The sequence below is a fragment of the Rhodobacteraceae bacterium M385 genome (assembly GCA_025141835.1).
GTDB lineage: Bacteria > Pseudomonadota > Alphaproteobacteria > Rhodobacterales > Rhodobacteraceae > Gymnodinialimonas.
The window spans coordinates 3236802-3294236 of the sequence record CP081102.1 but is presented as its reverse complement, the minus strand read 5'-3'; the positions used below and the strand labels follow the sequence as shown (position 1 = coordinate 3294236).

Here is a 57435-nt window from a genome sequence, read left to right as displayed (position 1 = left end):
ATGACATTTTGAACAGCTTTATGACGGGCCCTGACGAGAAGGGCCGGTTTGGGGATTTCGGCGGGCGGTTTGTGTCCGAGACGCTGATGCCGCTGATCCTTGAGCTGGAGAAGCAGTACGAATTCGCCAAGACCGACGACAGTTTTTGGGCTGAGATGCACGATCTGTGGACCCATTACGTGGGTCGCCCCTCGCCCCTGTATTACGCGGAGCGGCTGACGGAACGGTTGGGCGGCGCGAAGATTTACCTCAAGCGCGATGAGTTGAACCACACGGGCGCTCATAAGATCAACAACGTGCTGGGTCAGATCATTCTGGCGCGGCGCATGGGCAAGACGCGGATCATCGCAGAGACCGGCGCGGGCCAGCACGGGGTGGCGACGGCGACAGTTTGCGCCAAGTTTGGGCTGAAGTGCGTGGTCTATATGGGGGCCACCGACGTGGAACGTCAGGCCCCGAACGTGTTCCGTATGAAGTTGTTGGGCGCGGAAGTTGTGCCAGTAACCAGCGGGCGCGGCACGTTGAAGGACGCCATGAACGATGCGTTGCGCGATTGGGTCACCAATGTGCGCGATACATTCTACTGCATCGGCACGGTCGCGGGCCCGCATCCCTACCCCGCGATGGTCCGCGATTTCCAAGCCATTATCGGCAAGGAAGCCAAGGAACAGATGATGGCCGCCGAGGGGCGTTTGCCCGATACGCTGATTGCGGCGATTGGCGGAGGCTCCAACGCGATGGGGCTGTTCTTCCCGTTCCTTGACGACAAGGACGTGAATATTATCGGGGTCGAGGCCGGGGGCCACGGCGTCGATCAGAAGATGGAGCATTGCGCGTCTCTGACCGGAGGGCGCCCCGGTGTGTTGCACGGGAACCGGACCTATCTGCTGCAAGATGACGATGGGCAGATCCTTGAGGGGCATTCCATCAGCGCTGGGCTCGATTACCCCGGTATCGGGCCGGAACACGCATGGCTGCACGAGATCGGTCGGGCGCAATATGTCTCGATCACGGACAAGGAGGCGCTGGAGGCGTTCCAGCTGTCGTGTGAGACCGAGGGTATCATTCCGGCGCTTGAGCCATCCCACGCGCTTGCCCATGTGGCCAAGATCGCGGGTGATTTGCCCAAGGATCACTTGATCTGCATGAACATGTGCGGGCGCGGCGACAAGGATATCTTCACCGTGGCACGCGCCCTTGGCTGGAACATGAGCGAGATCGCGTGACCAACCCCAAGGCGATTGTCTGGGTGCTGCTCGCGGGCTTGGCGGTGATGGTGTGTTTTGTCGTCAGCCTTGTGGCGGCCGCTTTTCTGCTGCCCCCTGACGCCTTGATGCAGGCAGTATTCGCTGTGCCGGTGTTTCTGATTTCGGGCAGCGCCTGCGGCGCGGCGATGTTACGGCAGGCGGGCGCGGTGGTTTCGAAATGGATCGTGGCGCTGATGCTGGCCGTTGTTCTGGCGATAGTTGTTGCAAGCATTGTGCTTGGCCTGACAACGCCGGGAGAGACGGCGCTGGTGGCGCTGATGTTGTTTACGGCAGCACTTTGGTGGCTGTGGCGGCGGTCCTTTAGGGTGCGGCATTCGCCTCCAACAGTTCCAGAGGAATAATTTCGAGTGCGCGCCTGTGGGTGGCCGAGAGGTTGACCAAGGGCGCGGCATGTTCTTCGGCCGCCTGCATCCAGCGACTGGCGCAGAGGCACCAGCCATCGCCGGGCTTGAGGCCCGCAAACCCGAACTCGGGGCGCGGGGTGGAGAGATCGTTTCCGACATATTTGGAGTAGGCCAAGAATTCAGCGGTCATGACGGCGCAGACCGTATGAGAGCCAGTATCTTCGGCGCAGGTATCGCAGGCGCCGTTGCGAAAGTATCCGGTCAACGGCTCGGTCGAGCAGGAGGCGAGGGTTTCGCCGTAGACGTTCAGGGAAGGGTCTTTGGGCAAGGCCATGGCGGCGTCCTTTAGGGTTAGCGGAACTTGTCGGCCAGCTTTTGCAGGGCGCTGCGCGGGTCTTCAGACGGCTCCTCAGCCGCGGGGGCGGCTTCCTCGCGGCGGTTTGGGGCTTTGGGTTTTGAGGTGGAGGAGCGGGGCGGGGCGGTGCGCAAGGCGATCGCGTTGAGGAATTTGCCGCCATCGCCTTTGGCCAGCTGCGGCGCACCGTCGGAAAGGCCACGGAGCACGTCGTCCAGCCACTCTGAATCAGCCTTGGCGAAATCGCTGAGCACATAGCCCGCCACCCGGTCCTTGTGGCCGGGGTGCCCTACGCCAAGCCGGACCCGGTCGTAATGCGGTCCGATATGTTGGTGGATGGAGCGCAACCCGTTGTGGCCCGCGTGGCCGCCGCCCGCCTTGACGCGGACTTTGGCGGGGGCGAGGTCCAGCTCGTCATGCCAGACAGTAACATCGGTGCTGTCGAGTTTGTAGAAACGCATCGCCTCGCCCACCGATTGGCCAGAGAGGTTCATGAAGGTTTCGGGCTTGAGCAGCAGCACCTTCTCGCCGCCAATGACGCCTTCGGTCACTTTGCCCTGAAACTTGCCGCGCCAAGGGGCAAAGCCGTGATCCTCGGCGATCCGGTCCACGGCCATCCAGCCGATATTGTGGCGGTTGCCCGCGTATTTCGCGCCCGGATTTCCCAGACCGACCCAAAGTTGCATGACTGGCCTCATATGATGCTTTTCATTTGATATGGCTTGGGGGTGCGATTGCCAAGGCAAGGGGCACGACGGGCAAATTGGAGGCGCGGCTTGCGCTGGCGCTAAGTGTGGCGGCAATGCACTCGGGGGGATCGCGGGCCTATCCACGGGGCCTATCGCGCCCTATTACTGCCTAAATCCCCGGTTAGCGCGCAGAGTATGACAGAGATGACCCTACCCCATAACGCCCAAGCGGATGCAATTTATCGCCTGAATGGCGTGGACCTTGGCCTGCCGGAAGGTTTGGCCACTGAGGCGATTATCGAAAAACTGGCTGACGGCAGCTATGAGGGCGACGAGGCACGCTCGGTGGATCGCTGCGTGCGCCCCGGGTTTCGGGTGCTCGAATTGGGGGCGGGGCTTGGCTATATCGGTACATTGGCAGCCAAGAAGACCGAGCCGGAAAACGTGTTGTCAGTGGAGGCGAACCCGGATTTGTTGCCGGTGATCCGCGCCAACCATGCCCGCAATGGTGTGGAAGAGGTGAGCCTGATGCATGGGGCGGTTGTGGGCCATGCCGCGGAGGGGGCGACGGCGAGTTTCCACATCGCGGGCGGCTTTACCGGGTCACGGCTTGGGGCCAAGGGCGGGAGGCAAGTGGAGGTGCCGCTGATCGGGTTCCACGAGCTGATCCGGGCCCATCGCCCCCATGTAGTTTTGATGGACGTGGAAGGGGCTGAGGCCGGCTATTTTGACAGGCCTTGGAAGTGCCCGCTGAGGTTCTGCGTGATGGAGATTCATCCCAAGCAATACGAGGCGGCGGTCATCAAGAAGATCATCGACCGGATGAGCGCCATGGACATGACGTATGATCCGGTCACGTCGCGGGGTAAAATCCTTGGGTTCCGAAAGGTTTGGGGCGAGGGGAGCTGAAGCGCTGCCGTATTGAGGGTTTGTGCGTGAGGCTTGCCGTCGGATTGAGTTGTATTTGCCAAGATGAAGGAGCGGGCGCGTTGATTTTACGCGTCGCGCGTGATCAGCCCTGAGTAACATCCGTGGCCGGCGTTGTGGGCATGGATGTAACGGATCTTCTCGTTGGAGAGCATGTCGCGGATTGCGGCGTCTGCCTCGGCGCCGGGAACGACGCGCCCGTCCTCGATTTTGTCGGCGGAATTGAAACCGCGCAATGACAGGAGCCGATGGGCCATAACTTCGGGGATTTCATTGGTGGCTGTGTAGGTCTCGGTCGCGCCTTCGAGAACGAAGATGGCGTGGCTGGATCGGTAGGGCGAGTTGGCGGGTTGGTGTTGGTGGTTGAGCAGCAGAAGGCTGTCGCCCACTTTAGCGTCACGCATGGTGATACGGTCAGGGTAGCTGTTGGGCGCATCGGCGATGACGCGCTCGGCGCCGTGGGCTTTGAGGTCCTTGTCCGATAGGCCAAAGAGGGGGGCGAAGGGGGCGGCGGGCAATCCGGTGATACGGTAGGTCATGGGGAAGCTCCTGTGATAAGACACGAGAGTTGTGCCGCAGGCGGGTGTGCCGCGCGACCCGGATGATGCGGAACTAGACCGAGGGTAGTTGTTGGGTGGCGCAATGGATACCGCCGCCGACCTCTCCGATAGGGTCCACGTTGAGCATCACGATCTCTCGATCCGGGTAGAGCTGCTGTAGCGTCCGGCGCGCAGAGCGGTCGGTCCGTCTGTCCCCGAACTGGGCGGCAATGATGGCACCGTTGCAGATGTAGTAATTCACATAGGACGCGACGAAGTCGTCAGAAGTCACGCGAGTAGCCCAGGCGTCTTCGATCACAGTGAGACGCAAGCCTGCGCCCTCCAGAATATCGCGGGTCTGGAAGGCAGCAAGCGCGAAGGGGTCGTCCGGGTCAGGCGCATCGGGGAGTTGGATCAATCCGTGGCCGGGAGCGACAAAGCGGGCGAGAGCGTCGATGTGATAGTCGGTTATGTCGAGCCCCGCGACGCCCGGTGCCCAGATCATTCGATCCGCGCCGACGGTGGTCAAAATCGCCGCCGCCACGGCATCACGGGACAGGCCGGGGTTGCGGTTATCATTCACCCAGGAGCTTTCGTGCGCGATGACCAAGCCTGCGCCATCGTGCTCCAGGCCGCCGGCCTCTCCGACGATGGAGGAAGGCAAGAAGGGCAGGCCCATCCTTTCAGCCACGCGCTGCGCTATCAGACTGTCATGGGCGTGGGTTTGCTTGCCGCCCCAGCCGTTGAAGTTGAACCCGGTGACGGCGCGATTGCCTGCGCCGTCGGTCAGAAACACGGGGCCGGAGTCGCGCGCCCAGAGGTCATCGGTGGGGATGTCCCAGACCTCCACATTGCGTGACAGTTTATGGGCGGCGGCGGTCATGGCATCGGCGGGCATCAACATGATCACCGGTTCAAACTCAGCAATCGTGTTGGCCAACTCGGCGATAGCGTCTTGCAGCATGTCGAGGAAGATGCCGTCGGGATGGACTTCGCGGCTGACAGGCCATTGCATGAAAGTAGCGTCGTGGCGGGCTTCCTCGGCGGGCAGGTGCCAGCGCGGCGTTTGCGCGCCCAGACGTTTAGCCATCATCCCGGCCCCCAATAGGCTCAAGGCAGTTTCCAGGGTTTTCCGACGCGTTATCTGCATTGCCTGCTCCGAATCTGCACTCGTTCAAAAAAAAACGCCGCCCGGCATCCCGGACGGCGTCAAATCTTCGGCGAGGCTGGCGCTCAGTCTTCGTTGACTTCGGTCGCAGGCACTTCGTCGGCTGCCGGCGTGTCACCATCGTCGGCTTCGTTCTCGGCGCTCACAAGGCCGGAAGGCGCTGTCAGGTTGGCGATCACGAAGTCACGGTCGATCGTGGCTTTCGCGCCGGAGGGCAGCTCAACCGAGCTGATCGTGACGGTGTCGCCGATGTCGAGGCCGTTGAGGTCGATGGTGATCGCCTCTGGGATATCGCCAGCAGTCACACGCAGTTCAACCTCGGGGCGAACCATGGTCAACACGCCACCCTTTTTGAGGCCGGGGCATTCTGCTTCGCCAACAACTTCAACAGGGATAAACAGCGTTACCTTCGAGGTGCGCTTGAGGCGCATGAAGTCAACGTGCGTGGGCAGGTCTTTGACAACATCACGCTGGACGTTGCGGCAGATCACGCGGACGTCTTCCTGGCCCTCAACCTTCAGGTTGAACAGGGTCGAAAGGAAGCGACCATCTTTCAAGCGCTTGAACAGCACGTTGAAGGGGATGTTGATCGCCAGCGGGTCTGCGCCGCCACCGTAAACGATACCGGGCACGTTACCATCACGGCGTGCTTGACGAGCGGCCCCCTTGCCTGTCCCCGTCCGTGCCTCAGCGATAAGATCAGGAATCTCACCAGCCATTGGAATTCTCCTAGAGTTATGAGCCGCCTCCAAGGGTGTCGGCTCTGGGTTCGTAAGTCCGCGCGTATAGGGGAGGGGGGCGGTTTTGAAAAGCCCCTATTGCGTATGGCGCTGGGCCGTGACAGCGGTTGCGACCATGTCAGTTCTTTCCGCGCTATCGCTTTCCCGTCGCCCTTTGGTTGCCTTCATGATTGTCGGCTTGTTCTGGGGCAGTTTTGCCGCACAGGTTCCGGTGCTGAAAGAGGGGATTGGGGCCGATGACACTTTGTTCGGTTTGATCCTGTTGGGCACGTCCTTTGGCTTGGTGGCTACGATGTGGCTGGCGCCGTTGTTTGACCGTTTGATGGGCCCTTGGGCGATGCCCGTGGCGGGGTGCATCTTTGCCGCGGTGGCCCTTGGTCCGGCATGGGCAAGCGCGCCCTTCGTGTTCTTTGTGGCGATGGTATTGGCGGGGTTCTGTTCGGGCCTGTTGGACGTGGTGATGAACGCCCGCGTGTCCGAGTTGGAGGCGCGTCACGGGCGCAGTCTGATGAACGCCAACCACGCCATGTTCTCGGTCGCCTATGCGATTTCGGCCATCTTGACGGGGCTTGCCCGAGAGGCGGGGTTTACCCCGGAACAGATCTTCGCCGTGGTGGCGGTTGCCATTGTTATCATGGCTTTGCCGTTGCGGATGGATGCCGAGCAAGTGGACGACGCCGCACGCCGCGCCAACCGCTTTCCTTGGGGCACCGTCGTTCTATGCGGCGCGATCGTGCTGATCGCCTTCTTCGTGGAAGCTACGGTAGAGGCCTGGTCGGCCCTGCATATTGAGCGCACCTTGGGCGGGCGCGCGGCAGAGGGCGCGTTTGGCCCGGCCGTTCTGGGCCTGACAATGGCGGTAGGCAGGTTCTCCGGCCAAGCCCTGACCGAGCGGTTCAGCGAGCACGCGATTATCGTGATCGGCACGGGCATGGCGATGGTCGGCGCGTTGGTTGCGGCGGCTGCGCTGTCGCCCCTTATGGCTTACGTGGGCTTTGGCGCGATGGGCTTGGGGATTGCAGCCGTGGGGCCCGTCGGTCTTGCCATTGTGGGTCGGATGGTGCGGCCCGAACATCGGACCGCAGCTGTGGCCCGCGCCGCCGTGATCGGCTTCATGGGCTTCGTTCTTGCGCCCTCGCTGATGGGCTTTATTTCGGGCGCTGTGGGTTTGCGGTGGGCGTTCGCCGCAGTCGCGGCGGTGGCGCTCCTCGCGCCGCTCCTCGCCGTATATTTACGCGGGCGTCATTCCCATTCGCCTTGAAATCCCTTTGGGACCAGCACGTTTTGGCGACCCAGGTCGTGGACGTCACGCTCTCCACAAAGGCCCATCGAAGTATCGAGTTCTTTGCGGATAACCTCGAGCGCTTCCATCACGCCCTGTTCGCCGCGCGCGCCCAACCCATAGACAAATGCGCGCCCGATCATGGTGCCCTTGGCCCCCAGCGCCAGCGCTTTCAGCACGTCCTGGCCCGAACGGATGCCGCTATCCAGGTGTACTTCGATCTTGTCTCCGACCGCGTCCATAATTTCAGGCAACATACGGATCGACGACAAGGCGCCATCCAGCTGCCGCCCGCCGTGGTTGGATACGGTGATAGCGTCGGCCCCAACCTCGACCGCTTTGCGGGCGTCATCGGCGTCCAGAATGCCCTTCAGGATCACCGGACCATCCCACCAAGACCGCAGCTCTTTGATGCGATCCCAATCGAGGGATTGGTCAAACGCCTGCGCTGTCCACGTGGTCAGCGAGCTCGGATCATCCACCCCTTTGGCATGGCCCACGATATTTCCGAAGAACCGCCGTTGGGTGCCGAGCATTTCCAGACCCCAAGGGATTTTGGTCATCATGTTGGCCACGGACGCGGGGGTCAGTTTGGGCGGGGCAGAGAGGCCATTTTTGATATCTTTATGGCGTTGCCCCAGCATTTGCAGATCGACGGTAATCACAAGAGCCGAGCATTTCGCGGCCTTCGCGCGATCAAACAAGCGGCGCATGAAGTCATCGTCTTTGAGGGTATAGACCTGAAACCAGAATGGCTTGTTGGTGTGTTCGGCCACGTCCTCGATCGAGCAGATCGACATGGTGGACAGGCAAAACGGGACCCCGAAACGTTCCGCCGCGCGGGCGGCTTTGATCTCTCCGTCGGCTGATTGCATCCCCGTCAGGCCCACAGGCGCAAGCGCTACGGGCATGGAGACGTGCTGGCCCAACATCTCGGACGCGGTGGAGCGCCCGGTCATGTCCCGCGCGATGCGTTGGCGCAGGCGGATCAGGTCAAAGTCCGAGGAATTCTCGCGGAAGGTCTGTTCCGTCCAGCTGCCACTTTCGGCGTAATCGTAGAACATCTTGGGCACGCGCCGCTTGTAGATGCGCTTGAGGTCTTCGATTTCGGTGATGACGGCCATGGGGGCTCTCCGCAAGGTGGTAAGAAATGTTTACCAATGCGAGGGGGCGGAGTCCATGGGGTTGAGGCTCTCGGCGCTCACTAGTAGCATTAAACCATGGAAGAGGCGTCGCATCATCCTGATTTGCAGGCATTTATTGAAAGCCTCAGGCGTCTGGAAGGCATCTTGCAGCGCCACGAAAAGGGCCTGTGGTCGGCGAAGATTACGCGCGTGCGGCAGGTGGCGGAGGCCTCTGACGGCAACTGCGTAGAGCTTTTTTTGGCAATGTACGGTGGCATGGGAAGCTTTGCTGACTTGGTTCTGAAAGCCCCGGCACAGGCCAATGATGCGCTGCACGCCGAAAGACGGCGCGCCTATCACCTGGCTGTTGCATTGAAGTAGTGGCCTACCCCCGATGCGCGCCATCCGCCAGAGAGGCCACAAAAGCCAGCACGTCCTCGACGCTTTCGCCCGAAGCGATTTGCGACACGATGGCAGAGCCTACGACACAGCCGTCAGCGATCGAGGCGATGCTTTCGGAGGCCTCGGGCGTGTTGATGCCGAAGCCCACGATGACGGGGAGGTCTGTTTTGGATTTGATCCGGGCCACTTCTGGCGCCACGTCGCTGGCTTGAGCAGCGGCGGCCCCTGTCGTGCCAGTGACAGAAACGTAATACACGAAGCCTGACGTGTTGGTCAGCACTTTGGGCAGGCGGGCGTCGTCGGTGGTAGGGGTGGCGAGGCGGATGAAGTTCAGGCCTGCGGCTTGGGCGGGAATGCAGAGCTCGTCATCCTCTTCCGGGGGCAGGTCCACAACGATCAGCCCGTCGATCCCTGCGGCTTTCGCATCCGTCAAAAACTGGTCCACACCACGGGAGTAGATCGGGTTGTAGTAGCCCATCAGGACGATGGGCGTCGTGTCGTCGCCCGCCCTGAAATCTCGCGCCATTTGCAGAGTTCTTTCCAGCGTCATACCGCCATCCAGCGCCCTTTGTCCGGCCAATTGGATCGTTGCGCCATCGGCCATAGGGTCGGTGAAAGGCAAGCCGAGCTCGATGATATCGACGCCCGCCGCGGGCAGGCCCCGCATCACCTTTAGCGAGGTATCATAATCGGGGTCTCCGGCCATGATGTACGAGACAAAAGCCTTTTTGCCAGAGGCGGAAAGGCGCGAGAAGGTGTCGTCGATACGGGTCATGGTGGGGCTCTCAATTAGCTGTCGTCTGGGTGGTTTGACCCAAGGGAGGCCAGAAATCAATGGGAGGGCGCGATCTATAATCGGGGTCGTCCGACCCGTCACGGAGGCTGATGGGGAAAGGTTACGAGTTTTTCCCTCATCCTATGGAACCAAGGCGGGGGCATCCCCATTTACTCACCATGAATTACTTACTCGCCATCCTGCTTCCGCCCCTGTCCATCTTTCTAGCCGGACGGGTAATTTTGGGCATTATCATTGCGCCGATCTGGATCTTGGCGTTGATCTTTTCGGGCGGTTTGACCCACCCGATGTTTATTCTGTTGGCGTGGTTTGTGATCTTTGAGCGGCGCGAGAAGCGCAGTTGAGAGGGAGATCCGGGCTTAAGCCCGGTCTACCTGTGCGCAGCTTGCGGACGTGAGGCGCCAGAAACGCCAAGGCAAGGCAACGGCGGCTACCGCAAGGCCAAGGGTGTAGCCAAGCCAGATGCCCATCGCCCCATACCCAAGACCGATCCCAAGGATATAGCTGCATGGCAATGCAAGGGGCCAATAGACGATCAGCGTGATGACCGTTGGGCGGTTCATGTCCGACATCCCCCGCAACGCCCCAAGGGAGGTGCCTTGAATGCCATCGGCGATTTGCATCATGGCCATGATGATGAACAAACTTGTGGCTAGCTGAATAACGGCAGGGTCGCTGGACATCGCCTCAGCCAGCAGACGCCCTCCGAAAATGAACACGCTCGCTGCCATCGCCTGCCACATGACGACCATCAGGAACGAGGCTTTCAGGATCGGGCGCAACCGATCATAGCGGCCCGCGCCCACCGCGTTGCCGACGCGGATCGACACGGCCCCCGCCATGCCGAGCGGGATCACATAGGCCACCCCGCCCAAGGCGTTTACGATCTGGTGGGCGGCCAAGGCCTCGGCCCCCAGCCAGCCGATCATAAGGCCGATCATCGCATAGGCCCCGCCTTCGCCCGCATAGCCAAGGCAGAGCGGCACGCTGTCTCGCAATTGCGCCCGGACGTCTGACCACGCCACCGCGACCGATTGGCGGTAAATACGCAACCCCTCGGCCCGTGTGACCACCAGCCAAGCCGCAATCAGCGACAGGCTTTGGGACAGGATCGACGCCAACCCGGCCCCCAGAATGCCCATGTCCAGAATGTGGATGAAGGTGTAATTGGCCGGAATGTTAGCCACCACGCCGATATAGCTGAGCCCTACTGCCGCCCAAGGCCAATCCACCGCGTCAAACAGCGCCTTCAGGCCGAAAAACAGAGTGAAGGGGATGATCCAGACTGACATGCTTAGCCAATAGGGCAGCAGGATATCCAACACCTCTTGCGGCTGACCTAAGGGCCCGAGAAGGGGGTAGACCGAGATCATTAGAAGCGCGGCGAGGATGCCTCCTATGAGGCAGAGGAGCAGGCCGGAGCGGAGCGCCATCGCCACACGGGCAGGGTCGACCGCGCCTTCGGCCTGACTGATCTGCACGGAGATGACTGTCAGAAGGCCCCATAGGGCCGAGATCAGGATGATGAGCACCGCCGTCGTCACCCCAGCTGCGGCGAGGGGCACCGTCCCGAGCGGAGAGATCATGACCGTGTCCACAACGCCGATCAACAGCGCCGCCGTCAGGCCAACCATCAGCGGCACAGCAAGGCGGATCAGGGGCGCGAGCTCGGCCTTGGTGGTGGGGGCATGCGTCATTGATCCCGTCTACGCCCCTTGGGGGGTATGTCAATCGGCACGCAGGCGCTAAACGGCTCCTCCGCCAAAGCGTCCTTGCCGCGCCGCCCTGTCTGGCAGAGCCTTGACCTTTCACCCCCGCACGACCTACATGCGCCCTTGATTTTTAGCTTTAGCCGGAGTGCGTCACATGGGTTTCAAAATGGGCATCGTGGGCCTGCCGAACGTCGGCAAATCGACCCTGTTCAACGCGCTGACCCGCACGGCAGCGGCGCAGGCGGCGAACTTTCCGTTCTGCACGATTGAACCCAACGTAGGCGACGTGGCCGTGCCCGACGCTCGCCTTGATAAGCTGGCCGAGATTGCGGCCTCCAAATCCATCATCCCGACGCGCATGACCTTCGTCGATATCGCGGGCCTTGTGAAAGGCGCGAGCCAAGGGGAGGGCCTCGGCAACCAATTCCTTGCCAACATCCGCGAAACAGATTCCATCGCCCACGTGTTGCGCTGCTTTGAGGATGGCGATGTCGTCCACGTTGATGGCCGGGTCGATCCGATCGCCGACGCGGAAACGATTGAAACCGAGCTGATGCTCGCCGATCTGGAAAGCATCGAGAAGCGCATGGCAAACCTCGTGCGGAAAGTACGCGGCGGCGACAAGGAAGCCGTGCAGCAAGAGCGCCTGTTGAACGCCGCCAAAGCGGCGCTGGAGGACGGCAAACCCGCCCGGACCGTCGAAGTTGACGAAGAAGACGCCAAGGCCTGGAAGATGCTGCAACTGCTCTCCACCAAGCCGATCCTCTACGTTTGCAATGTCGAAGAGGCGAACGCTGGCACCGGCAACGCGCAATCTGCCCGTGTGGCTGAAATGGCAGCGGCCCAAGGCAACGCCCATGTGGTGATTTCTGCCAAGATCGAGGAGGACATCAGCCAGCTCGACCCTGAAGACGCCGAGATGTTCCTGGAAGAATTGGGGTTGGAAGAGCCCGGCCTCGACCGTCTGATCCGTGCGGGGTACGAGCTGCTGAACCTGCAAACTTACTTCACCGTCGGCCCCAAAGAGGCCCGTGCCTGGACCATCAAAGAGGGCACCCAAGCCCCCGCCGCCGCCGGGGTGATCCACGGGGATTTTGAGGCCAAGTTCATCCGCGCTGAAACCATCGCCTACAACGACTACGTCACCTTGGGTGGCGAAAACCCGGCAAAGGAAGCGGGCAAGATGCGCGCGGAAGGCAAGGGCTACGTCGTGAAAGACGGCGACGTCTTGCACTTCCTTCACGGGGGCTGACGCCGCGCGGGCAAGAGGCTGCCCGCTTCGCCGGGCAGCGACCGTAGCCGTGGGAAGAGGTCTGCGGCGACGTGGTTATTCGTGATCGCCTATCGCACAATTCTTGATTTGCGCCTCGGCCCGTCTTCGGGCTTTCTCGCCGCGATCCTTTTTCCCGAAAGCCCCCCTGCCATGGCCGCCCAATCTGAAGATACCCCCAAAGGCTATGCCTACGCCGTCAGCGCCTATGTCCTGTGGGGAGGTTTGCCGATCTACTTGAAGGCGCTGTCGCACCTGCCCGCGATGGAGGTCGTAGCCCACCGGGTGATCTGGTCGCTTCCGATCATTGGCCTGCTGATCCTGATCACGGGCCGCACGGCGGATCTGAAAGTGGCGCTGCGCTCTCCGAAAATGCTGGCTATGGGGGCGCTGACGGCGCTGTTTATCTCGATCAACTGGGGCATTTACATTTGGGCGATCGCTAACGAACGCACCCTTGATGGCGCCTTGGGCTACTACATCAACCCGCTGGCCACCGTGTTCCTCGGCGCCGTGCTGTTGGGGGACCGGCTGGGCCGCTTGCAATGGACCGCCGTGGGCCTGGCCGCACTGGCCGTGATCATTCTGACGATCGAGGAAGGCGGCCTGCCGTGGGTGGCACTGGGCCTGATGCTGAGTTGGGTGGCCTATGCTTTCTGCAAACGCCAGCTACCCATCGGCCCGAACCAGGGTTTCTTTCTGGAGGTCGCGATTCTCTGCGTGCCGGCGTTTGCTTATGTGGCGTGGATGGGCGCGACGGGGCAGGGCAGCTTCATGGCCGGTGTGGCATCGGACACCTGGCTATTGATAGGCTGTGGCCTGGTCACGGCCGTCCCGCTGATTTTCTACGTGAACGGCGCGAAGCTTTTGCGTTTGAGCACGATCGGCATCCTGCAATACATTGCCCCCACACTGATTTTCCTTGTGGCGGTGTTCCTATTCGAAGAGCCCTTCGGCACCGCCCGCATGATCGCCTTCCCGATGATCTGGGCCGCATTGGCGCTCTATTCCGTGGCCTTGTTCCGGCAATCCCGAAAGGTCGCCTAAAGGTAACAATTCTGGCTTGTTTTCCCCGGTTCCCGACATTAGACGGGTCAGCGGAGACGTGGCCGAGTGGTCGAAGGCGCTCCCCTGCTAAGGGAGTAGGCGGGAAACTGTCTCGAGGGTTCGAATCCCTTCGTCTCCGCCACTTCGGCTTGCAACCGGCGGACCAAGCAGTATCGCATTTCGGAGTAGTTGTGATCTTGCCATTGGGGCCGATCAACGGGTCGGTCGAAGTGTGTCGGTGTCAATCATGTTGGCGTTTTAAGTGCCGGGCATCCGTTAATCAACTGCCCAAAAATTACGCAACCTTGGTCAAACCATTTCATTTCAGGCCGGTTTTGCCCAATCGACCGTCCTTCCACACGAAACCCGCAGCGTCGCCTTGATCCGGGCGTGGTCTTGGCGTTGCTTCAAAGGATGGAACCGTCTCGCAATACCTCTTTCAGCAGGCGTTTGGCTGCGCTGGTCCAACGTATTTACCCGGATGTGGACCCGGATATCCTTTCCAGTTTGATCGTCGGTGCCTTCTGGCCCGAGGGGACGAGGCCCCGCAAACGCGGGCGATTGCCGAGCAATAACCTGTGGACTGAAAAAGATGCGCTGGTGATCACCTATGGCAATTCCATCGTCGATGGGGCCCATAAACCACTGGATCTGCTGCACGACTTTTTGCTGCGGCGAATGAAGGGTGTGGTGAACGGCGTCCATATCCTGCCGTTTTTTCCCTTCACCTCTGACGATGGCTTCGCCGTGTCCGATTATCGCTCGGTCAATCCTCAGTTGGGGGATTGGCCTGACATCAACCGGATCAGCGTCGACTTCCATTTGATGTCCGATCTGGTCTTAAATCACGTGTCCAGCCAAGGGACGTGGTTCAACAGCTACCTTCAGGGCCAAGATCCCTACGACAAGTTCTTCTTCGAGGCGGACCCGGATGATGACCTGCGCGATGTGGTAAGGCCCCGCACAACGCCCCTTTTGCAGAAGGTTGAAACGGCAAACGGACCGCGTCACGTGTGGTGTACGTTTAGCCATGACCAAATTGATCTGGATTTTCGCAACCCGGAAGTTTTGTTGGAGTTCCTGCGGATCATCCGGTTGCATGTGGACAATGGCGTGCAGATTATCCGGCTGGATGCGGTCGCATTTCTTTGGAAACAGGCGGGCACCTCTTCTATCCATCTGCCGCAGACCCACGCGATCGTTCAGTTGATGCGGATGCTGTGTGACTACGCCTCTGAGACGATCATTTTGCTGACGGAAACCAACGTCCCCAAGGCGGAAAACCTCAGCTATTTCGGCAACCGGAATGAAGCTCACGCGATCTATAACTTCCCTCTGCCGCCGCTGATCCTACACGCGGTCATGTCGGGCTCTTGCAAGTATCTGCGGCTTTGGTCCAGCGGGATGCCGCCCGCGCAATTGGGCTGCGCTTACCTGAACTTCACCGCCAGCCATGACGGCATCGGAATGCGTCCCGCCGAGGGGATTTTGCCAGCGCAAGAACAGTCCAAGATGATCGACACGATCCGCAACATCGGGGGGCTCGTGTCGATGCGTGCTCTGCCAGACGGCGGTGAAGCACCCTATGAGATCAACACGACGTTCTTTGAGGCGACGGGGCAGACCTTTGACGGAAACAGCGATTTTCATGTCGAGCGGTTCGTGTGTTCGCAAACCATCGTGATGTCCTTAGAGGGTATTCCCGCCTTTTATATCCACGCTATGCTGGCAACGCCGAACGACCATGAACAGGTCGTCCGCCGCGGCATGAACCGCGCGATCAATCGGCATAACTGGGACTATCCCACCTTGAACGCCTTGCTCGATGATCCCAGTTCCGTGAATGCTCGGGTTCTGGGGGCCTTGTCGGATCGGTTGCGCATCCGGGCCAAGCAAGCGGCGTTTCACCCCAATGCGACGCAGTTCACGATGTCGCTTGATGACCGGGTCCTTGGGGTCTGGCGGCAAAGCCTTGATCGGCATCAGTCCATCTTTGCGCTGCATAACGTCAGCGGTGAGACCGTCGAAATCTCGCCCACGGCGATGAACTTGATCGATGACGAAGATTGGATCGACCTGCTGACCGGGGAGGTGATCGACCCGACGCAAGAGGCGATCTCACTCGCCCCCTACCAATGTCGGTGGATCACCAACCGGGCCAGCTAATCAAACATATTCCTCCTGATCGGCCTTCGCGGCGGCGGCCATATCGGGAATGAACGCCGGGTCGGCGGAATGGATGCGGTTCCATGTGGGGATGAAGGGGGTTTCGTGCGGGTTCTCTAGAAACAGGTTACCCGCCCGCACGATGTTTTCCGCAAACAGTTCGATCGCGCGTTCTTCGGTGTGGCGATCAATGCTCAGCCCGTTCATGACCGCGTCGTTGTAGTGGGATTCCAACACATCCAACGCACAGCGATAATAGGTGGCCTTCAACGTCCGAAAGACGTTTGGGGTGAAGACCGTGCCGTCTGCGGCCAGCTTGCGGAAGATTGCCTTGCAGATGTCGGTGGACATCCGGTTGAGGCCTGCGTTCGCCTCTTCCGGGCTCAAGGTTTGGTGCTTGTGGTCGTAGGCGTCAGAGATGTCGACCTGACAGACAGCCTTTGGCGCAAGGTTGCGCCACGCCTCGGACAGCACGCCGATTTCCAGCCCCCAGTCAGAGGGGATGCGCAGGTCTGGCAAAATCGACGTGCGCATGGCGAATTCACCCGAAAGCGGGTAGCGAAAGCTGCGCAGGTAATCGATGTAATCGCGGTCCCCGATCACTCGTTTCAAGGCGATAAGAAGCGGGCTGACCAACAGGCGCGTCACACGCCCGTTCAGATTGCCGCCGCCGATCCGAGGATAATAGCCCTTGGCCACCTGATAAGGGAAATTCGGGTTCGTCACCGGATAGACCAAACGGGCGAGCATTTCCTTGTCATAGGTCAGGATATCGCAATCATGGATCGCCATCACGGAGCTATCGGCACAACCAATGAGGTAGCCCAACGACGACCAAACGTTCTTACCTTTGCCCTTCTCGGAAGGGGCCAATCCCATGGCTTGCAGGCGCGCCTCAAGGGCCAACATGCGGGGGCTGTCGTTCCAGATGACGATGTGGTTTTGGTTCAACCCCTCAAAGAACTTCTTGGCGTGCCGAAACTGCGCTTCGTTAGCGGCATCGAGTCCAATGATGATCCGGTGCAGATACCGAACCTTTGAAAGCTCGGACAGGATGTGCGGCATCGCATCGCCTTCCAGCTCGGAAAACAGGCAAGGCAGGATCAGGGTGATCTTCCGGGACTGCGCGAAAACGGAAAGCTCATGCTCCATTTCCTCGGCCGTTCGCGACCGCAGGTTGTGCAGCGTGGTGATGTTTCCGTTCTGTTGAAAGTCGGCCATGGGCGGGTTTTCCTAATGTAAATCTAGTCGATGAAGCAGGCTGAGGATCGCTGCGTTCCAGCCCAAGGGGCCGGGGCTGTCGGTACGAACGATGCGTCCCGTGTCCTCGCCTTTCAGCTTGGGTAACGGCGGGCGGTGGGGGTTGCGGACGATGACCCCAAAGTCGGCATGTTCCAGCATCTGCACGTCATTGGGCGCATCCCCCAAAGCGATAGTATGCGTGGGGCGACAATCCGCGATGACGCGGCGCATTTGATCGACCTTGTTGCCGCCAAACGATAGGGTCAGAAACCTGCCCCCTTGTTGCGCCTGCACCCCCAAATCGAGCAGGGCGTCCACGAATTCGGTCTTCTGCACTTCAGACCCAAGCCATTGTCCCGGTTCGGAAAAATGCCTTTGCTTCGCCAGTTCTGCGGCGGGTACGGTCAGGCCCGTCATTTGCGCGACTTCTGCGGCACTCACGTCGCCAAACCCGCGAAACAGGCGGCGAATTTGGGCGGGCAGGGTGCTTAGGGTCTGTCGTACCTTGGCATGTTGCGAGGTGCCTTGGATGTGGCGCACATGGGCCGGCAGCATCCCCGCACCGTTTTCTACGATGGCGGGCCAGTCCTCTAGCCCCAGCGCGGCCCGAAGCGGGGCGATCTCGGCAGAAGTTTTGCTACTGGCCAGAACGATCCCCGCCGAAATCGACCCGAGGGCCTGTAGGGCAGGGGTGGCGGCGTCCCATTGATAGGTGTCGTGATCTATTAAAGTGCCGTCCAGATCTGTGAACACGAGTAGGGGAATTTCAGCTGCCATTGGGATTTATAGGCCCACCGGACAAACGGCCTCAACGTGGATCGCTTGGAGCGAGCAGCCTTGTGCCGGGGTGGAGCGAGTCGATTTTCGTATGTGTGAAAAATTAGGCGACCTGCCCGATTTAGAGGCGCTTTGGTGTCGCGCAGCGTGGGCCGAAGCGGCGCAAGGGCGATGTTCTCACTGGCCACCGAGCGTGCACAATGGCAATCAGTGGTGGCACGCTTTTGCGCCGCAAATGGCGCTATTCGGGTCGGCTTGTCTCGGCCCGCTATCCAGAAGGGTATTCTCTATGACATCGTCTCAGACCGTCGCCGGTGATCTTGTCCGTGCCATCGAGACTTTCTCAGACGCGCCTGCCATGTCCGACCGGGATCAAACGATCACCTACGGACGGCTCGGTCAATTTGTAGATGCCCTTGGCCGCCATCTGGATGCGCCGCAGGTGGTGGGGATCTTCGGCTCTCCGGGGATCGCCATGGCAGCAAGCGCGGTGGCTTGTGTCATCACTGGGCGGCCTTTCGTGCATCTGGATCCAGCGATGCCACAGATGGTGCTGCACAACATTATTTCCGAGCTGGATGTCAGCTTGGTTGTTACCTGCCAGGCGCCTGCTCCGGGGCATTTGCCGGGCGATTGTGCGACGATGGATGCTGTCGCCTTGTTGCAAGAAGCGCCTGCGCCGTATCAGGCGCTGCAACCGGGCCATGTGCTGCCGACCGATCCGATCTACATGGTCGCCACGTCGGGCACGACGGGCCGACCCAAATGCATCCCCGTATCGCAGGACGCCGCCTATCTGTCCTATGTGTGGCGCGACGAATTTACCCCCTACGGTCCCGGCATTCGGGTCGGCATCTACGTCTTCGCGATATGGGAGATGTTTCGCCCCCTGCGCAAAGGCGGGGCGCTTTGGTTCCCCGACGCCAACACTTTGTTTTCGCCTAGCGAGCTGGCCGATTTCCTGATTGCCCATGATGTGGACGAGATGCTGTTCACGCCCTCGTTCTACGACACTTTCCTCACCGCGCTGGACGCGGGCCGCGCCAATGCTTTGCCCCTGACCCGTGTGGTGCTGAACGGGGAAGTTGTTGGTGATGACTTGATCACCACGTCACTCCGGAAACTGCCCGATACCGCGCTTTGGAACCTCTACAGCATTTGCGAAACCCATGATGTGTGCATGTCGCATCTGACAAAACCGGCGGGGATGGGGCCTGCCTCGGTTGGGGTGCCGATGCAGCACCTACGCGCCATAATTCTGGATGAGGCGGATCAACCCTGCCCACCGGGCACGTCGGGCCAATTGCATTTTGAAGGGCCAAGAATGCTGGGGCAGGGCTACATCAACCGCCCCGAGGAAACCCGCCTGCGGTTTCGAGAGCTCTCCATCAACGGACGCGATACGCGGCTTTACGATACCGGGGACCAAGCGTGGGTTGATGACCAAGGCGCGCTACATATCGAGGGGCGCATCGCCCATATGCTGAAGCTGCGCGGCTTCTCGATCCAGACACGAGAGTTGACGGAAACCCTGCGCGACAAGCTGGCCTTTACCAGCGCCGCCCCTTGGGTGGCAGAGGTCGGCGCGCGGGGGCAAAGCCTGATCTTCTATTTCGCCGCCGACGCCACGCAGGCCAAGGCCAATGAAGATGCTTGGGGGCTGAGCGCCGGGACCAACCGGATGCCGCCCGCCCTTGCCACGGCATTGCGCGAAGTGCTGCCGGCCTACTGCGTGCCGTCCTTCCTTGTGCAAATGGACGCGCTGCCGCTTCACCCGGTATCGGGCAAAGCCGACATGCGGGCGTTGCCTCCGGTGACCGATGACGCCGGCACCAGCACCGCGGCTGAGGATGCCGTGATCGCCGCCGCCGCCTTGGCCATGTCGTGCGACCCGTCGCAGATCGACCCGTCGCGGAACTTCCACGATCAGGGAGGCGACTCTTTGATGTGCGTCACCCTGATGCTGGAGCTGGAAAAGGCTTATGGCCGTCCGATCGACTTTGAACTGGCGATGAATGTGCCATTGCACCGGTTGGATCAGTTGATGACCCAAGAGGCCGACACGCCCGCCCCCACCGACATCTTTGATCGCCCCGGCATTCTGCTGACTGGCGCCACAGGGTTCCTTGGCGGTCACGTCTTGGCCCAAGCCGCCCGTGATTTGCCGCGCGGAGAGGTCGTCTATTGCCTTGTGCGCGACAAGAACCGGGGGGCAAGGGACCGTCTGGACGACGTGGCCCGCGCCCATGGCATCCAAAGCGATCGTTACGTCATGGTGCCCGGCACGTTGGACGCCCCGGGATTTGGGCTAGCGCAGGGGCCTTTTGACACGCTGGCAGGCTCTGTCACCAAGGTCGTGCATTGCGCGGCGATGGTGAACCTCGCCATTGGCCGAGAGGAAATGCTGGATTGGTCCGCACGCGGGATGAAAACCGTGCTGGATTTCTGCCTGGCGGCCAAGGCGGACCTGCGGTTCACCTCTTCCAGCGCGGTGTTCCCTGACCGTGGTGGCCCTTGGCCCGAAACGCTGCCAACCCAGTGGGACGGTTGCACCGGCTACGGGGCAGCGAAGATTGCGGCGGAAGAGGTCATTCGCGCATCGGGCGTTTCTGCGGCGATTGTGCGCTTGCCCTCTCTCTATGATTTAGGCGCGCCTAACCCGCGCGACATTTACGAGATTATCCTAGAGGCCTCGTTCCGCGCCGGTCACATGCCCCAAGGCCTGACCTTCCCGATGACCGACGTGACCGCCGCCGCCGCGTTCCTTCTGGGCCCGGTCACGGGACCAGAGGCCCCGATCTACAACCTGATGGCCGATCATCGCGTCACCCCGACCAGCGCCAGCTCATTGGCGGCTCCTGATTGGTTGGCGATGGTCGAGATTGCCCCGGGCATCGCCAATGTGATCGAGACCTTCCCAGATACGCTACGCGCCGATTCAACCTTCCAAAACGCGGCCGCCCGCGCGGCGTGGGCGCGGGTGAGTGACCAGCCTTATGAGGGGATTTGCGACGCGAACGCTCTGCTATCGCGGCGCGAGAGCGACTACCAAAGTGATCCGGCGTTAACCTGAAAATCTTCCATCGTCAGGGCACGGGCGGCGTCGCTGACCAGGAAGGCAGCAAGCTCGGCGACCTCGGTCGGCTGCACCAGTTGGTTCTGCGGGTTCGACTTGGCGTATTCCGCTCGGACTTCCTCTAGGGTTTGACCCGTGCTGGCGATGTCGGCGTCGATGAACCGTTTCAGCATCTCGGTCTCGACCCATGTGGGACTGATCGACACGCAGGTCACGCCATGGGCCGCCCCTTCAAGGCTGACGCAGCGCCCAAGCCCCAAAAGCCCCGCCTTTGACGTGCAATAAGCGGCATTGTTGGCCATGCCATTATGAGCAGCAACTGAGGCGATGTTCACAATGCGCCCCCACCCATTGCGCTTCATATGGGGCATCACAGCGCGGATCGTGCGAAATGACCCGCTGAGGTTTGTGTCAATGTGATCGTCCCAAACCCTATCGGGATGGTCGATCACGGCGGCTTCCTCATAGACACCTGCGGCGTTCACCAGAATATCGACGCTGCCGTGGGATGCGACCACTTGGGCAACGAAATCATCGACGCTTTGGGACGATCTTACATCCAGCGCGGCCGCTTCGATGCGCCCGCTGTCCTCGCCCAGAACTTGCCGCGCATAATCCGCGTCGCCAGCGCTTCGGGCACCGACCACAACACGGGTGCCACCGCTTGCCAACTTGCGTGCAATCGCAAGCCCCATTCCCGACAATCCGCCTGTTACGATCGCTGTTTTGTTGCCGTTTGCCATACTGCTTTTCGTCCTTGCCGATGTTGACTGCCCTTGGGTTAAGCCAATTCCAGCGCGAGTGCATCGCAAATCCGCGGGCTGTGACCCTTCACCTCTGGGGCCGAGTAAGCGACCGCTTCCGACAGCCCTAGTAGACGCCGTCTTCCTTCGCCATGAGCGCTGCTTGGGTGCGGTTTTTCACGCTCAGCTTGGCGAGGATGTTCTTGACGTGCAGCTTCACTGTGACTTCAGCGAGGCCTAGAGCACGGGCGATGTCCTTGTTAGAAGCGCCATCGCAAAGATACTGCAATGTCTCCATCTCACGCGGGGACAAGCCCTTGTAGCTGTTGGGTTTTTCTGGGGTAGGGGGGGCGAAGCCGAACGGGAAATACTTCTCGCCCGACAGCACGAACCGGATCGCATTGACCATGGATGTTGCGGTGGCCGACTTCGGCAGAAAACCCTTCGCCCCGATTTCCATCGCCGATTGCGCAACATCCGGGGTAGCGATGCCCGACATCAGCAAAACCTTGATATGGGGATAGGCGTTCACCACGCTTTCAAGCCCTGACAACCCGTTCATCCCCGGCATGTTGTAATCCAGAATGACAAGGTCAAAGGGCGTTTGCCCGGCCAATAGTGCTTGGGCTTGCGGAAGGCCGGGAGCGGTGGAGACGGTGAAATCACCTTGTTGGCCCAAGTAGGCGGCGATGGTGTCGCGCACCAGGTCGTGATCATCGGCAACAAGAATGTTTGGCATAAAAGCGTCTCAGCCCTTCAATTAGCCTATAGAATAGCGAGGTATTAAGGCCGAGGCATAGCAAACCTATACCTTAGTATAGGGACCTATCCCTTTCCACTCCACCGCCAATTTGATTGGCGATGTATCGACAGCGCTATCCTTCATTCTGAAAGGCGTCCGTAACTTGTTTACACATTTGCACCGCTTCATTCTGACCGCTGTGGCCATCACGGCGATGTCTCTGCCTTCGGCGGCTCAAAACCCCGGAGCCGTGCAAGTCACGAGTGCGGATGGGACAATTGTGTCCTTCACGATCAGCGATCTCGACGGGTTGCCACAAGTCACGATCACCACCACGACGCTGTGGACTGAGGGGGAAAACACCTTCACCGGGCCCTCCCTTCGCAACGTGTTGGACGCGGCAGGGTTGGGCGACAATGACCTGACGCTGATAGCGCTAAATGACTACGCCATCGAGATGCCCGCACCCGCGACCGACGCCAGCTATCCCATCGTTGCCACGCGGATGAATGGCGCACCGATGTCGGTGCGCGACAAGGGGCCCTTCTGGATCATTTTTCCTTACGACAGCGAGCCTGACTTCCAGACTGAAACGATCTATGCGCGGAGCATCTGGCAATTGGATCGTATCGAGTTGGCGGAGTAGACAGCTTGAAACTCGATCAACGCAACCGTCCCTTCAGCAGAAACAGGCATAGGCAAATTGCCGCGCTAATATTCGTGCCCTTGCTTGTCGGCTTGCTGGTGTTTCTAGGCACAAACCTTTCGCGCGAATTGCGCAGCATTTCCACGGCGGGCGCGGACAACCTGCTTTGGACGACCCAGCAAATAGAGACCGAGATCGCGAATTTCGCCCTCGCCCTGAGTGACGCTGCGGCAAGCGATACGCCCGATACAGACAACGTGCGCCTACGCGCGGACATTGCCTTGAGCCGCCTGTTGACCGTTGAACAGGGCGCTGCGCAAGATTTGTTTCCGCAAGACACTGCGCCTGTCTGGCGTCAGGTTATCGCCTACCAAAATGCTATCATCGATATTCTGGACGCTGATCCAGAGCTGACGCGCGACGACATATTGGCGATGCGCGAGTTGACCCAAGATGTGCGGCCGCAGATGCGGAACCTTGTTCTATCGGGGCTGGAGGCGGGGACCCAACAAAACGAATCCCGTCGTTTGGCCTTCGCCGGGCAACTGGCATTCACTGGCGCCATCGCCATTGCGGTGATCATCGGCCTGTCCGCGGTCTTAGTGGCGTTATACCGGCTTTTGGCCCTCGCCGCCCGCCGTGACGCAGAGCTTTGGGTGTCAACCGCGCGCTTGCATTCCACGGTAGAAGCCTCCCTCGATGCGATTGTCACAGCAAACGAAGCGGGGATTGTTGTTGAATTCAACTCCGCGGCTGAACGTATTTTTGGCTGGAGCAGGGATGAAATCTTGGGCCGAAAGATGGAGCACACGATTATCCCTCAGAGACACCGGGCCGCCCATGCCGAGGGGATGGAAAGGTATCTAAAAACCGAGGTGCCCCGTGTTGTCGGGGCGGGACGGGTAGAGCTTTCGGCAGTTCGGAAGTCGGGCGAAGAATTCCCGGTGGAGTTGAACATCACCACGGCCGAAAGCGTCGACGGACAATTGTTCATCGCCTACCTGCGCGACATTTCCCAACGCAAGATCAACGATCAGAAGTTGATCGACGCCCGGGACCGGGCCGAAGCGATGGATCGGGCCAAATCGCAATTTCTCGCCGTGATGAGCCACGAAATGCGCACCCCGTTGAACGGTATCCTTGGGGTGCTGGATCTGTTGCGTCAGACAGACCTGACACAGCAACAGGACCGCTACGCGCGTCTTGCCTCGGCCTCGGGGGAAATCTTGCTTGAGCAGGTGAACGAAGCGCTGGATATCACTCGGATCGAGATGGGGTCGATGAAGCTATCACCACATCCCTTCGAGATGCGCGATGCCGTGAAGGGCCTTCTTGATGTCTTGACCCCGTTGGCACAGGAAAAGAACCTATCCCTTCAGTTGCAATTTGAACCCGGTATGGATCGGACCTTCGATGGTGACGGCGGACGGATTAGCCAGATCCTGACCAATCTTATCGGCAATGCGATCAAGTTCACCGACAAAGGCGGCATCAAAGTGTCCGTCGATGGCATTCACTCGGCCGATCACACCATTGCGACGATCACCGTGACTGACACGGGCCATGGCATCCCCGCCGAGCATCTGGAAGATATCTTTGAGGACTTCGTCGCCCTCGCCCATTCTGAAGGGCGGCAAGTGCGCGGCGACGGGCTTGGTCTCTCGATTTCGCGCAAAGTGGCGCGGCTTATGGGCGGCGATTTGACGGTGCAATCGGAAGTGGGCACGGGCAGTACGTTCAGGCTTCGTGTTCCCTTAAATCGGGCGCCATCGGGCTCTGTTGCCCCCCACAAGCAGCCCGTGGCATCGGCGGCTCCGTCGGAACCGCAGACCTCGATGTCGGTGCTGATTGTTGAGGACAACGCCGTGAACCGCGCGGTCCTGCGCGACATGCTGGAACGCCTCGGTCATAATGTGTCAGAGGCCGCCAATGGTCTGCAAGGTGTGCAGGCGGCGCAAAAGTCGATCTTCGATCTGATTTTTATGGATGTTTCAATGCCGGTCATGGACGGGATCGAGGCCGTGGGGCGCATTCGGGCGGAAGGGGGCCTGAACCAGCGCACCCGGATCTACGGACTGACCGCCCACGGAAGTGAGGAATACCGCGACAACGCATTGGCTGTGGGAATGGACGCGTTCTTTACCAAGCCCATTCGCTTCTCCACCCTACAAGAGGTGTTGGCAGAACCTACTATTGTCGCACCGCGCTCAGAGGATACGCCGCTTGATACAGAGGTCATCGACGACCTAGTCGCCGCCCTCGGGGCCAAGAAAGTGCATACCACCGCAACCACCTTCTTTGCCGAAGCTGAGGCGGCGATTTCCGTGTTGATTGACCCGACCGCAGACGCAGCCGCCCTTTTGCACAGACTGCGCGGTGGCGCGGCGCTACTGGGGCTTGGCGGGCTTGTGGCGGCCGTTGATGCCGCCTCGGCGGACGACATTGATGCGGACGCCGTTACAGATCTGCGAGAGGCGATGGCGGCCAGCCAAGATCGTCTTTGGCGACACCTTCCTATGCCCTCCCCAAAGGGGTGAGGTGATCAATCCCGAAGGATAGGTGCGCTGCCCGATCGAACCTCAAATCTATCCCTCGAGGCGCACATGTGGCGGAAGGCAACGAACGTCTGTGTTGATGGAAACGGAAGCCCTCCAAGAAGACGGCCCGGTGACGCGTGGCTTATGCAGCGAGCGTTGCGAAGCGAATTGCGCGAAGGACGATCACCTTAGCCCAAAACGACAAGGCGCCGGATTTTTCAATCCGGCGCCCCGCAGTGTTCAACAGTTAGGAGGTAGTCTCAGTTCAGTTCAATGTCGCGTCGAAGAGGTAAACCTTCTCATCTGGGCGCGGGGTCCAGTTGACGCGGTTGCTGACGCCGTAGAAGTCAGGCTGGAAGTAGAGGTGCAGCCAAGGGCCATCATCGTAGAAAACTTGCAGCATCTCGTCGATGATCTCGCGTGTTTCCTCCTCAGATTCAGCAGCAGCGATGTCTTCCCAACGGTCGAACCAGCGTGGGTCATCCCAATGGGTGTAGTTGGTGCCTGCATCGACAGCGGCCAAGTCGGTCATGTCGTAGAGCGGGCTCCACAATGCGCCACCGGAACCGATGAAGTAGAGGGGTCCTGCGTTACGCTCACGAATGATCGGGATGTAGACGCTGGACCATTCCATAATCTGAAGATCAACATCCAGACCCACATCACCCAGCATCTGAGCAATCGCCTGCACCACGTTGGCGTCGTTCAGGTAGCGGCCCTGACCGGCTTGGAACGCGATGGAGAAACGGACACCGTCGTCGCCACGGGGCCAACCGGCCTCGTCCAGCAGGCGCTCGGCCTCTGCGGGATCATAGGGGTAAGGTTCCAGATCCTGATTGGCGTTGGGCGGGTTCACGATACCGGTCATCCGCTCACACTCGAAGTTAAGCAGCTGGGAACAGATCGCAGGCACGTTCACCGCGTATTGCAGCGCACGGCGCACGGCCGGATCCTGGATCGCATCGCCGCCGGGCTGTTCAGCCATCGCGTCAGACAGGTTGAAGCCCACATACATGCGGCGTGTGCCTTGGATGGGGTTCACTTCGGCCACGCCGGAGTTGTTGATCACGTCCATCTGGTCGGGCGCGACGTTGGTGATGATGTCCACGTTGCCGGCCATCAGCTCGGCCGAGCGGGTGGAGGCTTCGGGGATGATCCGCCAGATGATGTTCTGGAAGCCCACGTCGGCGCCTTCAACGGCCTCTAGGACCACCTCGGAACCACGGCTCCATTCAACCAGACGGTATGAACCGGAACCGATGGGGTTGCTGGTCGCTTCGTCGAGGGTCATCGCCTCGTAGCTGTCCATGCAGTGGATGAACACCTCTGCAATCAGGCCGAAGGCGATGGGGTTTGGGGCACCGATGTTGATCTGAACGCGCAGATCATCCAGCGCTTCGGCGCTTTGGAAGTCGATGGACGAGAAGATGAAGCCGGGCGTGTTGCCGGTGAAGGCATTCTCAGGGTCGGCTGCGCGGTTGAACGAATAGGCCGCATCTTCTGCGGTCAAAGGCTCTCCATCGTGGCAGGTCAGACCTTCGTTGAGGGTATAGACATAAGCCAACCCATCGTCAGAGATTTCCAGGTTGTTGGCCAGATCGGGGTTGGCAACACCGTCGCCGCCCATGCTGTACAGCGTCCCGAAAATATGGCGGGCGATGTTGGAGTTATCGCGTGACGAAATCGGGGCAGGGTCGAGCGTGACGATATCGGCACTAAGCCCAACGACGATCGTGTCGTCATCGGCTTGCGCGAAAGCCCCCGTGGTAAGCGCGACGCTTGCAGCACCGGCTGCAAGCACATTGAGTAGTTTTGGCATTAGCTTTCCTTTCACCTGTTGGATGATCTTCGGAGGACTGAGGGGTCGTGTTCTTGGTTAGTCTTGGTCAGTCCAGTTCGTGTTGCTCCGAAGTTATCCATCAGGCGAAGGGCGCCGTTTGTCAGAACTTCGGGGTCACATTGCCTGCACAATGCCCGCCGGATCGAAGGCGGCCAGAGCGCGGGTGTGATCGGAGATAAGAGAGATAGCGCGATCGGCGTCGCCGTCGGCTATGGCTTGAACGATGGGTGGGTGGTTGCTTGCCACCTCTTCCAGATTGCGCTCGTCGCGGTTACGAAGGGCCATAATCTGGTGGATGCGCAGGTAGAGGTTTCGCCACGATGCCGCGAGCAGGTCATGATCAGCCAAGCGGATCAAGGCGTGGTGGAATGCTTCATCGGCCGCGACCAGCCCGGCGAAGTCGCCAGCCTTTGCAGCGGCAGTCATCTCGTCGCAATGGGTGCGCAGGGCATCAAGGGGGGCCTTGTTTTCCAGAATGCGGCGCACGGCCATCACCTCAAAAACTTCGCGCAGCGAATAGGTTTCAGCCACTTCACGGGCGGTTAGCGGCTTCACGCGCTTGCCTTTGTAAGCAATCGTTTCGACCAAGCCGTCATTCTCAAGAATTTGGATGGCTTCGCGAATGGGCGCGCGGGACACCTTCATCTGCTCGGCCAGCGCGGTCTCTACCAGACTTGTTCCGGGCCGAAGCCGACCGCTCAGGATCGCCGCACGCAACTGGTCGGCCACCTGAACGCGCAGTGGCACGTTTTCAATCGGGGCGATGTCGTGGGGCATCGGCGCGTCAAAGGCCGCTTTCGCATCGGTCATATACTCACTCCTCCTTGGCATACACTCTCCGCCCGTCGAACGAATGACGCCAATCCCGAGTCACAGAAGCGTCCGATAGGAAGATTGCGCAGCATATTGGAATGCGGCCGATGTCTTGCAACATCAATCAGCATGGCGCGGGTCGATTGCATACAATCCGTGACATCTGTCACCGTGAGCTGCGTTGCGCTATGCGTTGTGTGTTGTCGACAATCCATAAGTGGACAATGCTGCATGGTGGAAACGCTTGTCAAGCATTCTTGCAGATTCATTCTGGTTGACCCGCGACCTGCCTATTTTTTGAGTGCTTTCTTGAGCTCGGATAGGCGGGATAGATGCGGGCAGGCTAAACCTGCCCGCTTACGGGTCACGTTGGTGTGGAAGGACGCAGAGAAGCGCTTAAGTTGTGTGGATGCAGGCGCTTACATGGCCTTCGCCCACCGACTTCAGTTCTGGCACAACGGCTGCACAAGCGTCCGTCGCCATAGGGCAGCGGGTGCGGAAGACGCAACCGGTGGGCGGGTTGATTGGGCTGGGAATGTCCCCCTTCAAGATCACCCGGTCTCGCCGTTTTCCCGGTTCAGGGACCGGCACAGCGGACATGAGCGCCTGCGTATAGGGGTGATTTGGCCGTGCATAGAGATCTGCCACCGAGGCGATTTCCATCACTCGGCCCAGATACATGACGATCACCCGGTCGCAGATATGCTCCACCACGCCCAGATCATGGGCGATAAACAGCATCGTCAGGTTAAGGTCTGTCTTCAGGTCTTCCAGCAGGTTGATAACCTGCGCCTGGATCGACACATCAAGCGCGGAGACAGGCTCATCCGCGACAATAAACTCAGGCTCTACAGCCAAGGCACGGGCGATCCCGATACGCTGCCGCTGGCCGCCGGAAAATTCATGGGGGAATCGATCTAAGTGGTCGCGGTTCAGGCCGACCTTTTCAAGCAAGGCGACCGCACGATCTTCATGCTCGGACGGCGTGCCAATCTTATGCAAGCGAAGCGGATGGGTCAGGATATCGCGCACTTTTTCGCGCGGGTTCAGGCTGGCGTAGGGGTCTTGGAAAATAATCTGCATCCGCTTCCGGTAACTACGCAGATCGGCGGTGTTCAGCGCCATCACATCGGCCCCATCGAAACGCACCGCGCCGCCTGTGGCTTCTTCCAGCCGTAAGATCGTGCGCCCGACGGTGGTTTTGCCCGAGCCACTTTCGCCCACAAGTCCCACAACCTCGCCCGGGTTGATCGAGAAGGAGATGTCGTTGACCGCCTTCACGTTGTTGACCACGCGCTGAAGAACGCCGCCATGGATCGGAAAGTACTTTTGCAGCTTATCGACTTCTAACAGCGGTGCGTTCATGACGCTTGCCTTTCGCTTAGGTTCAGCTCTCGCCAACGGGCGCAGCGGATCAGGTGGTCGCTCTCAGCCGCCTCAAGCGGGGGCAAGGCACGGGTACAGGCTTCGGTGGCGAAGGCGCAGCGGGGATGGAAGCGGCAGCCTTGCGGCAGGTTCGTCAGGGCAGGCACGCTTCCAGGGATGGCCTCTAGCCGGATCTTGTTAACCGAAGACCCCAAGCGCGGGATCGAGTTCATCAGACCAGCGGTGTAGGGCATCTTGGGGCTTCGGAAGATCTCTTCCACGCCGGCCGTTTCTACAACCTGCGCGGCATACATCACTACCACACGGTCCGCGACTTCGGCCACAACGCCCAGGTCGTGGGTGATAAACACAATCGCCATCCCCAGCTTCTTCTGGAGGTCATCCATAAGTTCAAGCATTTGCGCTTGGATGGTCACGTCGAGGGCGGTTGTCGGCTCATCGGCGATCAAAATGCGCGGCTCGCACGAAAGCGCCATCGCGATCATCGCCCTTTGGCGCATTCCGCCCGACATCTCGTGGGGGTAGTTGTCTACACGTGTCGACGGCTCTGGAATGCCCACGAGGTCCAACATCTCAATCGCGCGGGCCCGTGCCTTTGCCTTGGATACCTTTTCGTGACGGATCACCATTTCAGCGATCTGCTGGCCGACGGTGTGCACCGGGTTAAGGCTTGTCATCGGCTCCTGAAAGATCATCCCGATCTCTTTGCCGCGGATTTCACGCATCTCTGTGTCGTTCAGGGTGGTGATTTCGCGGCCATTCAGCTTGATGCTACCGCCCGAAACGCGGCCCACGTCCTTGGGCAACAGGCCCATAATCGACAGGCTTGTCACGGATTTTCCCGACCCGCTTTCGCCAACGATAGCAAGGGTTTCGCCCGCGTGAACGTCAAAGCTCACCCCGTCCACGGCGCAGACCGACCGTGTCTTGCTAAGGTCAAAGGTGGTTTGCAGGTCCCTGACTTCGAGCAAGGGCACGCGTTTGGCGCTGTCGGAAGGGTCATGCGTCATGGGTGTGCGGTCCTTGTTGCAGCGTTAGGGCAGGGCGAGTGAACACGCGGATGGTAGGGGAAGGCAAATGCCGGGCAAAGGCTGCTCGATTTTTGGTCACAGGTGCCCCCTTGTTCGGCGTTGTGCATCGACCTACCGTCGGTGTTTGGTTTCTCGATTTGCGCGCTTGACGCATTGATAGTTGCATGGTCTTATTGTTCTACTGTCGACAATCTATAATCCACATTGGGAGAATATCAAATTGATTGTCAAGCTTCCCGAGGTTGGAACTTTGGATAAGTCGAGAAGTGATCACGTCCGGCACCAAGCGGGCCGGAGAACGATTATTCTTTTGGCAAGTTGCGATGGCGCATCTTGCGAAACGCGACGCGCACGTAAGGGGCACTACTAACATGTGGACATTTCTCGCCAGGCGTCTGCTGCAAAGCATCATTGTAATGATCGGCGTGACGCTGATCAGCTTTGTGTCGCTTCAGATCGGGGGCGACCCGACCTATCTATTCGTGTCAGAGAACGCGAGCACAGAAGAGATTGAGGCCGCGCGTATCGCGCTTGGGTTTGATCGCCCGCTCTACGTGCAATACGTCAGCTATATCTGGAATGCGTTGCAGGGGGATTTCGGAAACTCCCTCAGCTACCGGGAACCCGCCATGGGTGTTGTCCTAGAGGCGATGCCCGCGACCATTGAATTGACGGCTTTCTCGTTGATTCTCGCCATTGGCCTCTCGATTCCGTTGGGGATCTTCGCCGCTTTGCACCGGGGCAAGCCCATCGACGGTGGGATCATGACGGTGGCGATGCTGGGGCAGTCGATCCCGAATTTCTGGATGGGAATCATGATGTTCCTCTACTTCGGATTGTACTTGGGGTGGTTCCCGATCTCGGGCCATGTCGCCTTTCTGGAGCCCTTGTTTGAAGGCAACTTCGCAGAAGCCTTCGGAAACCTTCCCAGTGCGCTGCATCATTTGATCATGCCCGCTCTGGCGGTCGGGACCTACACTTTGGCGCGAAACGCGCGGCTGGTGCGGTCCTCGATGCTGGAGGTGTTGCAGCAGGATTACGTCCGCACCGCGCGCTCCAAAGGTATCTCGGAGAGCCGCGTTGTGATGAACCACGCGATGCGCAATGCGTGGCTGCCCGTCGTCACGATGATCGGGCTAGAGTTCGGTTTCCTGCTTGGCGGCGTCGTCGTGGTCGAAACGATTTTCTCATATCCGGGCATTGGGCGGTTGGTTTTCACCGCGATCAACCAGCGCGACATTCCTGTCGTGCAGGCCTCGGTTATCTTACTGGCTGGCATCTTCATCTTGCTGAACTTGCTTGTCGATCTTGTCTACGCGCGGCTTGACCCGCGTGTGAAACTCTAAGGGGACGAAACATGTCAAAGGTCGCTCCAGCGCCAAGCGCGGCAACCACGCAAGAGGTAGGTGGCATGGCGAATTCCTATCGCCGCCGCGAACTTCGCCGCGCCTTCCAAAGCATGCTGACCAGCCGTTGGGCGTTGATTGGGATGCTGATTCTATTGATCGTGACCTTCGTGGCGATCTTCGGCCCCTGGCTGGCGCCGTTTGATCCCAACAGGCAAAACATCATGATGCGTTTGCTTGAACCCGGCCAACCCGGCGCGGGTGATCTGACCTATTGGTTAGGGTCCGACCAACTGGGCCGGGATACGTTCTCTCGGCTGCTGTACGGCGCACGGGTATCCCTGCTTGTGGGCGTTGCCGCCATTGCGGTCGGCGGCACTTTGGGCACGGTTGCGGGGTTGGTTTCGGGCTACTTCGGGGGATGGATCGATGATGTCATCATGCGTTTGGGCGATATCCAACTGGCATTCCCCTTCATCCTTCTGGCGATCATGTTCCTTGTCGTTCTTGGGCCGGGGTTAGTTAACATTATCCTCGTTCTGGGGATCGGGCAGTGGATTACCTATGCGCGGATTGTACGGGCGCAGACCCTCAGTCTTCGGGAAAAAGAATATGTTGAGGCCGCGCGTGCCATGGGTGACAGCACATTCTCGATCCTGTTCCGCACCATCCTGCCCAATATCATTGCACCGCTGACCGTGATTGCATCGTTCAACGTGGCGGGCGTGATCCTGTCGGAAGCCGCTTTGTCGTTCCTTGGCCTTGGCGTGCCGCCCGATGTGCCGACATGGGGCAGCATGTTGTCGGAAAGCCGCGATCACCTGCTGTCGAACAAATGGTGGTTGGCCGTCTTCCCGGGGCTGGCGATTGTCTTCACGGTGCTGGCGTTCAACATCATCGGCGATTGGCTACGCGACTTCCTGGACCCCCGCCTGAAAGAGAACGGCTAAGCGGGGCGGCTATCGGGCAAACAAAAAGGGCGGCACCTTCGGGGAGCCGCCCTTTTTGTTGTCTGCAATACCGCTCAGGAGCTTTGCACCTCACCCGCATCAATGCTGGCATCCGGTACGTCATCAAACGACGCATAATTCACGCTGTATAGCTGCGCATACAGGCCGTTCATCGCCATCAGCTCGTCATGGTTGCCTTGTTCCAACACTTCACCGGCTTGCAAGACGATGATCCTGTCGGCGTCGCGGATCGTGGCCAAGCGGTGCGCGATCACAAGACCCGTGCGCCCCGTCAAAAGCGTTTCCAACGCCTTCTGGATCAGCATCTCTGTATAGCTGTCGATGCTGGCTGTGGCCTCGTCCAGCACAAGGATGCGGGCATCGGCCACAAGGGCGCGGGCGAAGCTGATAAGCTGTCGTTGACCAAGCGATAGCGTGCCGCCCCGCTCGCCCATCACCGTCTGATAGCCCTTGGGCAGCGCCATGATGAAGTCATGGGCCCCGACAGCCTTGGCAGCAGCGATAACGTCTTCTTCGGTCGCGTCTGATTTGTTGTAGCGGATGTTCTCCAACAAAGTGCCGCTGAACAGGTAGGGCTCTTGCAAAACCATGGCGATCTCGCGCCCGATGGAGGCTTGGGTCACCTCGCGCACGTCTTTGCCGCCGACAAGGATCTCTCCGCCTTGCACGTCGTAGAACCGGTTGAGCAGCGACATGGCGCTGGATTTGCCCGATCCGGTGGGACCGACAAGGGCCACCGTTTCACCGGGTTGCACCTTGAAGCTGACGTTCTTGAGCACCGGATTGGCTGGATTGTAGCCGAAGGTCACGTTCTTGAACTCAATCGCGCCGTCCATGTCGTGGGGCAGGTCGACGGCGTCTTCGGCGTCCTTGATATCGACGGGCACGTCCAGCACGTCGATCAACCGCTGGCCCGAGGCCATCGCCCGCTGCATCACCGAATACTGCATCGTGAGCGAGCGGATCGGGTCAAAGAAGCGTTGAATGTAGAACAGGAAGGCGACCATCACGCCGACTTCAAGCTGCTGGTTCAGCACTTTCGACCCACCAACCACAACCACAACGGCCATGGCGATCCCTGTGAGGCTATCGACGATCGGCACCATGACCTGCGCGAATTTGGACGCGGTGCGATGCGCCAGTAAGGTTGCCCGCGCCTTATCGGTATAGAGCGCAAAGTTGACCGGCTGGCGGTCCATACTTTGGACGGTGCGCACGCCGTGGATCGCTTCGGCCAAGGCGCCATTGGCCACGGAATTTGCCTCGTGCGCGGCCATGAACGCAGCACGTGCGCGGGGCAGCCAGACGATGCGGACAATGAACAGCACCGGCAGAACACAAAGCGTCAACAGCCCCAACTGCACGTTGAGCCATAGCATCGAGATGATGATCCCGAACAGCAGAACGATATCGCCTACGGAGAGGACCGAGGTCTCCAGAAACTCCTGCATCGCGTTCACGTCACCTTGCAGACGCGACATCAGGCGGCCCACTTCGGTCTTGTCCATGAAGGTCAGCGACACGTCCTGCAAATGGCTGAACATGGCGGTGCGGATGTCGAACAACACGTTCTCGGCTGCTTTGCCCACGATGCTTTCTTGCAACCAAGCTGCGCCGTAGTTCAGGCCGATAGCGATCATGAAGGCGATCATCGCCGTGCGCAGGGCCGATTGCCCGGCAAGGTCTGCGGTCAGGCCGTTGTCGATGCCGTAGCTGATGATCAGCGGGATCGCGATCTGGGTGGCGGTGAAGACAAGAACCGCCAGAACCGCGATGATAATCTGCCGACGGTAGGGGCGGACGAAATCCCAGATGCGGGAGGTGATGGCTCGGTCAAAGACGCGGCCAAACATCTCTTCCTCGATCCGGTGCGAGCCTACAACCGCACGGGGCGGGCGGCGGCCATTGTCGCGGATATCGCCGCGTTCAACTTCGAGTTCCTCGCTCATTGGGCGGGCTCCTCTGGTCTGATTTGAAGATCGTGCAAGGCGCGATAACGCCCGCCAAGGGCCAGCAACTCCTCATGGGTGCCGCGTTCGACAATTTGACCGTCCTCGACAAACAGGATCTGGTCGGCATGCATCAAAGAGTTCAACCGATGCGCCACGATGATGGTCACACGCTCGCTCGCCTGCGCTTGAATGGTGGTCCTGATCCGCTGCTCGGTGCCCGCATCCACAGCGGCCGTGCTGTCGTCGAAGATCAGCACACTGGGGCGAAGCATGAGCGTGCGGGCAATCGTCATGCGTTGCCGCTGACCACCTGACAGGGACGCGCCACGCTCACCCACGATCGTCTCGTATCCGGCGGGCAGGGTGGCGATGAACTGGTGCAATTGCGCCGAGGCGCTCGCGTCCGCGATCTGCGACGGCGGGGCCCAAGGGTCACCGTATGCGATGTTGTTTTCCAGACTAGTGGTGAACAGAAACGCATCCTGCTGCACGGCGACCACCTCATGGCGGAGCGATTTGAGCGTCACGTCACGGACGTCTTGGCCATCAATTGAAATCGCGCCACTGGTCACGTCGTAGAAGCGGGGAATAAGGTGGGCAATGGTGGATTTGCCGCTGCCGGGCGGGCCGATCAGGCCGATGGTTTCGCCCCGTTTAGCGGTAAAGCTTAGCCCATGCAGCGTGGGCTTCGACGCGCCGGGATAGGTGAAGCCGACATTGTCGAATTTCAGGACGCCGCTTTTAACTTCCAGATCACTGGCATTGTCTGCATCAGTGATCGCTAGGTCCAGATCCAGCAGAGCGAACACGCGCTCACCACAGGTCGCGGTGCGGGCGAAGGAATTGACCAACATCCCCAACTGGCGCACCGGCATTTGCAGGATCGTCATGAAGGTCAGGAAAGAGGCCAAGGTGCCCACGGTAATGTCGCCTGCGACGACCTTGTTGGAGCCGACCCAAAGCACCAAGCCCATGGCCAGCAGGAAGGAGAAGGTCATCATTGACGTGTTGCGCACCCGGATATCGACTCGTTCGTGGGCAAGGTCGAGGGCAGAAGTCGAGGCGTTTTCGTATTTCGCCATCTCGTAGGGTTTGGCTGCGAAAGCACGGACCACACGGATGCCGCCAAGGTTTTCTTCCATCACACGGCTCAGCACGGACAGGCGGTTTTGCAGCTCCAGCCACGTGCCACGCAGCTTGAGTTGCGTCACAGAAGACCGCCACGCAACGAATGGAACGAAGCTAAGCGCCAACAGGCCGAGGACAAAGTCGGTGGACAACAGAAGGTAGCCACCGGCGCCGATCAGGATGCTCAGAAGCACGATCCGCACCAGACCGGTGGAGAAAAACATTCGCACGCCTTCCAGATCCAACATGCCCAAGGTGATCAAATCGCCCGAGTGCATGCGGTCATGAAAGCCGAAGCTAAGGCGTTGGATCTTCTCGTAATACTCCAACCGCAGCATATAGCCGACGTTGTGGCCCACGCTTTCGCTGAAGTAGTTCTGGAAAACGGTGAACAGCCCGCGTGTCACCATCACGCCTAGTACCAACAACGCAGTCGCCCAGAGACCCGAGGCCGCCGTGTCGGCGCTAGAAGGGTCAGAGACAAGGCGCTGCGTTTGGTCCACGGCCCGCCCCAGAAGGACCGGCACCAGCAATTGCAGTACCGACGCCGCAACGGTTGATCCAAGCGCGATCGCGACCATCCAAGGCGACTTCAGCGCCAGCGCTGTGACCCGTTTGATGGTGTTAAACCCGCTTTTCCAACCGACGGTGTCGGTGGGGCGCATGATCTCATCAGCCACGGCCATGAGCGTCCTCCCTTTAGAGCAAGGGCCAGACGCTTGGAGCATCCGGCCTCTATCTGTATTTTTTCGTCATTTCCCGGCGGCAGGGGTCACAAATTCCCCCGCGCCTTGTGCGCCAACAACGGCGCCGTCTTTGAAAACCGTCCTGCCTTGAAGGATGGTCTGGGTGACCTTGCCGCGCAGGCGACGTCCTTCAAAAAGATGCGCAACTTCGCGGGCATGGGTGTGGAGGGTCTTGGACGAAATCAACGTCTCACCGCTCATGTCCACAATCGTCACGTCCGCCGCGCTCCCCGGCAGAAGTGCGCCTTTGGCGGGGTAGAGTCCATACCGCCGGGCCCCGTTTGCACAGATTAAGTCATGGGCGCGTTTCAGGCTCAATCGGCCTTGGGCTACGGCGTCGAGCATGGCTGGCAAAATGAACTCGATCCCCGGCACACCGGGAGGGGCGGCGGGGAAGTTGCCTTCGGCGGCTTGCTTTTCCGCTTTCGCAAAGGGCGCATGGTCGGTGGTGACGTAGTTAATCACGCCGTCTTCAATGGCCTGCCACAGCGCATCCTGATCCGATTGGTGGCGGATCGGCGGATTGACCTTGGCGTAGATGCCAGCCTTCGCCACGTCCTCTTCCGTAGTGAAAAGATACTGGGGACAGGTTTCAGCGGTGAAATCCGAAGTGCCCGCGAAGGCACGCAGAACCGCGACTGTCTCGGCGCTGGTGACATGGGCGATGTGCAGTTTGGCTTGTGCGGTCATGTTCATCGCCAGCAACTTGGCCACTGCCACAGACTCGCAGATCGCGGGGCGGGACTTGCCATGCGTTGCCGCATCAGCTGGATCAAGCGCCTTCGCGGCGTCCTCAAAATGCGCCAGAAGCGATGCGCTTTCGGCATGGACCACGATCGGCATTCCGGTGTCTGCCAGCAGTTGCAATGCGCGCAGCTGGTCCGCCTCGTCCGGGAAGGCCAAACCTTCGAATTCATCGGCACGGCCAGCGGGGGAGGGGGTGGTGAAGATTTTCCAGGCAATCGCCCCGATCTCCATCATCTTGTCGCGGCTGGCCTCGGTCAGATCGCCCGGCGCGGCATAGAGCGCGAAGTCGATAACCGCGTTTTCGCTGAAGTGATCGCGGCGACGGGTTAGTTCTTCGGGGGTGGAGCAGCACGGCTTCGAGATTGGCATCTCGAACAATGTCGTCACACCACCTGCCGCTGCGGCCCGTGTCTCGGACAGGACCGTACCGCGTTCGGGGTAGGCGGGCGCGCGGACGTGGAAGTGGATATCCACGATGCCCGGAAGGATGGTTTTGCCGGTTGCGTCGATCGTCTCGGCTGCAGTGGGTCCGGTGCCGGGGCTGTAGACCCCGGCAACCCGACCGCCCATCAAGCCGAGATCAGCCTTCACCAAGCCGTCGGGCAGCAAAACCTCGCCGCCCGAAATCAATGTGTCCAAGATGCTCATTTCAGCCCCAGTTCGGTCAACGCCTTGGCCACGCCATCCAGATTAGTCAGGTGCATGGAGGCATAGTTGGGCGACAGAACAACGCCGTGCCCGCCCGCGCGATAGGTCGCCATGACTGAGCGATAGGCGATATCTGGCGTGCATTTTGCTTGATCCGCCCGCACCCGTGGCGCGTCGATCCCAAGGCCCATGAAGACCTTCGCCTTGTCATGGACGCCCGTCAGCGCCTCGGCGCATTGGCCGTAGACGTAGGTATCGGGGTCGAGGCCGTCTTGCACAACGCTGTCGAGGCCAGAGCCTTGGATCCCCAGAATGCCGTCGAGGATTTTCATCGCAACTTCAGGATCAAAATCGCGCAGGATCGTTTTCTGGAAGAAGCCGAATTCCTTGTGCCAGATTTCACCGGATTGGTGCTGATAAGTAATCGGCTTGACCCAGTCGGCGTACATCGTCTGCTCTTCCCACGGCCATTGGGCACGGCGGAAGATATTGAAATGGTTGCGGTTCCAGACGTTCAGGCCAAAGGGCATGTTCGGCTTGCACCACTTCACAAGGCCATAGAGCTCGCGGTCGAGGTCTTTGTTCCGCTCCAGCCAGAAGCGCTCCCAGATCAGCACTTCGGGGTTTTGCATCAGCACGCGAATAAAGGTGATAAACGCACCATCGTCGAACTCCTTGCCGCCCAAGGCGTCCTGCATGAAATCATACATCGCGATGCAGGCACGGCGGCAGGCTTCCACGTCGATGCCACGGGCAATCGCCTCATTTCGGCTGGCCTCTGAGAAATCACCGGGGGCTTGACCCTGCATCATCTGATCCAGCGGAGAGTTCCGCTCGTTACACCACATGATCCCGTCGATGTCGTAGTTGCGCACCTGATCTTCGATGATCGCATGCATCCAGTTGCGGTAATCGGGGTTGGAGGTGCTGGGCTCATCCTTGCGGACCCCGAAGACGTCCACTTCCATGCAAGAGGCAAGGTTGGGGATCTCGATGTTATTGACCGATCCGTGGCCCGCATATTTGAAGAACGGCTCCATCAGCTCGACATAGACCTTCATGTCGCGCTTGTGCGCCTCGGGGATGACGAGATCGAGAATGTCGATCCCTTCCATCTCTTTATCCGTGGCGCGGAAATCCTTGATCAATGTCTTGGAGTAATAGCGCGGATCGGGGTTGTAATAGGCGCCGCCTTTCATCGTGAACGGCTCGGGCACGCCGTGGTCGGGCCAGCCGTCCAGCTTGTGTGCGATGGATCGTCCGGTCTTTAGGCCAAGCCAGGACACGGTGCCAAGCATCAGAACATTGACGCCCACGCGGTCCTTCAGCGTATCCAGAACAGTATCGACGCCTTCGTCAATAAAGCTGATCGGGCTGACTTGGATTCCGACGAATTTTTCATCGGGGTTCGGGGTCATATTGCTCATGCGGAGGCCTTCTTGTTGGCGGTGATAAAGCCTTGGATGCGGCCCATCGCTTCTTGGATGACGGGCAGCGGCTGGAGGTAGCTGATGCGGATGAAATCGCTGTCAGGCTCGCCAAACATGTCGCCGGGGAAGACCATGACACCGGTGTCGCGCAACAGGTTCTCGCAGAAGGGCTTGGCCTTCATGCCCGTGCTGGAGATGTTGGTATAGATGTAGAATGCCCCGCCCGGTGCGCCGTAGGTCAGGCCCGCGTCGGTCAATGCCGCCATCAGATAATCGCGGCGTTCGGCATAGTCGCGGAACGTCGCCTCCATCTCGTCTTGCGGGCCGGTCAACGCGGCCAGTGCGGCGTGTTGCGATACGGTGCAGGTGTTGATCGACAGCGTGTGGCGCGGCTCGGTCAGTTTCTCCACGAAATCCGCGGGCGCGGCCATGTAGCCTACGCGCCAGCCGGTCATTGCATAGGTCTTGGAGAAGCCGTTCAGCGTGATCGTGCGCTCCTTCATGCCGGGCAGGGTGGCCAGCGACAGGTGCTCGTGCCCCGGATAGATCAGCTTGGCGTAGATCTCATCCGCAATGATCAGAATGTCATGCTTGATTGCCAGATCCGCGATCTTGCGGATCACGTCGGGCGGCGTCACCGCTCCCGTGGGGTTGTTGGGAGAGACCAGCACAAACATCCGCGTCTTGTCGGTGATCCGCTTCTCAATCTCGTCCACGTCCAGCGCGAAATCGTCCTTCTGGAAGGTGGGCACCGGCACCGGCACGCCGCCACACATGTGGACGGCGGTGTCGTAGGTGGTGAAGCGGGGAGAGGTGATAAGCACCTCGTCGCCCGGTTGCACCAGACCCAACATGCACAGCATAATGCTTTCCTGCACCCCGGCGGTGACGATGATCTCGTCTGCGTTATAATCCAGCCCGTACTCGGCCTTCAGATTGTCGCAGATCGCTTGACGCAGGGGCGGCAGGCCCGTGGGGCCCGTGTAATGGTGCTGATTATCATCGAGCGCGGCCTTGGCGGCCTCGACGATATGGGCTGGCGTGTGGAAATCGGGGTCACCGCGCCCCAGCGCGATGACGTTATCAAGGCCAGATGCGATCTCGAGCATCTTGGTGCGGAAAGAGCCGTCTTCTTCGACGATCCGAGGGGCAGTGCGTTGCAGCAGTAGCGAAGTCATCAGTGCATCCTTTTGCCGTCGATGAAAGTCATCTCGACATTTTCCAGGGCGGTAAGGTCTTGGTCGGGCTTGCCGTCGACCACGATCATGTCGGCCAGTTTTCCGGCTTCCAGCGTGCCAAGCGTGTCGCCGACACCGTTCAGAACGGCCGCGCGCGCGGTGATGGCACGCAGGGCATCAAGGTTGTCAGGGCACACGCCCACTTCCACCATGAAGCCAAGCTCCGGCACGATGCGATCGTGTTCCACCGCAGGGCTGCCTGCGTCGGTGCCGAAGACGATTGGCACACCGGCTTTGGCAGCGCGCACCAGCCCGTCGAAGCGGGACTTGTCGGCCACGGCGCGCTTGCGCTCTTCGATCTTCCACTCGGGGATGCCGAAGTCGCGGGCGATCTTCTCGTTGGCCTGAATGACAAGGGCCGAGAAGGTCGTGACGATCGGCAGTTTCTTGTCGAGCAATAGTTGAATGGTCTCATCGGTCATCGAGCCGCCGTGTTCGATGCAGTCGATCCCGGCCTCGGCAACTCGCGCGATGCAATCATTGTACGTCGCATGGGCCGTAATCGGCAGACGGTTGCGGTGTGCCTCGTCGATGACGGCGTGGAGTTCCTCGTCGGTGAATTCCAGCGTGTCGTGGCAGGCCATGATCTTGATCAGATCGGCGCCACCTTTCACCTGATCGCGCACGGCACGGCGCATCTCGTCGGCACCGGACGCCTCGCGGCACACCCAATAGGTGTGGCCTCCGGTCTGGATGATGCTCTCGCCCGAGACCAAAAGGCGCGGGCCGGGGAAGATGCCTTGGGCAACCGCCTGTTTGGTGAACAGGTTAGCGTTATGCACGCCTAGGTCGCGGACCAGCGTGATGCCTGCGCGCAGGCTTTTGATCATGTTGCCCGCCGCCTTGTAGGCGCGGATTTCGGGCGCGTCATACATACTCTGCTGGCTGAGTTCGTGAATGCCGTCCCAAGACAGATGCGCGTGGCTGTTCATCATGCCGGGCATCAGGGTCTTGCCCTGCGTGTCGAGGGTCTCAACCCCTTCGGGCGCCTCGGCGCGGGGGCCAACGGCCGCGATCTTGCCGTCTTTAACGTGGACAAAACCGTCTTCGATGATCTCATCGGCAACACAGGTAATAACCCGGCCAAAGAAAACGCAATCTACGGCCTCTGCCTCAAACATCGGTTTGGTGATTTTCTGGTAATGCCAGGCGGCTGGTTCGGGCATCTCTAAAGCTCCTCAGATTGCGATGACGCGGGCGTCGATGGGGGTGGTGGTCTGGAACCGGGACGGGATATCGACACCGTCCTCGGTCACGACCATCGTGTTAATCGTGCGGTATCCGTCGAGGCCGGGGCGGTAGACACCGGGCTCGTTCGAAAAGATCATGTTGGTTTGGATCGGTGTGTGGTCGCCGGGGGCAAGCCATGGAGCTTCATGGCCCTCTAGCCCCATGCCGTGGCCGATGCGGTGGCGGATCGCGTCGCCAAGGCCCGCCTCGCGGAGTGCCTCCAGCGCGGCATCATTGGCCTGAGTGCAGGTTGTGCGGGCAGCGAGTGCGGCGACGCCCGCGTCGTTGCAGGCCTCCATGGCGGTCATGATCCGGCGCTGATCGGCGCTGATCTCGCCCACAATCAGGGTTGCGCCACTTTCGGCGTGATAGCCGCCAAGACTACCGCCGATCCCGGCGATTAGGGTCTCTCCAGGTTGCGGCACCCGCTCCAGAACTGCGCCATGGGGCAGGGCAGCGCGGGGGCCGGAATGGACCGAAGCGGTGATGCCCATGGGCGTGCCGGAAAAGGCGGTTTTGTGTTTTGCAAAAAGCGCGCCACGGGCATGACCCATGGCGTCGGCCATCAAATCGGCTTCGGTGCCGCCTTGGGAAATAATATCGCCGGCCTGCGCGTGCAGGCGTGTCAGGAACAGGTCCGCGAAACTGGCGGCCTCGACCGTCAGGGCGATTTCCTCGGGTTCTTTAATCGCGCGGATCTGCATAGCGTAGTCGGTCAAGTCGAGCTGCACGACCATTGTTCTTGCTGCATCCAGTAGGGTCGCATCCAACAAGTCGACCGCGACGCGCTTCCGTCCGATTTGATCGAGCATCCACAGGACGGCGGGCACCTCACCGGGAAATTCATCGTAGAAACGCAGGTCATTTATACCCGTGCCTTCGGCGTTCTCCCGTTCCAGCGCGGGCAGCATCAGGATCGGATCGCCGTCAACCGGAACCCAGACGCCCATGGGGCGCTCGTTGGCGGAAAGGAACAGGCCAGTTGCATAGGCCAGATTGGGGGCCCGCAGTAGGAGAAGGCCATCAACACCTGCGGCTTGCGCCCGCGCGCGCAACCGGTCACGCGCGCGGGCAAAGAAATCTGCACCAAGGGGGCGGAGGCTCATAGGAAATCGCCCGTGTAGGGGCCAAGCTCGTCAAGGGGCGATTTCAGGCCCAATTCCTTCGCAAGCTCTTTCATGTCTGCCAAAACCACAGTGTCGATTGGCACGCCGTTCTCGGATTTGGCTGCGGTGCGACGGGCTTCTTGTTCGCCGGGGACAAGGATCTCGTCAAAGCCGGGGCGCAGGGCGCGAGTCTTGGCCATCTGGACGAATTCACCCATCCGCGTGGCGTAATCCTCGGGATCCATGAACCAAGAGATATCGATGGCCTGGAAGTAGTGGGACACGTCCAGTTTCTTGGGGTCGGAGTAGGGTTTCAGACCAAAACCGCCCCCCGAAAGCACGCCCGTCAGCGCCTCGGTCATGAAGGCGAGGCCATAGCCCTTGTGCCCGCCAATCGCGAGAAGCGGGCCTTTCAAGGCGGCAGCGGGGTCGTCGGTTTCCTCGCCCTCTGGGGTGATCGCCCAATCCAGCGGCATCTTTTTGCCCTCACGGATCAGCCAGTTCATCATGCCTTTGCCCGCCGTGGTGATGGCGATGTCCAGCACTGTCGGGAAGCCTTGGTCAGACGGCGCGGCGATGGACCACGGGTTGGTGCCCGTGACGCCCTCGCGCCCGCCCCAAGGGGCCATTTCGGGGCCCGCATTGGTGAACGCCATGCCGATGCAGCCGTGTTCCAGCGCTTGGCAGGCGTGAACGGCGCTTGATCCGTAGTGCGTCGAGTTGCGCACGATCACGGTCCCAATGCCGCCCTCTTTCGCTTTCTTGATCGCTAAGGCCATAGCCTTGGACGCGGCCACGGTGCCGATCCCGTTGTGGGCATCGACCAGCGCCAGCGCGGGGCCTTCCTTCACGACGGACCATCCGGCTTGGGGGTCGACCTCGCCATTCCCGATGCGCTCATGATAGCGACGCAGTCGGGCGACGCCCTGGCCTTGGCCGGGGTGAAACCGCAGTTCCGAGAAGATCAGCGCATCGGCAAAGATACCTGCATCCTCGGCGGTCAGGCCAAGCGCCTCGAACCCTTCCGAGACAAAGGCCCGCAGTTGAGCGCGGTCGACGTTGGTCATTTTGATGACGCGGGCAGGGGTTTGTTCAGTGGTCATGCGGAAAGTCCTAGAATGTCTGCGATATTGGTGCCGGGTGCGTCGAAGCTGCCCAGTTGGCCTGCGGGCGCGGTCATCACGACAGTCATGCCGGGGCCGTAGCCTGCGCGGGGGCCGTCGGTCTGGCCCACGATGCCAATGCTCATCGCGCCGCGCAGATAGCCGTGGTTGTAGCGGCTGTCGGTGTCCTGGATCGCGACGACATCACCAAGGCGCAGGTTGTCGAGCCCGTGTTCCGCCAGAGCGGCACGGTCGGTGGATTGGATATGAAGTGAGCCGCCTTCTGACGTAAGCCCCGCGCCGGCACCCACGAAATGCGGCGGCACCGTTGCGACAACGCCGATTTTCAGAACGTCGCCCTCCATCTTTTTGGGAAGCGCGTCGAAAAGGGCCGGGGACAAGGATTTGAAGGCAACATCGGGACAATTGGGCACCGACAGACCAACACCTTGGCTCTTTACCAGAATTTTGTCATCCACAGCGATCTTGCGGCGGGTTTCGGTGTCGAAGTGTATAATGACTTGGTCCGAGAACCGCCCGGATTTGCCCGTCACCACACCGCGCGCGCCTTTGGCAGCGCCGCTGGCGATCATCGCCTCGTTGCCGACACAGGCAAAAACGTTGAGACCCCGGTTCTTGTTCGCATCGGGGTGAGAGATGCTGACAGAAGGGTGGATGCAATCGCCCGCCCATCCAAAGGCACTGTCACCCACGGTGACATTATAGACGATGCCGCCGAAGGTCGGCCAAAGGAAGGCTTTGCCGTCCGCGTCCAAGCGGTAGGGTTCTGCCGGAAGGCCAGAAAGGGAGGGGTTCGCGACCTGTCCCATGACAGAGACGGTGACAATATCGGCGGCGTTGGTTTGGATGCTCATATCAGGCTCCGAGGTCGAGAAGAGTGGCAAGGTTCGCGGAGGGATCGACAGTGAAGTCGATCTCACCCTCGCGGGCTGTCATTAGGGTCAGAATGCCGGGGCCATGGCCTGTCATGATGCTATCGCCGTGGATACACAGGCAGATAGAGACGGCGCCCTTACGGTAGGACCGGCCCCAGTGATGATCGGCGTGGCGGATGGCGATGACATCGCCAAGGCGCATCTGGTCAATGCCGAGTTCCGCCATTAACGCGCGGTCGCCCGACATCAGATCCTGGTCGACATATTCCGAGTTCAACTCGGCCCCCGAGCCCATGATGCGGATCGGCAGTTCCATCGCGACATTTACATGGAGGCGCCCGGCGTCTTCGGTGATGCCGAGGGCATGGAACAGGCGCGGGCTCATCTTCTTGAGAGCGACACCGGGGTAATCTGTCAGAGCCAGGCCTTGACCCTTGGTCATGACCTGAATGCGATCACCCGGTGCCATAATATCGTGCGCCTCGGGCGAAAATTGCACAAGAATGCGCGCATGTTCTCCTACGACAATGCCACGTGCACCGGCGGCCATCCCAGAAGTTACAACCGCCTCGTTCCCGATACAGTTGAGGTAATGCAGCGCGTGGTGGCGACCCGAATCCGATTCGTCATCAATGGAAACACCCGGCTCCACATGGTCGCCCGCCCACCCAAAGGCACGATCGCCACAGCGGACGTTATATGTGATCCCGAACATGCCCGGCAGGACTGTCGCGCGGCCGTCGGGATGCGGAATGTACTGGCCGGGGCGCACCGCGGGCGTGGTGATTACGCCTGATACGGCCATCTCGACCAAGGCGGCTTCGTTGGTGGTTGGGGTAGACATTTAGTGACACGTCCTTTGCGGGCAGGGGCGGCAGAATTGGACAATGTTTTGGTTTGACTTCCGATGACTTCCTTGCCATCAGTAGATTGTCGACATTGTACTTGTTCAAATGAGATACACGAGCAGGTTAGATAGTCAACACCCCGTATCGACGACGTTGCCGCCTGAAAGGTGGGACCGTTTCGCAAGCAACATCCGAGTGGAGAGCACCCAAAAATGAGTTACGCTGGATTGATCGAAGTCACCGGTCGTGTGAACGATTTCTTGAATGCCGGATCGGTCCTGTCGTGGGATGCACGAACGATGATGCCAAAGGGCGGGGCAGCGACTCGGTCCAAGCAATTGGCCACCTTGGCGGTCGCTGCGCGTAACCTGCTTTGCTCGGACGAAATGAAGCGCGCCCTTGATGGGGCAGAGGCGGAAGTCGCTGGTAAGCCCGATGATAGCCCTGAGGCACGGATTGTTGCGCAGGTGCGTGAGGCGATTGGGTATCACGAACGCATCCCGGCAGAGCTGCTGCGCCGCAAGACGGAGCTGGGCTCTGCCGCTCATGAGGTTTGGGCAGAGGCGCGTGAGAAGGCTGACTTCTCTATCTTCGCGCCCGCGCTGACCACGATGGTCGATATCAACCGCGAAATGGCCGAGGCGCTTGGCTATGAAGACCACCCTTATGACGCGCTGATGTATCGGTTTGAGCCCGGCACGACGACAACAGGCCTCACCAAGCTGTTCGGGCGATTGCGCGAAGGTATGATCCCGCTGATCCGCGCCATTGCAGAGGCCGAAAAGCCCCGCGCTGAATTCCTCTACCGTGATTTCCCAGAAGATGCGCAGATGGATTTCGCGCTGAATATGGCCAAGAAGATTGGCTACGACACGGATCGCGGCAGGCTCGACACCACGGTTCACCCCTTTGAAGTCTCTTTCACCCGTAATGATGTGCGTATCACGACACGGGTGAACAAAAACTACATGCCTATGTCGCTGTTCGGTGCCCTGCACGAAGCAGGCCACGCGATGTATGAGCAGGGCGTTGATCCTGCCTATACGCGCACACCGCTCGCCACCGATCTCATCAGCCTTTATGCCGTGGGTGGCGTCAGCTTTGGCGCCCATGAGAGCCAGTCTCGCCTTTGGGAAAACCATGTTGGGCGTAGCCGCGGCTTCTGGAAAAACCACATGGGCGATATCCGCGCCGCGTATCCCGGTTTGCTGGATGATGTGAGCGAGGAAGAATTCTACCGCGCCGTTAACCGCTCGGAGCCATCGTTCATCCGCGTGGAGGCGGATGAACTGACCTATGACTTCCACGTTATGGTGCGGTGTGAGCTAGAGGCCAAGATGGTTGACGGCTCCCTAGAGGTCGCGGACCTGCCCGAGGCATGGAACGCGGCAATGAAGGAATACCTTGGCGTCGATGTGCCCAATGACGGGCAAGGCGTTTTGCAAGACGTGCATTGGTCGTCGGGCCAGATCGGGACGTTCTGCAACTACACGATCGGCAACATCATGGCGGCGCAGTTGTTTGATACCGCAACCAGCACCAAGCCCGAAATTCAAACGGCCCTCGACAATGCGGACTACACGCCGCTGCGTGAATGGTTGACCGACAACGTGGCGCAACACGGGCGCCGGTTCTCACGCGATGAACTGTTGGAGAAGGCTACCGGGCGCACACTCGATCCCGAACCCTACATCGCGCATCTCACCAAGAAATACTCTGAAATCTACGCGCTGGCTTAAGCGAGAAGGATACCATCATGACCACACCTAATTCCGCTCGCCTTGCGAACCGCGTGAAGCTTTCCGACGGCGCCTTGATCACCAAGATGCTGGATATCGCGGAGGGGCTTGATGACGTCATCAAGCTTGGCCGCGGCGACCCGGATCTGGATACGCCCGACCATATCATCAAGGCGGGCCAGGACGCGTTGGCCAATGGGGCCACGCATTACACGCACCCCTTGGGCATTCAGCCGCTGCGCGAAGCAATTGCGGACAACATTCGCACCTATGGCGGTGCTGATTACGCCTCCGATGAGATCATGGTTACGCCCGGTGGCCAGCAGGGCATGTTCATCATCGCGCTGTCGCTTCTGAACCCCGGCGACGAGATCATCGTGCCGTGCCCCGGTTACAACCCTTATGGTCAAGCCGCTGAAATGGCCGATGCCAAGGTCGTTCAAATCCCCATGACGATGGAGACGAACTTCACCCTGACCGCAGAAATGGTAGAGGCGCATATCACGCCGAAATCCAAGATCCTCGTGCTGATCAACCCCAACAACCCCACGGGCTCTGTCACGCCGCCCGATGAGGTGCGAAAGATCGCGGAAGTGGCGAAGAAACACGACCTTATCGTGATCTCGGACGAGATTTATGCGCGTCTGACCTTCGGCAATAATACCGTGCTGCCGGTCGCGTCTTTGCCCGACATGAAAGAGCGCACGATCACGCTGTCGGGTTTTTCCAAGGCCTACGCGATGACGGGTTGGCGCATCGGATATCTGGCCGGGCCACGCGATCTGATCATGCCGATGTCCGAAGTGAACCACGCCTTCGCGATCTCGACCGCTGCCGTGTCGCAGCACGGCGCATTGGCGGCAATGACCGGCTCACAGGATTGCGTGGAAGAGATGCGCCAAACCTATGACGGGCGGCGCGCGGCAATCTGCAAGGGGCTCGATGCCATCGGCATGAGCTACGCCGAACCGCAGGGTGCGTTCTACGTCTATGCCAATGTCGCAAGCCTTGGGCTCGGCATCACCGCGGGGGCGTTTTGTGAACGGCTTTTGGCCGAGGGCAAAGTGATGATGTACCCCGGCACCATCTACGGCGACCACACCGATGACTTTGTGCGGATGTCGATGACCCAACCTGTCGACCGCATTGAAATCGCCATGCAACGCATGGCCGCCGTCGTGGAAAGCTTCCGCGCCGAGCAAACCGAACCTGCTGAGTAAGGACCTCCTCCCATGACCGTAAAATCTGACAACCCGAACATTAAAAGCATCAAGCACATGGCCTTTGCGGTCAGCGATGCCGAAAAAGCGCTGGCGGCATATTCGCAGTTCCTGCACGTCCCCAAGGATACCGAGATCACCCACTTCGCCAAGTCGGGCAACAAGGTGGCTTTGTTCTATCTGGGCGGGATTGAATACCAGCTCTGCCAATCGACCGAAGCTGACGGGCGCTTTGCCACCTGGATCAAGCAGCGCGGCGGCGAAGGCCTTCACCACATCTGCTACGAGGTCGACAACATCGACGACGCGCTGGAACACGCGAAGTCCCAGGGCGCTGATCTGCGGATCTGTCAGGCCTGCGGTGTCTACGGCTCGCACGCGCATCCCGAAGGATGGGTCGCGTTCCTTGATAACGACGCAGGCGGGATCGAGATCGAATTCATGCAGGTCTACACGCCCGAGCAATTGGCCGAGTGGGAAAACAGCAAGGCAGAAGCAGTATGAGCACGACAAGCAACGAAAGCGTCACCGTAGGCTCCGCCACTGCGGCTCCGGGTGAAATCAAGCGCGGCGCGATTGCCGCCGGTGATCTGGCGGGCGGCGTCAAAGTCGAAATCCCCGTGGTCGTTATCAATGGCGCGGGCGCAGGTCCGACGTTCTGGGTCAATGCCGCGATACACGGGGACGAGCCCGAGGGGCCTTTGGCCTGTGCCTTGGCTTCCAAGCGCATTGATCCGGCCAAGCTGAAGGGTGCTGTGGTTTTGGTGCCGTGCGTGAACCCGCTGGCGTTCTCGGCGGCGGAACGGGGCAACCCGCTCGACACGTTCACCTACGACATGAACCGCATCTATCCGGGCAAGCCTGATGGCTATTTCTCGGACCGCGTGGCCCACGCCCATTGGGAAGCCATGAAGGACGTGGCCGATCTGGAAATCTCGATCCATTCAGGCGGTGCCCACAGCTTCCTTGATAAAGCGATCTTTGTGGATGAGCGCCCCGAAAGCGTCGAACTGGCCAAAGCCATGGGCGAAGGGTGGGGCTGCATCATGTCCAACTTCACCAAGTCCGGCAGCCCCATGGCCGCGATGAATAACGCGGGCAAAGTCGGCATCACGGTGGAGCTTGGCGGTCGGTCCTATACCTCGCCTGAGCGGTTCCGTTACGTGGGCGAAGAGCTGGCGAAATCCATCGTCAACATCTGCTACCACTACGAGATGTTGGACGGGCAGGCGACCTATCCCGACGATGCAACCAAAGGCCAGCAAGAGGCACTTCTGGCGCCCGCATCCGGCATCTTCCTGCCAGAGCCGGGCGTCGATTTCCTGACGATGATGAACAAAGGCGACACGATTGCCCGGATCATCAACATCTTCGGGGATGAAGTGGGCGAGTTGAAGGCCCCCGCCGACGGCATGTTCTTCGGCCTGCGCGCCTTGCCCAACGTGAACCAAGGCGACTGGTGCTGCTTCTTCAACAAGGTGGAGGGGCCTCGTGACTAAGCATTACCCCTCCAATGGTGAGCGCTCATGAACCGGGCGCGTGATCTTGTAGGATATGGGGCCAACCCGCCCGATATCACCTGGCCCGGTGGCGCGCGCCTTGCCGTGAACTTCGTGCTGAACGTCGAAGAAGGGTCCGAATACTCCATCGACGATGGGGATGGCCGTTCCGAGAGCGCACTAAGCGAAGTTCGGGCCTCTCGCATCCCGGCGGGTTCACGGGACTTGGCAGCTGAATCGATGTATGAATACGGCAGCCGCGTTGGCTTCTGGCGCATCCATGATCTGTTCCGGGACCGCGGGTTGCCGTTGACGATCTTCGCCAGCGCCATGGCTTTGGAACGCACCCCCGATATTGCCGCTGCAATTGCGGCGACGGACTGGGATATTTGCGCCCATGGATATCGGTGGGTGGAGCAATATCACCTTGATCCAAAAACCGAGGCAGATCATGTGGCCCGCGCCCACGATAGCCTGCTGAAAAGTGTCGGGCGGGCGCCACGCGGGTGGTATTGCCGCTACTCTGCCTCCACCGCGACACGCGGGATCGTGGCCGCCCATGGGGGGTATGATTACGACAGCGACGCCTACAATGACGATCTGCCCTATTGGGCAGAGGTAGAGGGCAAGCCGCATCTCATCGTGCCCTATACAATGGTAAATAACGACGCGAAATTCCTTGCAGGGGACGTCTTCTCACCCCGAGATTTTTCCGACTTTCTGATTGATAGCTTTGACGTTCTGCGGGCCGAGGCCCAAACGAAGCCGAAGATGATGTCCGTGGGGCTTCATAGTCGGATCATCGGCCACCCCGGCCGTTTCGCAGCACTTGTTCGCTTTTTGGATCACATCGCGCAATGCCCAGATATCTGGGTGTGTGGCAGGGGCGACATAGCGGACTATTGGAAACAGAACGTACCGGCAGGGCCTGCTCAATGACGGGCCTTGTTGTCACGCTTCAGCCGCCTGATCCAGTCGCCTTCGCGCCGTTTGGGCAGTTCGTGACAGCCCCCGATCAACCGGGCAAACGGCAATTCTACAGCGAAGCCTTGCATCCCCGCAGCCCCAGCAGCGCACCGGTGCTCCATGTCAACCACGTCTTGCCTAAGACTTTTCCAATTGAGGTCAGCGGGATTGAGCGTCATCCCCACGCCGCGCAATGCTTCTTCCCTATCGACGTCGCTCGATACGCCGTCATGGTGATGCCCTCGGACCAGACGGGCGCGCCGCTTCTGGACCAAGCCCGGGGGTTCATGGTGCCCGGCACGATGGGGGTGATCTACAACCGCGGCGTCTGGCACCTTGGCGCAACAGTGTTAGAGCGCACGTCCCATTTCGCGGTCCTGATGTGGCGCGGTGGGGCGCAGCAAGACGACGACTTCCTCACAATCGACCCGATGACGCTGGTGGAGCCTCTCTGAGGTCTTCGCGCGTCCCATAATCTTGAAAGCTACTCAACATGAGCACTCGCAAAATTGAACTCTTTGTGCCTGCGATCACGCCCTTCGCCTCGGACAACTCGGTTGATACCGCGCGTTTTGTGACAAACGCGAAAGCGCTGTTGGCCAATGGTGCCCACGGCTTGGCCCCGTTTGGCACCACGAGCGAGGCGAACTCTCTTTCCGTGGCCGAACGAATGGCGGCGCTAGAGGCCCTGATCGACGCCGGAATTGACCCGGCACAACTGATCCCCGGCACCGGTTGCTGTAACGCGGCCGACACGATCGCCCTGTCGGCCCATGCCACCAAGTTGGGATGCCGAGGTGTCCTGATGCTTCCGCCATTCTACTACAAAGGCGTCAGCGATGCGGGTGTCTTCGCGGCTTATGCCCAAGTGATCGACGCCGTGGGCGCGGGCCTGCGCGTGTATCTCTATCACATTCCTCAAATGACGGGCGTGCCGATCACTCTGCCGCTGATCGAGATGCTGCTGGAAGCCTACCCCGATGTCATTGCCGGGTTGAAAGACAGCTCTGGCAGCTGGGAAAACACAGCCTCTGTCATCGAAGCCTTTCCGCAGATTGACACGTATTCCGCCTCGGAATCGCGCATCCCTGACAATGTCGCGGCCGGCGGGGCAGGGTGCATCAGCGCCAGTTCCAACGTAAACCCCAAAGGCATCCGTGCGCTGATTGACGGGTTGAACGGAGCCGATCACGCCGCCTTGCACGATCAAGTCAGCGCCGTGCGCACGATCTTTGAGAACGTGCCTCTGATCCCCGCAATCAAAGCCGCCGTTGCGGCGCAAATGGATGATGCGGAATTCGCCCGTGTGCGCCCCCCCTTCATGGCCGTTGGTGCCGAGCATTCGGAGGCTATCGCCGAAGCGGTGCGCATCGCAGGGGAGCAAACCCGGGCATGAGCGATGGTGCGATCCTTGTGACGGGCGCGGGCGGGTTTGTCTGTTCCGAGATCGTCTTGGCGCTGCACCGGGCCGGGCGCAAAGTGATTGCCGTCGATCAAGCCTTCGACGCTGCAACACGGGCGCGTCTGGCGGGCATAGAAATGGTCGAGGGCGCGCTGAGCGATGCCACTCTCGCGGCAATTACAGAGCCGCTATTTGCCGTCATCCATGGCGCGGCCATCACCGCCTCGCCGGAGCGGTTGGCGATATCCAACGCAGCGCACATACGCCGGAACATGGACGTGTTGACGGCGACGCTCGACTTCGCCCGCAACACCGGGGCCGAGCGGTTCCTGTTCGTCAGCTCCATGGGTGTGTTTAATCCCGACGATGCCCCCATCACCGACGGGCTATTCACCGAGGCCACAAAACCCACGGCGACCTGCACCTATTGCGCAGCCAAGCACGCGGGTGAGTTGCTGGTCCAATCCGCCCGGGACGACAGTTTAGCGACCCTTAGCCTAAGGTTGGGCAATATCACTGGCCCCCATGAGGCTGTGCGCGAAACCCGGCAACACCTTTGCCTCGTGGCCCGAATGGTGGCCGATGCGCAGGCTGACGGGGTCATAACCGTTCACACGCCAGATGCGTTGCGCGAATGGGCTTGGTTGCCGGACTTGGCAACCGCAATCTCCGGGTTGGTTACTGATACGCCGTGGGATGGCCCGACCGTCATACACGCCGGAACGCCGCCGACGATCACGGACCTCGATCTGGCCCGTGCTGTGGCGGATCGTATTACGGGCACGACCATCCGCCTCGCCAGCCCGCCCCACGCGCTGATCCGCCCGCCCATGGGCAGCGATGCTACGGCGTTGCGCGGCGTGAATTGGACAACAATGGAGGGTGTCTTGGACAACCTTATCCAAGCGGAGGCGCTTCAATGAGCCCCATTCGTTTAATCATCGTGGGCCTCGGTGCCCGGTCCCGGACCTGGGTACAGGTTGCGATGGCCAACCCCGACATCGAGATTGCGGCGCTATGTGACCCCGACCCTGCCGCCCGCGCCCGTGCCGCCGAGGCGTTTCCCGATGTGCCCATTGGCGCGGATATCGCCGAGATCATTGGTACCGCCGCCGATGCCGTTCTGCTTTGCACTCCACCCGGGAATCGCGACGCCCAGATCGAAGCCTGTTGCGCCAACGGCCTTGCGATCCTTGCGGAGAAGCCCCTGTCCGATAGCGTCGTTAGCGCCGCGCGGTTTGTGGACATGGCTGAAGAGGCCAACGTGCCGCTGATTGTGGGCCTCAATTTTCGCTATCTTGCCGTGACCCAAGCGATGCGGAACCTTCTGCGCGATGGAACCATCGGCAAGCCCGAGTTCGGGCGCTTCATCTATGAGCGCTGGCGCGATGGCACGCAGGATTGGTTGAATTCCTACCCGCTGACGATGGACCATCCGATGCTGTGGGAACAATCGATCCACCACTTCGATCTAATGCGTTACGTCTACGACGCCGAACCCGCCTACATTCAGGCCCATACCTTCAACCCTAGTTGGACGATGTACGAGGGCGATACCAACGTGTCCGCCCTGATCGCGTTCGAGAATGGGATGCGCGTGAATTACCAAGGCACATGGCAATCGGGCCATGAGCCGATGAACTTCAACTGGCGCACCGATGCATCCGAAGGGATCGTGGTGCAGCGCGAGATGTTCGGCGATCTGGCCTATGCCGAGCGAATGGATGCCGAGCTGACGGAAATTCCGCTGCCTGAACATAAGGCGTGGATCACCGATGCCACCGCCTTGCTGGCGTCGTTCGTGGATACTCTTCGCGGCACCTCTGCGCCCGAATGCACGGGCCGCGACCACCTGCAATCATTGTTCATGTTGGAGGCTTGCATCCTTGCCTCTGACCGCCGCGCGACCGTCTGGATCGACGAAGTCCGCGCTCTTACAACCTCAAAGGAGTTAACATGATTAACGTCGGCATCATTGGCGCGAGCTTTGCGCGCGACGCATATCTTCCTGCGTTCGAACATATCCCCGGCGCAAAAGTCGTGGCGCTGGCCTCGGGCCGGATCGAAAGCGCCAAGGCGGCGGCCGAACCTTACGGGATTACGGCGGTCTATGATGATTGGAAGAAGATGCTGGACGAGCACGCGCTTGATCTGGTGTGCATCGCGACACCCACGGTCATGCACGCGCCCATGGCGCTGGCGGCGATTGCCAAGGGCGCCCATGTCCTGTGCGAAAAACCCACAGCGATGAACGCAGGTGAGGCGCGGCAAATGCTGGACGCGGCACGCAAGGCCAACCGTCTGCACATGATCGACCACGAGTTGCGCTTCAACCCAACCCGTGCCCGCATCGCCGAGCTGATCCACGGCGGCGACTTGGGTGATATCCGCCACGTCAATATCACCAACATCGGCGCGTCATGGGCCAACCCGGCCTCGCGTCCTAAGGGCGATTGGTGGTCCGACGCCGCCATGGGTGGAGGCCGGATGGGGGCCAATGGCTCGCACCAAGTCGATATGCTGCGCTGGTGGTTGGGAGAGCCGACTTCCGTGATCGGGCAGGCGCTGACGATCATGCCGGATCGGGTCTGCAAGAACACCGGAGAGGCGTGGACTGCCACCTCCGACGATCTGTCCCACATGACGCTGGAGATGAAATCAGGCGCGCTGGCGCAGATTTTCATGAGCGGCGTCGCCGCCGCCAACATGGGGAACGAGACGCAAGTCTTCGGCAGTAAAGGCACCATCACGCTGTCCAACAGTGATGAGAAGCTTTACTTCGCCAAGGCCGGTGAAAGCTTCAAGGATATCAGCGTCGACGATCCCAACGCCTCGCTTGACGGGCTGAACAAAGGCATCTGGAACGTCTCGGTTCTGGCCGCTCTGCAAGAATTGTGTGGCGCGATTGCTGAGGATCGCGGGCTGGCCCGTGGGGCCAGCTTCGTGGACGGGCTGCGCAACCAGATGGTGGTGGACGCGGTCTTTGCCTCGACGAAAAGCCGGAAGTGGGAAGACCTCGACATGGACGGCGCTGTCTGATGCCGGCGTTATCGGATCAGAGGGTTGTGATTACCGGGGCCGCGCAGGGCCTCGGGGCAGCCATCGCCCGCGTGTTTGCGGGCCTCGGCGCGGACCTCGTGTTGATGGATGTGGATGCAAAGGGTTTGGCAGCGGTCAATGCGCAACTCGCAGATACGGCCACCGTAATCGCCGTCGATCTGGCTGATGCGTCCGCGACCGAGCGTGCCATCGCGGCACTCCCCGGTCCGGTAGATACGCTGATCCACAACGCCGCTATTTTGCGCCCGGAGCCTCTGGAAGAGGTCAGCCTAGCGACCTTTCAGGCAACGATGGACGTGGGCATTCAGGCTGCGTTTCAACTGTCCAAAGCCGTTTGGCCCACAATGAAGGCCAGCGGCGGCGCGTTGATTTTCGTGTCTTCGCAATCGGGGATCAAAGGCTTTGAGGATGAAACCGCGTATTGCGCGGCGAAACACGCGCTTGAAGGGTTCTCCAAATGCCTCGCCATGGAGGGCGAGGGGCAGGGGATCGTGTCGTGCACAATCACCCCCGGCAAAGCCATGCGCACCCCCATGTCCGAGCGAAACTATCCCCCCGAATTAAAGGCGCAATGGATCGAGCCAGAGGCGCTCGCCCCCGCGTTTGTCCACATTGCCACCTCCCGCGACGCGGCCCTGAGTGGGCAGCGGCTGAACGCGTGGGAATTGTCGCAGGAGCATCCCCTATGAAAGATATCTACGACTATATCGACGCCCATGCCGATGAATTCGTTGCCGATTTGCAAGCGTTTGTGCAGCAACCCTCGATCTCGGCGCAGGACATCGGGCTTCGTGAATGCGCCGCACTGATCCGCGATATGATGCACCGTGACGGCCTTCCGGCGGAGTTCCATGAACTCGAAGAAGGCCCGCCTGTGGTTTACGGCGAAGTGCCGTCGAAATCGAAGAAGACGCTGCTGTGTTACTCCCACTACGATGTGCAGCCGCCCGAACCGATCGAGGCATGGAGCCACGGCGGCCCATGGTCCGGCGCGGTCGTCGACGGCATCCTTTATGGTCGGGGCGCGACCGACAACAAATCGGGTGTTCTGGCATTCAACAAAGCCGCCAAGGCGTTTCTTGCTGTGCGTGGTGAAGTGCCGGTGGGTCTCAAACTTCTTATAGAAGGAGAAGAGGAAATCGGCTCACCCAACCTTGGGCCATGGGCAAAAGCCAACGCCGAGATGCTGGAGGCCGATGGTATGCATTGCCTCGACGGCTCGCTCGAGATCGGGGTGGAAGTGCCGGACGTTTCGCTTGGTCTGAAGTCGGTGCTGTTTGTGGAGCTGATCGCGCGCGGTCCGCGCACCGATGTGCATTCGCTCAACGCGCCGCTGGTCCCGAACCCCGTCTGGGATCTGGTCCATGCGCTAGCCACGATCATGGACCGTGAAAAGAATATCCTGATCCCTGATTGGGCAGAAGGCATCTATGTCCCCAATGACGAGGATATGGGATATCTGGCCGATAAGGCCGCGCGGATCGACTTCGGCATGCTC

52 protein-coding genes and 1 tRNA gene (2 of these 53 running past the window's edge) are annotated in these 57435 nt (G+C 60.2%); 27 read left to right on the top strand and 26 right to left on the bottom strand.

Annotated features, from left to right (window positions below):
- A protein-coding gene (gene trpB / locus K3728_16130) for a tryptophan synthase subunit beta (GenBank protein UWQ95194.1) crosses the window boundary here: on the top strand, nt 1–1226 show its 3' portion. 7 nt of this gene lie to the left of the window's left edge; the window shows 1226 of its 1233 coding nt (coding positions 8–1233); its start codon lies off the left edge, out of view; it ends in the stop codon at nt 1224–1226.
- Entirely contained in the window at nt 1223–1609 is a 387-nt protein-coding gene (locus tag K3728_16125; protein UWQ95193.1) for a hypothetical protein, read from the top strand. The genes trpB and K3728_16125 overlap by 4 nt, the downstream gene beginning before the upstream one ends.
- Here K3728_16125 and K3728_16120 read toward each other — a convergent pair.
- Complete coding sequence (locus tag K3728_16120) at nt 1569–1940, bottom strand: DUF2237 domain-containing protein (GenBank protein UWQ97593.1); 372 nt, start codon at nt 1938–1940, stop codon at nt 1569–1571. The genes K3728_16125 and K3728_16120 overlap by 41 nt on opposite strands.
- A gap of 23 nt (nt 1941–1963) precedes the next feature.
- Nucleotides 1964–2653 (bottom strand): aminoacyl-tRNA hydrolase, encoded by a 690-nt coding sequence (pth, locus tag K3728_16115; GenBank protein UWQ95192.1) that lies wholly within the window; start codon nt 2651–2653, stop codon nt 1964–1966.
- Between the two features lie 207 nt (nt 2654–2860).
- Between pth and K3728_16110 the strand changes: the two genes are divergently transcribed.
- Nucleotides 2861–3565: an FkbM family methyltransferase gene (locus K3728_16110; GenBank protein UWQ97592.1), complete on the top strand. Its 705-nt coding sequence runs from the start codon at nt 2861–2863 to the stop codon at nt 3563–3565.
- Nucleotides 3566–3651: 86 nt separating this feature from the next.
- On the opposite strand, the gene K3728_16105 is transcribed toward K3728_16110, so the two are convergent.
- The 3 genes from K3728_16105 to K3728_16095 form a co-directional block, all read right to left on the bottom strand.
- Nucleotides 3652–4122, bottom strand: a complete 471-nt coding sequence (locus K3728_16105; protein ID UWQ95191.1) for a DUF1203 domain-containing protein — start codon at nt 4120–4122, stop codon at nt 3652–3654.
- 73 nt (nt 4123–4195) lie between these two features.
- A complete protein-coding gene (locus tag K3728_16100; protein ID UWQ97591.1) occupies nt 4196–5212 on the bottom strand; it encodes an agmatine deiminase family protein in 1017 nt (338 codons plus the stop codon).
- Nucleotides 5213–5355: 143 nt separating this feature from the next.
- Nucleotides 5356–6009, bottom strand: coding sequence for a 50S ribosomal protein L25/general stress protein Ctc (locus tag K3728_16095; GenBank protein UWQ95190.1), 654 nt, complete (start codon nt 6007–6009; stop codon nt 5356–5358).
- Nucleotides 6010–6127: 118 nt separating this feature from the next.
- Here K3728_16095 and K3728_16090 point away from each other — a divergent pair, with 118 nt between their 5' ends.
- Nucleotides 6128–7291: an MFS transporter gene (locus K3728_16090; GenBank protein UWQ97590.1), complete on the top strand. Its 1164-nt coding sequence runs from the start codon at nt 6128–6130 to the stop codon at nt 7289–7291.
- Here the strand turns inward: K3728_16090 and K3728_16085 are convergent.
- Nucleotides 7273–8436, bottom strand: coding sequence for an alpha-hydroxy-acid oxidizing protein (locus K3728_16085; protein UWQ95189.1), 1164 nt, complete (start codon nt 8434–8436; stop codon nt 7273–7275). The genes K3728_16090 and K3728_16085 overlap by 19 nt on opposite strands.
- A 96-nt stretch (nt 8437–8532) precedes the next feature.
- On the opposite strand from K3728_16085, the gene K3728_16080 reads away from it, so the two are divergent.
- The gene (locus tag K3728_16080; GenBank protein UWQ95188.1) at nt 8533–8817 is read left to right on the top strand and encodes a hypothetical protein; all 285 of its coding nucleotides are present in this window, start codon (nt 8533–8535) and stop codon (nt 8815–8817) included.
- A gap of 4 nt (nt 8818–8821) precedes the next feature.
- On the opposite strand, the gene trpA is transcribed toward K3728_16080, so the two are convergent.
- Nucleotides 8822–9613: a tryptophan synthase subunit alpha gene (gene trpA / locus K3728_16075; protein ID UWQ95187.1), complete on the bottom strand. Its 792-nt coding sequence runs from the start codon at nt 9611–9613 to the stop codon at nt 8822–8824.
- 179 nt (nt 9614–9792) lie between these two features.
- Here trpA and K3728_16070 point away from each other — a divergent pair, with 179 nt between their 5' ends.
- Nucleotides 9793–9978 (top strand): hypothetical protein, encoded by a 186-nt coding sequence (locus K3728_16070; protein UWQ95186.1) that lies wholly within the window; start codon nt 9793–9795, stop codon nt 9976–9978.
- A gap of 15 nt (nt 9979–9993) precedes the next feature.
- Here K3728_16070 and K3728_16065 read toward each other — a convergent pair whose 3' ends face one another.
- Complete coding sequence (locus K3728_16065) at nt 9994–11331, bottom strand: MATE family efflux transporter (protein UWQ95185.1); 1338 nt, start codon at nt 11329–11331, stop codon at nt 9994–9996.
- A 169-nt stretch (nt 11332–11500) separates the two neighbouring features.
- Here K3728_16065 and ychF point away from each other — a divergent pair, with 169 nt between their 5' ends.
- From ychF to K3728_16045, 4 genes are all read left to right on the top strand, one after another.
- Nucleotides 11501–12598 (top strand): redox-regulated ATPase YchF, encoded by a 1098-nt coding sequence (gene ychF / locus K3728_16060; GenBank protein UWQ95184.1) that lies wholly within the window; start codon nt 11501–11503, stop codon nt 12596–12598.
- 171 nt (nt 12599–12769) lie between these two features.
- Nucleotides 12770–13663: an EamA family transporter RarD gene (gene rarD, locus K3728_16055; protein ID UWQ95183.1), complete on the top strand. Its 894-nt coding sequence runs from the start codon at nt 12770–12772 to the stop codon at nt 13661–13663.
- Between the two features lie 52 nt (nt 13664–13715).
- Nucleotides 13716–13805, top strand: a tRNA-Ser gene (locus tag K3728_16050).
- A 272-nt stretch (nt 13806–14077) separates the two neighbouring features.
- Nucleotides 14078–15829 (top strand): sugar phosphorylase, encoded by a 1752-nt coding sequence (locus tag K3728_16045; GenBank protein UWQ95182.1) that lies wholly within the window; start codon nt 14078–14080, stop codon nt 15827–15829.
- Here the strand turns inward: K3728_16045 and K3728_16040 are convergent, their stop codons facing one another.
- Both K3728_16040 and K3728_16035 read right to left on the bottom strand, forming a co-directional pair.
- Nucleotides 15830–17050, bottom strand: coding sequence for a glycosyl transferase (locus tag K3728_16040; GenBank protein UWQ95181.1), 1221 nt, complete (start codon nt 17048–17050; stop codon nt 15830–15832).
- Between the two features lie 12 nt (nt 17051–17062).
- On the bottom strand, nt 17063–17848 hold the full coding sequence (locus K3728_16035) for an HAD-IIB family hydrolase (GenBank protein ID UWQ95180.1): 786 nt from the start codon (nt 17846–17848) through the stop codon (nt 17063–17065).
- Between the two features lie 289 nt (nt 17849–18137).
- Between K3728_16035 and K3728_16030 the strand changes: the two genes are divergently transcribed.
- Nucleotides 18138–20921 carry an AMP-binding protein gene (locus K3728_16030; GenBank protein ID UWQ95179.1) on the top strand — a complete coding sequence of 928 codons (2784 nt, stop codon included), beginning with the start codon at nt 18138–18140 and terminating at the stop codon, nt 20919–20921.
- Here K3728_16030 and K3728_16025 read toward each other — a convergent pair.
- Together K3728_16025 and K3728_16020 are read right to left on the bottom strand one after the other, a co-directional pair.
- On the bottom strand, nt 20894–21667 hold the full coding sequence (locus K3728_16025) for an SDR family oxidoreductase (protein UWQ95178.1): 774 nt from the start codon (nt 21665–21667) through the stop codon (nt 20894–20896). The two genes, K3728_16030 and K3728_16025, sit on opposite strands and share 28 nt — an antisense overlap.
- Nucleotides 21668–21794: 127 nt before the next feature.
- Nucleotides 21795–22406 (bottom strand): response regulator transcription factor, encoded by a 612-nt coding sequence (locus K3728_16020; protein UWQ95177.1) that lies wholly within the window; start codon nt 22404–22406, stop codon nt 21795–21797.
- 166 nt (nt 22407–22572) lie between these two features.
- Here K3728_16020 and K3728_16015 point away from each other — a divergent pair, with 166 nt between their 5' ends.
- Entirely contained in the window at nt 22573–23055 is a 483-nt protein-coding gene (locus tag K3728_16015) for an oxidoreductase (GenBank protein UWQ95176.1), read from the top strand.
- 74 nt (nt 23056–23129) lie between these two features.
- Nucleotides 23130–25592: a response regulator gene (locus tag K3728_16010; protein ID UWQ95175.1), complete on the top strand. Its 2463-nt coding sequence runs from the start codon at nt 23130–23132 to the stop codon at nt 25590–25592.
- Nucleotides 25593–25857: 265 nt separating this feature from the next.
- On the opposite strand, the gene K3728_16005 is transcribed toward K3728_16010, so the two are convergent.
- From K3728_16005 to K3728_15990, 4 genes are all read right to left on the bottom strand, one after another.
- Nucleotides 25858–27411, bottom strand: coding sequence for an ABC transporter substrate-binding protein (locus K3728_16005; protein UWQ95174.1), 1554 nt, complete (start codon nt 27409–27411; stop codon nt 25858–25860).
- A 135-nt stretch (nt 27412–27546) separates the two neighbouring features.
- On the bottom strand, nt 27547–28242 hold the full coding sequence (locus K3728_16000) for a GntR family transcriptional regulator (GenBank protein UWQ95173.1): 696 nt from the start codon (nt 28240–28242) through the stop codon (nt 27547–27549).
- A 399-nt stretch (nt 28243–28641) separates the two neighbouring features.
- The gene (locus K3728_15995) at nt 28642–29610 is read right to left on the bottom strand and encodes an ATP-binding cassette domain-containing protein (protein UWQ95172.1); all 969 of its coding nucleotides are present in this window, start codon (nt 29608–29610) and stop codon (nt 28642–28644) included.
- The gene (locus K3728_15990) at nt 29607–30641 is read right to left on the bottom strand and encodes an ABC transporter ATP-binding protein (GenBank protein ID UWQ95171.1); all 1035 of its coding nucleotides are present in this window, start codon (nt 30639–30641) and stop codon (nt 29607–29609) included. Before K3728_15990 ends, K3728_15995 begins: the two co-directional genes overlap by 4 nt.
- 392 nt (nt 30642–31033) lie before the next feature.
- On the opposite strand from K3728_15990, the gene K3728_15985 reads away from it, so the two are divergent.
- Entirely contained in the window at nt 31034–32008 is a 975-nt protein-coding gene (locus tag K3728_15985; GenBank protein UWQ95170.1) for an ABC transporter permease, read from the top strand.
- 11 nt (nt 32009–32019) lie between these two features.
- Nucleotides 32020–32958, top strand: a complete 939-nt coding sequence (locus tag K3728_15980; protein UWQ95169.1) for an ABC transporter permease — start codon at nt 32020–32022, stop codon at nt 32956–32958.
- 74 nt (nt 32959–33032) lie between these two features.
- On the opposite strand, the gene K3728_15975 is transcribed toward K3728_15980, so the two are convergent.
- The 10 genes from K3728_15975 to K3728_15930 all read right to left on the bottom strand — a co-directional run bounded on the left by K3728_15975 (nt 33033) and on the right by K3728_15930 (nt 46047).
- Nucleotides 33033–34928 (bottom strand): ABC transporter ATP-binding protein/permease, encoded by a 1896-nt coding sequence (locus K3728_15975; GenBank protein ID UWQ95168.1) that lies wholly within the window; start codon nt 34926–34928, stop codon nt 33033–33035.
- Nucleotides 34925–36745 carry an ABC transporter ATP-binding protein/permease gene (locus K3728_15970; protein ID UWQ95167.1) on the bottom strand — a complete coding sequence of 607 codons (1821 nt, stop codon included), beginning with the start codon at nt 36743–36745 and terminating at the stop codon, nt 34925–34927. Before K3728_15970 ends, K3728_15975 begins: the two co-directional genes overlap by 4 nt.
- Nucleotides 36746–36811: 66 nt before the next feature.
- Complete coding sequence (locus K3728_15965) at nt 36812–38200, bottom strand: dihydroorotase family protein (protein ID UWQ95166.1); 1389 nt, start codon at nt 38198–38200, stop codon at nt 36812–36814.
- Nucleotides 38197–39627 carry a hypothetical protein gene (locus K3728_15960; GenBank protein ID UWQ95165.1) on the bottom strand — a complete coding sequence of 477 codons (1431 nt, stop codon included), beginning with the start codon at nt 39625–39627 and terminating at the stop codon, nt 38197–38199. The genes K3728_15965 and K3728_15960 overlap by 4 nt, the downstream gene beginning before the upstream one ends.
- Nucleotides 39624–40808 (bottom strand): pyridoxal phosphate-dependent aminotransferase, encoded by a 1185-nt coding sequence (locus tag K3728_15955; GenBank protein UWQ95164.1) that lies wholly within the window; start codon nt 40806–40808, stop codon nt 39624–39626. Before K3728_15955 ends, K3728_15960 begins: the two co-directional genes overlap by 4 nt.
- Nucleotides 40808–42034 carry an amidohydrolase family protein gene (locus K3728_15950; GenBank protein ID UWQ95163.1) on the bottom strand — a complete coding sequence of 409 codons (1227 nt, stop codon included), beginning with the start codon at nt 42032–42034 and terminating at the stop codon, nt 40808–40810. Before K3728_15950 ends, K3728_15955 begins: the two co-directional genes overlap by 1 nt.
- A 12-nt stretch (nt 42035–42046) precedes the next feature.
- On the bottom strand, nt 42047–43204 hold the full coding sequence (locus K3728_15945) for a Xaa-Pro peptidase family protein (protein ID UWQ95162.1): 1158 nt from the start codon (nt 43202–43204) through the stop codon (nt 42047–42049).
- Nucleotides 43201–44271, bottom strand: coding sequence for an Ldh family oxidoreductase (locus K3728_15940; GenBank protein ID UWQ97589.1), 1071 nt, complete (start codon nt 44269–44271; stop codon nt 43201–43203). Before K3728_15940 ends, K3728_15945 begins: the two co-directional genes overlap by 4 nt.
- Before the next feature lie 32 nt (nt 44272–44303).
- Entirely contained in the window at nt 44304–45182 is an 879-nt protein-coding gene (locus K3728_15935) for a DUF4438 domain-containing protein (GenBank protein UWQ95161.1), read from the bottom strand.
- Between the two features lies 1 nt (nt 45183).
- Nucleotides 45184–46047 carry a DUF4438 domain-containing protein gene (locus K3728_15930; protein UWQ95160.1) on the bottom strand — a complete coding sequence of 288 codons (864 nt, stop codon included), beginning with the start codon at nt 46045–46047 and terminating at the stop codon, nt 45184–45186.
- A gap of 216 nt (nt 46048–46263) precedes the next feature.
- Between K3728_15930 and K3728_15925 the strand changes: the two genes are divergently transcribed.
- The 12 genes in view from K3728_15925 to K3728_15870 are tightly spaced (at most 38 nt apart) and all read left to right on the top strand, a layout consistent with a single transcriptional unit that may run on beyond the window.
- Complete coding sequence (locus K3728_15925) at nt 46264–47790, top strand: carboxypeptidase M32 (protein ID UWQ95159.1); 1527 nt, start codon at nt 46264–46266, stop codon at nt 47788–47790.
- A 17-nt stretch (nt 47791–47807) separates the two neighbouring features.
- The gene (locus K3728_15920; GenBank protein UWQ95158.1) at nt 47808–49010 is read left to right on the top strand and encodes a pyridoxal phosphate-dependent aminotransferase; all 1203 of its coding nucleotides are present in this window, start codon (nt 47808–47810) and stop codon (nt 49008–49010) included.
- Nucleotides 49011–49022: 12 nt separating this feature from the next.
- Nucleotides 49023–49514, top strand: a complete 492-nt coding sequence (locus tag K3728_15915) for a VOC family protein (protein UWQ95157.1) — start codon at nt 49023–49025, stop codon at nt 49512–49514.
- On the top strand, nt 49511–50509 hold the full coding sequence (locus K3728_15910) for a succinylglutamate desuccinylase/aspartoacylase family protein (protein ID UWQ95156.1): 999 nt from the start codon (nt 49511–49513) through the stop codon (nt 50507–50509). The genes K3728_15915 and K3728_15910 overlap by 4 nt, the downstream gene beginning before the upstream one ends.
- A 27-nt stretch (nt 50510–50536) precedes the next feature.
- Entirely contained in the window at nt 50537–51448 is a 912-nt protein-coding gene (locus tag K3728_15905; protein ID UWQ95155.1) for a polysaccharide deacetylase family protein, read from the top strand.
- Nucleotides 51445–51930 (top strand): ureidoglycolate lyase, encoded by a 486-nt coding sequence (locus tag K3728_15900; protein UWQ95154.1) that lies wholly within the window; start codon nt 51445–51447, stop codon nt 51928–51930. The genes K3728_15905 and K3728_15900 overlap by 4 nt, the downstream gene beginning before the upstream one ends.
- A gap of 38 nt (nt 51931–51968) precedes the next feature.
- Nucleotides 51969–52871 (top strand): dihydrodipicolinate synthase family protein, encoded by a 903-nt coding sequence (locus K3728_15895; GenBank protein ID UWQ95153.1) that lies wholly within the window; start codon nt 51969–51971, stop codon nt 52869–52871.
- Nucleotides 52868–53800 (top strand): NAD(P)-dependent oxidoreductase, encoded by a 933-nt coding sequence (locus K3728_15890; GenBank protein UWQ95152.1) that lies wholly within the window; start codon nt 52868–52870, stop codon nt 53798–53800. Before K3728_15895 ends, K3728_15890 begins: the two co-directional genes overlap by 4 nt.
- Entirely contained in the window at nt 53797–54837 is a 1041-nt protein-coding gene (locus tag K3728_15885; protein UWQ95151.1) for a Gfo/Idh/MocA family oxidoreductase, read from the top strand. Before K3728_15890 ends, K3728_15885 begins: the two co-directional genes overlap by 4 nt.
- The gene (locus K3728_15880) at nt 54834–55916 is read left to right on the top strand and encodes a Gfo/Idh/MocA family oxidoreductase (protein ID UWQ95150.1); all 1083 of its coding nucleotides are present in this window, start codon (nt 54834–54836) and stop codon (nt 55914–55916) included. Before K3728_15885 ends, K3728_15880 begins: the two co-directional genes overlap by 4 nt.
- A complete protein-coding gene (locus K3728_15875) occupies nt 55916–56626 on the top strand; it encodes an SDR family oxidoreductase (protein UWQ95149.1) in 711 nt (236 codons plus the stop codon). Before K3728_15880 ends, K3728_15875 begins: the two co-directional genes overlap by 1 nt.
- Nucleotides 56623–57435, top strand: partial view of a M20/M25/M40 family metallo-hydrolase gene (locus K3728_15870; GenBank protein ID UWQ95148.1) — the 5' portion only. It continues 540 nt past the right edge of the window; 813 of the gene's 1353 nt are visible here — the first part of the coding sequence; it begins with the start codon at nt 56623–56625; the stop codon falls past the right edge of the window. The genes K3728_15875 and K3728_15870 overlap by 4 nt, the downstream gene beginning before the upstream one ends.

What these genes read in the sequence shown, in the direction of transcription:
- pth (UWQ95192.1), bottom strand. Translation starts at nt 2,653, where the DNA reads ATGCAACTTTGGGTCGGTCTGGGAAATCCGGGCGCGAAATACGCGGGC.
- K3728_16110 (UWQ97592.1), top strand. Translation starts at nt 2,861, where the DNA reads ATGACCCTACCCCATAACGCCCAAGCGGATGCAATTTATCGCCTGAAT.
- K3728_16105 (UWQ95191.1), bottom strand. Translation starts at nt 4,122, where the DNA reads ATGACCTACCGTATCACCGGATTGCCCGCCGCCCCCTTCGCCCCCCTC.
- K3728_16100 (UWQ97591.1), bottom strand. Translation starts at nt 5,212, where the DNA reads ATGGCTAAACGTCTGGGCGCGCAAACGCCGCGCTGGCACCTGCCCGCC.
- K3728_16095 (UWQ95190.1), bottom strand. Translation starts at nt 6,009, where the DNA reads ATGGCTGGTGAGATTCCTGATCTTATCGCTGAGGCACGGACGGGGACA.
- K3728_16085 (UWQ95189.1), bottom strand. Translation starts at nt 8,436, where the DNA reads ATGGCCGTCATCACCGAAATCGAAGACCTCAAGCGCATCTACAAGCGG.
- K3728_16080 (UWQ95188.1), top strand. Translation starts at nt 8,533, where the DNA reads ATGGAAGAGGCGTCGCATCATCCTGATTTGCAGGCATTTATTGAAAGC.
- trpA (UWQ95187.1), bottom strand. Translation starts at nt 9,613, where the DNA reads ATGACCCGTATCGACGACACCTTCTCGCGCCTTTCCGCCTCTGGCAAA.
- K3728_16070 (UWQ95186.1), top strand. Translation starts at nt 9,793, where the DNA reads ATGAATTACTTACTCGCCATCCTGCTTCCGCCCCTGTCCATCTTTCTA.
- K3728_16065 (UWQ95185.1), bottom strand. Translation starts at nt 11,331, where the DNA reads ATGACGCATGCCCCCACCACCAAGGCCGAGCTCGCGCCCCTGATCCGC.
- ychF (UWQ95184.1), top strand. Translation starts at nt 11,501, where the DNA reads ATGGGTTTCAAAATGGGCATCGTGGGCCTGCCGAACGTCGGCAAATCG.
- rarD (UWQ95183.1), top strand. Translation starts at nt 12,770, where the DNA reads ATGGCCGCCCAATCTGAAGATACCCCCAAAGGCTATGCCTACGCCGTC.
- K3728_16045 (UWQ95182.1), top strand. Translation starts at nt 14,078, where the DNA reads ATGGAACCGTCTCGCAATACCTCTTTCAGCAGGCGTTTGGCTGCGCTG.
- K3728_16040 (UWQ95181.1), bottom strand. Translation starts at nt 17,050, where the DNA reads ATGGCCGACTTTCAACAGAACGGAAACATCACCACGCTGCACAACCTG.
- K3728_16035 (UWQ95180.1), bottom strand. Translation starts at nt 17,848, where the DNA reads ATGGCAGCTGAAATTCCCCTACTCGTGTTCACAGATCTGGACGGCACT.
- K3728_16030 (UWQ95179.1), top strand. Translation starts at nt 18,138, where the DNA reads ATGACATCGTCTCAGACCGTCGCCGGTGATCTTGTCCGTGCCATCGAG.
- K3728_16025 (UWQ95178.1), bottom strand. Translation starts at nt 21,667, where the DNA reads ATGGCAAACGGCAACAAAACAGCGATCGTAACAGGCGGATTGTCGGGA.
- K3728_16020 (UWQ95177.1), bottom strand. Translation starts at nt 22,406, where the DNA reads ATGCCAAACATTCTTGTTGCCGATGATCACGACCTGGTGCGCGACACC.
- K3728_16005 (UWQ95174.1), bottom strand. Translation starts at nt 27,411, where the DNA reads ATGCCAAAACTACTCAATGTGCTTGCAGCCGGTGCTGCAAGCGTCGCG.
- K3728_16000 (UWQ95173.1), bottom strand. Translation starts at nt 28,242, where the DNA reads ATGACCGATGCGAAAGCGGCCTTTGACGCGCCGATGCCCCACGACATC.
- K3728_15995 (UWQ95172.1), bottom strand. Translation starts at nt 29,610, where the DNA reads ATGAACGCACCGCTGTTAGAAGTCGATAAGCTGCAAAAGTACTTTCCG.
- K3728_15990 (UWQ95171.1), bottom strand. Translation starts at nt 30,641, where the DNA reads ATGACGCATGACCCTTCCGACAGCGCCAAACGCGTGCCCTTGCTCGAA.
- K3728_15985 (UWQ95170.1), top strand. Translation starts at nt 31,034, where the DNA reads ATGTGGACATTTCTCGCCAGGCGTCTGCTGCAAAGCATCATTGTAATG.
- K3728_15980 (UWQ95169.1), top strand. Translation starts at nt 32,020, where the DNA reads ATGTCAAAGGTCGCTCCAGCGCCAAGCGCGGCAACCACGCAAGAGGTA.
- K3728_15975 (UWQ95168.1), bottom strand. Translation starts at nt 34,928, where the DNA reads ATGAGCGAGGAACTCGAAGTTGAACGCGGCGATATCCGCGACAATGGC.
- K3728_15970 (UWQ95167.1), bottom strand. Translation starts at nt 36,745, where the DNA reads ATGGCCGTGGCTGATGAGATCATGCGCCCCACCGACACCGTCGGTTGG.
- K3728_15965 (UWQ95166.1), bottom strand. Translation starts at nt 38,200, where the DNA reads ATGAGCATCTTGGACACATTGATTTCGGGCGGCGAGGTTTTGCTGCCC.
- K3728_15960 (UWQ95165.1), bottom strand. Translation starts at nt 39,627, where the DNA reads ATGAGCAATATGACCCCGAACCCCGATGAAAAATTCGTCGGAATCCAA.
- K3728_15955 (UWQ95164.1), bottom strand. Translation starts at nt 40,808, where the DNA reads ATGACTTCGCTACTGCTGCAACGCACTGCCCCTCGGATCGTCGAAGAA.
- K3728_15950 (UWQ95163.1), bottom strand. Translation starts at nt 42,034, where the DNA reads ATGCCCGAACCAGCCGCCTGGCATTACCAGAAAATCACCAAACCGATG.
- K3728_15945 (UWQ95162.1), bottom strand. Translation starts at nt 43,204, where the DNA reads ATGAGCCTCCGCCCCCTTGGTGCAGATTTCTTTGCCCGCGCGCGTGAC.
- K3728_15940 (UWQ97589.1), bottom strand. Translation starts at nt 44,271, where the DNA reads ATGACCAACGTCGACCGCGCTCAACTGCGGGCCTTTGTCTCGGAAGGG.
- K3728_15935 (UWQ95161.1), bottom strand. Translation starts at nt 45,182, where the DNA reads ATGAGCATCCAAACCAACGCCGCCGATATTGTCACCGTCTCTGTCATG.
- K3728_15930 (UWQ95160.1), bottom strand. Translation starts at nt 46,047, where the DNA reads ATGTCTACCCCAACCACCAACGAAGCCGCCTTGGTCGAGATGGCCGTA.
- K3728_15925 (UWQ95159.1), top strand. Translation starts at nt 46,264, where the DNA reads ATGAGTTACGCTGGATTGATCGAAGTCACCGGTCGTGTGAACGATTTC.
- K3728_15920 (UWQ95158.1), top strand. Translation starts at nt 47,808, where the DNA reads ATGACCACACCTAATTCCGCTCGCCTTGCGAACCGCGTGAAGCTTTCC.
- K3728_15915 (UWQ95157.1), top strand. Translation starts at nt 49,023, where the DNA reads ATGACCGTAAAATCTGACAACCCGAACATTAAAAGCATCAAGCACATG.
- K3728_15910 (UWQ95156.1), top strand. Translation starts at nt 49,511, where the DNA reads ATGAGCACGACAAGCAACGAAAGCGTCACCGTAGGCTCCGCCACTGCG.
- K3728_15905 (UWQ95155.1), top strand. Translation starts at nt 50,537, where the DNA reads ATGAACCGGGCGCGTGATCTTGTAGGATATGGGGCCAACCCGCCCGAT.
- K3728_15900 (UWQ95154.1), top strand. Translation starts at nt 51,445, where the DNA reads ATGACGGGCCTTGTTGTCACGCTTCAGCCGCCTGATCCAGTCGCCTTC.
- K3728_15895 (UWQ95153.1), top strand. Translation starts at nt 51,969, where the DNA reads ATGAGCACTCGCAAAATTGAACTCTTTGTGCCTGCGATCACGCCCTTC.
- K3728_15890 (UWQ95152.1), top strand. Translation starts at nt 52,868, where the DNA reads ATGAGCGATGGTGCGATCCTTGTGACGGGCGCGGGCGGGTTTGTCTGT.
- K3728_15885 (UWQ95151.1), top strand. Translation starts at nt 53,797, where the DNA reads ATGAGCCCCATTCGTTTAATCATCGTGGGCCTCGGTGCCCGGTCCCGG.
- K3728_15880 (UWQ95150.1), top strand. Translation starts at nt 54,834, where the DNA reads ATGATTAACGTCGGCATCATTGGCGCGAGCTTTGCGCGCGACGCATAT.
- K3728_15875 (UWQ95149.1), top strand. Translation starts at nt 55,916, where the DNA reads ATGCCGGCGTTATCGGATCAGAGGGTTGTGATTACCGGGGCCGCGCAG.